Genomic DNA, 56507 nt, shown 5'->3' on the forward strand with positions numbered 1-56507 from the left:
GGAAGGCAGGCAGGCCGGTTCCGCGGTGTTCCGGCTGCCCGGCGTGGTCACCGCGACGGTCGGCCTGTTCGAGCGGATCTGGCAGGCCGCCGCGCCGCTCGTCCCGCTGGACCTCCCGGAGCCCGAGGACGCTTCGATCCTGACCTGCCGCGAGCAGGAACTGCTGACGCTGCTCTTCTCGGGCACGACCGACGAATCCGCCGCCGCGCGGCTCGGTATCTCGGTGCGCACGGTGCGCCGGATGGTCGCCGACATCATGAACCGGCTCGGTGCCCGCAGCCGGTTCCAGGCGGGCGCCAAGGCCGTCGACCGCGGCTGGCTGATGGCCAAGGCGGGCTGATGACCACGTCGACTCCCGGCCGTGCCCTGCTCGTCGCGTCGCGGCCCGGTGCCTACCCGACCATCGGTGACGCGCTGTCGGCGGCGACCGACGGCGCCGTCATCACCGTCTCGGGCGGTGAATACGCGGAAACCGTCGAAGTGACCGGCATTCGGGTGACCCTCGCCGCGGCGAGGGACGCCATCGTGGTCATCGACGGTCGCGGCGCCGACCGTCCCGTGTTCCGCGCGACCGGTGGAGCGCTTGTCCTGAAAGGGATCGAGCTGCTGGCGGACACGTCGTCCGCCGTCGTGGCCGACGACGCCGGATTGACCATGGACCGCTGCACCGTCTCGGGCGGTCGCGGGCCGGCGGTCACCATCCGCGGTTCGATGCCCTTCGAGGTGACCGGCTGCGTGATTTCGGCGGCGGAACAGGGAATCGTCATCGACGGCGCGCCGGGCAGGCTCGAAGACACGACCGTCGAGGACATGACCGGCGACGGGATCACCATCGGGTTCGGTGCCGATCCGGTCGTCCGGAACTGCACCGTGACCGGATGCGGGCTGCGTGGTTTCTACGTCTACCAATACGCCCGGCCCGTCATCGAAGGCTGCGTGATCGCGAACACCGGCTACGAGGGCATCTCCGTGGCGCACCACAGCACGCCGGTGCTGAAGCGGTGCACGGTCAGCGACGTAGGGGGTTCCGGGATCGTGTTCGGGGCGGGCTGCGGGGGTTCGGTCACCGCCTGCCGCGTCGAGAACACCGCCGAACCGGGGATCGCGATCGCCGAGAGCGCGACCGCGACCGTCACCGCGGCGGATCCGGCGGGTCCGGGTTCCTCCGGTGACCTCGGGCTCGACGAGATGCTGGCCGAACTCGACGCCATGATCGGACTGCCCGGCGTGAAGGCGGAGGTGCGCGCTCTCGTCGACGAGCTGCAGGTCAACGAATGGCGGCGCCGGGCCGGGTTGCCGATCGGCGCGGCCGCCCATCACCTGATCTTCGCGGGCGCGCCCGGTACCGGGAAGACCACGGTCGCGCGGATCTACGGCAAACTGCTGAAGGCACTGGGAATCCTGCCGCAGGGTCAGTTCCGCGAGGTCTCGCGCCGTGATCTCGTCGGGCAGTACATCGGGCACACGGCGGAGAAGACCGCCACGGTGTTCGAGCAGGCCAAGGGTGGCGTCTTGTTCATCGACGAGGCGTACACGCTTTCGCGGCTCGCCGGATCCGGCGGCGACTTCGGCCAGGAAGCGATCGACACCCTCGTCCCGATGATGGAGGAGCACCGCGACGAGGTGGCGGTGATCGTGGCCGGGTACACCGGCGAGATGGTCGATTTCCTGGCAGCCAACCCGGGTCTCGCGTCCCGCTTCGGCAAGCGGATCGAGTTCGAGAACTACAGCCCCGCCGAGCTTCTCTCGATTTTCGGCCGGATGGCCGCGGCGGGCGACTACGAACTCGACCCGGACGCGGACCCGGTGCTCACCGACTACTTCCGGCTCGTCTCCGGCGACGCCAACTTCGGCAACGCGCGGGACGCGCGACGGTTGTTCGAGGAGGCGCGCAAGGCACAGGCCCAACGATTGCGACTGCTGGGCCGGATGCCGACCGTCGAGGAACTGCGCGGGTTGCACGTGGCCGACGTGGTGGTCGCCGCGGCACGCTGACGCCGTGGCCGAACGTCGATCGCGGACCCGGGGTCACCGACACTAAGGTGCCAGTGTGCGGGTGCTGGTGACCGAGGACGACGAAAACTTGCGGGTGGCGCTGGAATTCGCCCTGCGCGGCGACGGATTCGCGGTGGACACCGCCGCTGACCTGCCCGCCGCCGACGAGGCGCTGACGGTGAACGCCTACGACTGCGCGGTGTTCGACCGGATGCTTCCGTCGGGTGACGCGCTGGGGTACGTGCGCGACCGGCGAAGCGCGGGGTGGCCGATGCCTGTGTTGTTCCTCACCGCGCGCGACAGCGTCACCGACCGCGTCGACGGTCTGCGCGTCGGTGGCGGCGACTACCTCGCCAAGCCGTTCGCGATGCCGGAACTGATCGCACGGGTGCGGAGCCTGTGCCGCCGCGACATGGCCGGACAGGCGGTGGTGCTGCGCTGCGCGGACGTCGAACTCGACACCGGCAGGCACCAGATCTCGCGGGCGGGGGTGCTGCTCACCGTGACCCGCAAGGAATACCTCGTCATGGAACGGCTGATGGCGGCGACCGGGCGGCCTGTCTCGCGGCGGGAACTGATCCGCTACGCGTGGGACGAGATGGCGGACCCGGCGTCGAACGTGCTCGACGTCGTCATCGCGCGGCTGCGGCGGAAGCTGAAAGATCCGCCGCTGATCCACACCGTGCGGGGGTCGGGGTACCGGATGGCGCCCCTCTGACGGCAGCTTCCGGCCAGCGGAGGGCACGGCAGTCGCGCCGGGCGTCTAATCGTCACGTGACCTTCGACATCATCGGGCTGTGCGGGGAGCGGCCGGATCCGGCGAACGCTGTCGAGTCGATCCTGCCCCTGAGCGGCGGCCTGACCGCGTACACCGCGGCGGAGCGGCCCTTGGCGCAGCTGTGCCATCCCGACGGACGGCTGCTGCTGAGCATCGAGGAAGCCAGGCTGGTCCAGGTCCCCGGCGAGGTACGGCGGCTGCTCGGGATCGGTGACGAAGTCGAGGTACCGAATCCGGTGTGGTGGGTGGAAAGCCGTGCTCCCGACGACGATCCGGAGGCGGAGGCCGTCGCGCGGGCGTTCACCGACGCCCTGGTCCGCGGAACCGGGGGGTTGTCGTGGTCGAGCAGGTGACCGGGCATCCCGCTGCCGACTGGGCGACTTCGGAAGCCTTGATCGTCGAGCAGTCCCGCGCCGTGGTGCCCGCTTCGTCGTGGATGATCGACGCGGCACGGTCCGCCTTGGGGAGCGCGAGGGTGCTCCAGCTGCTCACCCCCGAACAGAGCGGCCTCACCTATCCGATGGAGTTGCTGCTCCACGACGCCGCGGCCGACTGGATCGTCGAGGACGACGCCGGACGCCACCGCCATGGGCTCCTCGGGTTCCCGGTGAGCTGGAACGGAACGCGGTTCGCCCGCGTTCCGGGCCACCAGCCCGCCGTCCCGGTGGAGCCGAAGATGAACTCCGGCGACGTCGAGGTGCGGATCACCACCGTGCACCCGGCCGGGGGACCGCTCCGGCTCGGCGCCGGCGCCGAAGCAGTGCTGCGGGCGTTCACCGGCGGCCCGCCGACGGGCTGGGGAAACGCCGAGCCCGCCACGCGGCCCTGGTCGGCGGGCGAGGTCACCGAGCACTGCCGGGATCGGGCGCCCGAACGCACCCAGCTCGTCGTGGTCGGTCCCGGCGTGGCGGGACAACTGCGTGTGTCGCCTTCGGACGACGGGTTGCTCGAAGAGACCAGGCTCAGCGGCCCCGCCGTCGGGACGCTGCGACCGGACCACGTCACGGCCATGGCCGGGCAGGTCGCCGCCACGGCGCGGCTGATGCTCGCCGCCGTGCATCCCGGCCGGAAGGGCGGTTCGCGTTCCAGCGAACCGACCCGGCCCGCGCTGCCCTACGGTTTCCTCGCCGGGCGCGAGATAGTCGCCGCGCGCGGGGTGGACCACGCCGAGCTGGCCCCGGCCGAGCGGGTCACGATCCTCGGTTCCGCCGCCTGGTGCACGGTGCACGGCGGACGACGTACCCCGTACGAGCAGCTCGCCGATATCCTCCGGCACTTCGCCCTGCCGGACACGGCGTAGCGAGCCGCGGGACCGGGCATGTCGCGAAAGCCACTTTCGGGACATCAGACGTCCCGAAAGTGGCTTTCGCGACATCCGGGTCAGCACCCTGGCCCGGCCCAGTCAGAGGTCGCGCGGGTAGCGAACGGCCCATTCAGCGGCGTAGCGCTCGTCGGCCGACGGCGGCCGGTCCGAGAAATGCCAGAACGCGTCTCCGGCGACGGTCTCCACCAGATCGCGTGACTCGAGCCGCGCGAGCCAGTCCTGCGGCAGCCCGGGGACACCTGCCTTCGACCCGACGACGGCTCCGGCGATCGCACCGGCGATCGCGCCGCCGCCGACCGCGGCCGTCATCGCCCGCTCCGGCGCGAAGAACCACCGGAACACCGCGATCATGGCCCGCCCCAAGGCATCCACGGCAGAGCCACCGGCACCGGCCGCGTCCGGCCGGACATGATCGGGACGGGTCCCCTCGGCCAGCGCGGTGGCCAGGACATCGGCCACCGGTCCGGTGGCCGCGCCGGTGTCGAGCATCTGCTGGACCAGCAGATGCGGGGGTGACGGCTCGCGCTGGAACAGTCCGGTGAACAAGCCCGCCACCGACGAAGCCGCTTCAGCCGTCACCTCGTCGGCCCCGCCGCCGACGGCCAGCAGGCCGGCGACGCGCACGGCCGTGCGGCCACCGCACAACGCGGCCACGATGCCCGGCACGAGGAAGCCGGGATCGTCTCCGCCCTCCGGCGCGTCCGGCGGGATCGCGCATAGTTCCCGGACGCGGGCGAGCCAGCCGTCGTCGTCCCGGTTGTCCTGCCAGCGCCGCCTTGCCTGCACACCGACCGTCATCAACCCGCTTGGTACCGCGCCGTGGTACGGGGCGGGCAGTGCGCGCAGCAGGCCTTCGGTGCAGAACAGCAGCTGCCGGGTGAGCGGGCCGACGGCGAACCCGCCAGAGCCGAGCGACTCGCCGAGAGCGAACCCGACGAACGCGCCCGTGACGCGATGCCAGGCGACAGCGGCTTCGGTGTCCTGACGGAAGAACTTCCCCGCCGTCGCGGCGTGCGGCCGGATCCGTCCCGCCGCGTCGTACCCGGCGGCGAGTCCATGGGTGCGGAGGTCCTCCGGCCACCGTTGCCCGGAGAGGTCGTCGTACGGTGAGTCGACGCCGGTCGGGGACACGCCGTTGCGCTGTTCCCAAGCGCGGCCGAGGACGAACTGTTCGCAGTCCCTCGCCGACAGCTCGAAGCCGGCGGACCTGGCCTTGGCCGCCGCCTCCGCGAGGCCGGTGATGGGCTCCGTCAGCCCCAGTTCCGTCCTGACCCGCTCGGCCGCGACCAGCACGGATTCCGAATACTCCGGCGAGACCTCGATTTCCCGGGTGAAGGCCTGGAGCCGTGGCCACCGCGCCATCGTGTCCGCGAGTTCCTCCGCGCTGACCGTGTCGGAAGGGAACGAGCCGGGATTGATCGACAAACCGGCTCCGGGGAACTCCCCGATGAAGGACAAGACGTCCACCCGCAGCCATTTCTCCGTGCCGGGCGGCAACCGCCGCCGCGAGCTGAACACCCGCACCGCGCGCGGTTCCTCCTGCCAGGGCCCGGGAAGCGGCGTTTCGGTCCGGAAGTCGATCGGGAGGAGGACCTCCGAACACAGCAGTCCGGCGAGATAGTGCGCGCGGTCGTACAGGTCCGCCGCCAGGTAGCCGAGCAGGTGGTCCAGCGGACTGTCCATGGGCGGATGGCCCAGCCGTTCCGGGCCGGGACGGTACTCCGGGTTGACCCGGGTCTCGCCGGTCTCGGCTCCGTCCGCGGTGTACTTCCGCCAAGCCATCACGGCACTGGACCGGACGCCGAGATACGCCACGCCGCTTCGCCGGAACTCCGGTTCCAGGATCTCGCGCCACTCGTCCTCGCCCGCCACGGGCACCGGACCGCTCGGCCCCGTCCCGTCCTGGCGGGCGTCCGGACGGCGCAACTCCCCGTCCTCCCGCACGATCAGCGCCGGTTTCGGTACCAGCGAAGCGGTCCAGTCGCCGCCGTCCAGCGCGCGAACCGCGTCGTAGGGTACGAACCAGCCTTCCGGCACTCGCAGCACCTTCGCGTGATCGACCCGCACCGCGTACTCGCCGCGGGTCAGATCCGCGGACGTACCGGTCCTCAGCCATTCCTCGACCTTCGCGGCCGCTTCCTGCGCTCGCACTACACACCTCGATTTCCGGGAAACGGGAGCAGCATGATCTGCAAGGGCCGTTCTTCCAGCAACGACAGCCAACCGGTCAGCGGGTCGAGGAACACGACTCCGTCCGGATGGTTGGCGACCAGGGCCACATGCGAGCCGATCGTTCGATTGTCCTTCTCGTAAAGGAAGTTCACCGCGGCCAGCGCGCCGACGGGACGTGCCGACATGGCGGAGATGACTCCGTCGTAACTCGCGTCGTGGACCTCCGTCCACGTCCCGCCGAGGTGGTCAGACACATAGCCCAGCGTGGCCATTTCGTTCTTGAGCTCCAGCGGAACCGGCGGCGCGGTGACGTCTTCACCGAGGGTCCTGCGCACGTAATGGACCACGCAACGGGTGCAGTTCGTGTGGAAGCCGAGCCGACCGGCCCAGTCCGCGTAATAGCCGGGATTCGTTTCCGGTAGCTGGGGGAAATGCTCCAGGATGAAGGCAACGGCCTCCTTCCAGCGGCCGTCGACGGTGTCCGCGTCCATCGCGGGCAGCGAGTGGAGCGACGTGGTGCCGAACAACGCCGTGCTGTCGCCCGGTCCGGAATCCGGCGAGGGCGGATACCTGAGATAGGCGGGATGCCTCGCTTCGCTCTCGTGCGGACCGTTGTACCCGACGTCGGAAGAAAACTCCGGGAGCGCCCGGTACTCGGCGCCGCCGTCGGAAGCGGTCGTGACGATCTTCTCGCCAAGCCACCGGTCTCGCGCGGGCTCCGGCAGACGCAGGTTCCCCGGTGGCCCGCCCGCGTCGGTGTAGGGCAGCAAAGCGATCCTCGTCGGCTTCGCGGGCAGGTCCATCAGCCCGCCGTCCAGCGGATCGAGGAACACGATGCCGTGCTTGTCCCTGCTCACCAGCGCGACGTGTTTGGTGTTCGCTCCCCAGCGGTTCTCGGATTCCACCGCGATCACGGCCAGCGAGCCGACCGGCCGGTCCAGCATCGCGGAGATGACGCTGTCGTAGCCGGTGCCGTGGCTCCGGTCCCATTCCCCGCCGAGCCGGTCGGAGACGTACCGGAGACTTCCCATCGCCAGGCCGTCTTCCGGGTGGACGGGTGGCGCTGTCACGTCTTCGCCGAGCCGTCGGCGCTCGTGGTACACCACCGCCCTGGTGCAGTTCGTGGTGTAGCCCGCGGCCACGGCGTCCTCTTCGTGATAGCCGGGATTGACCTTGTCCAGCTGCGGATGGAACCGCTCGAGGTACGCCTTGACCTCGGCGGGCCGCGGGCGCGCCGTCCCGGCGTGCAAAGCGGTCAGTTCGTTGAGCGGCGTGGTCCTGAACAGTTTCGAGAAGTCGCCGTCCGGCCCCAGTACGACCGGATTCGCCGCGGTCAGTTCGTCGAGGGTGATCGGACGGGAGCCGGTGCTCGCGCGGAGCATGATCGGGCTCTTCCCGTTCGGCGGGTAGTCCACCCAGCCGCCACCGACGGGGTAGCCCTCGACGACCTCCAGCCCGAACGGCAGCACGGTGCCGTCCGGCAGTTCGGTGTGGCGCCCCAGGATGTGCAGGTCGGCCACCGGGGCCACCACCGGGGCGCCCAGCGCGATGGCGAACCGCCGCGCCCAGGCCGCCGAACCGCAGGAATGCAGCCGCACCGGACGGCCCGGCGTGTAGTACTCGCCGCGCAGGGTCGCCGCCGCGAGTTCCTCGGGGCTGGGGAGCGTGCCGTCGTCGTGCAGCGTCACCACGTACGGCTGGGCGGGATCCGGCCGGTTCGCGAGCATGGTCCGCAGATGTGCCTTGAGCGTCTCCGTCGCGGGACCGACCGCCATCCCCGCCGGGGCGTAGTGGACATCCACCCCGTTGCTCAGCGCGGGCGCCGGAGACGAAGGGGCCGTCTCGACGGGTTTCGCGTTCATCCCGGGGACCTTCAGCTTCTTCACGGCGTACATCGCCTTCTTCAGGTCCGTCTCCACCGCCTTCATCGCCTTGTCGTAGCCGGTGGACGCCCGACCCCGGGGAGCGCTCACCTGCCAGTAGTGGTGGAGGGCCCAGTGCAGTTCTCCGAGTACCTGGCCGAGTTTCGCGTCCTGGCCCGCCGGTTCGTGCCACGTCGGCGCGCTGGCCCGGCGGTGGCGGTCGATGATCCGCTCGATCTCGGTGAGCGCCGCGCCGACGTTTTCGGCGCGGGTCCCCTTCCCGAACGGGGCGCTGAACTGCTGGTAGCGGTTGATCGCGTGCTTCAGCCCGGTGAGCGCGTCCCGGACCTCGCCGGTCGCCGAGTCCGGTTGACGCCAGCCCGCCGCGGTCTCCTCCCGATGACGTGCGATCGCGGTCCGCACCTCGGTGACCGCCGCCCGCAGCTGGTTGTCGGCTGGCTCGTGCCGCTTCGGGTTCCGGAGATCCTGGTAGCGGTCGATGGCCTTGTGCACGGCGGCTTCGGCGCCGGAGGCGTGTTCACCGGGGACGGCGGACCGGCGATAGTGGCTGACGGCCTTGTCCAGGGCGTCGAGGGCCGCTCGCACGTCCGCGGTGCGTGGCCTTCGCCAACTCGGGGCGCTCCGGTCAAGATGGCGCGCGGCCGCGTTGTCTACTTTGGACAGATGTTCGCGTGCCTCCCGGACCTCCGCGGGCGGTTCGAGATACCTCGGTCCGCTCTGCTGATAGTCGTGAATGGCCTTGCTCAAGCCCGCGACCGTCGCCTGTACCGGCCCGGTCCCGTTCTGCCCGACGCTGTCGAGTTGCGTCAACGCACGGTCGACGAGTTCGAGGGCGGTCGTCAGCAGGCCGAGTCGCGTGCCCAGCGTCGACCAATCTCCCCAGCGGGCCGCCAGTTCGGCCCGTTCGGCCAGTATCGAACGGTGGATCTCTTCCAGTTCGGCTCGTGACCGGTCCTGTACCGCCTGGCTCTTCCAGCGCTCACCCTCGTTCCTTGGCGGCCCGAGTTCGTCGAAGGGCGTCGCTTCCGGTAATGCCCCGGAGTTGGCCTCGACGTTTCGTGCCAGCGTTTCCCAGACGGTCGTCAGCAGGCCGAGCACGTCCGGGCGGCCCGCCTTGGCGGCCTCGGCCGCGACCGCCAGGAACGGCTCGGTCAGCCGCTCGGTGAGGAAGTCGGCGAGCGCGGCGGCGTCGTGCTCGTAGTCGGCGAACGACCGCACCGCGTCCGCGTCGGCCTTTTTGTTCCTGGCGGCCAGTTCGACCTGCCGATGCCGCCATTTGTCCCGGCCTGCCCAGCCTCCGGCGGTCACCGCGGTCAGCGCGGCGACCGCGTAGGCGAGGTCCATGCCGAAGACCAAGGCCACGGCCGCGGAGCCGAAGCCGCCCAAGACAGCGAGGACGCGGTAGGTGTCCTTGTAGTCGGATTTCGTCGCCGAGCCCGGCCTTTCGGCAGGAATCGGAGAGGGCAGTGGCGTGGTCTCCGCCTGGTGTGCCGGAACAGCGACCGGTGCGGCCTGATCGGGTCGTGCGCCGAACAGGCCGCGCAAGCGCTGGAGCAGGCCGGGCCGCTGCGCCACGGCATCGGCCGCCGCGGTCCGAGCGGCTTCCACCGCGGCCACGTGCCGATCCCGCAGCACCTTGGCTTTGGCCTGCTCGGCTTCGAACTTGGCCCTTTTGTCGACGGCCGACCTGGCGATCTTGTTGATCATCTCGATCTTGTCGATCCTGCTGATCAGCGGGATCGCGGGGAGCCCGAGCAGAAGTTTGGCGCCACCGTAGTCGAGCAAGGCTTCTTGCAGGGTGATCTTGACCACCGCGTCGGGATCGAGCGGCTTCGGTTCGGACGGCGGCACCGCCCGCCGTCCGACCTGGACGGGTCCGTCGACGGCCTCGGTCAAGGTGGCGCTCATCGGCAGGGAAGAGTGCGCGGGAGGCGTTCCGGGGGCGTGGCCGTCCGGTTCGGGGACGGGGCGGCCACTCGCCGCGTGTTCCCGGGCGCGGTCGGCCTTGTCCAGCGCTCGCCTGGCCTCTTCCCTGAGCGGTACGGCGTTGCGCTCGCCTCCCCGCAGTTCGGTGTTCACCTTGGCGCGCGCTCGCTTCCACTGGAGAAGCGGCGTCACGACGGCGGCGACGACGCCGCCGATGGCGAGTCCCAACCTGGTCGACGTCGCCAGCTCCAGTACCGGGAGCATGCTCACCGCGACCGCGGTCGACGGCGGGACGCCGTACCGCAGGTAGAAGTTCCGCAGCGACTGGACGCCGGAGGCCTTGCTTTCTCCCGGCGGCTTGACCGCGGCCAGATCCGGGCCGTGCCACGCGGGCAGTCCCAGGCGGCTCAGCAGCGAACGCAGCCGGTCGGTCGGCAGGACGACCTGATCGAACTGCCGCTGCGCGTCCAGCTCCTTCCGCCGGTCGGAGAGGGCCGCGTCGTCCCCGGCCTCGTGGCGGCGGGTGAGGAATCCGGCGGTCACGGCGGCGAGGAAGGTGGTCAGCGCGTAGGCGATACCGGCCGGGACACTGCCCATCGCGACGAAGACCGCGCTCGGGATCGTGCCGGGGATGATCGTGCCGCTCAGCTGGGTGGCGAGGTTCTTGGCGGTGGTCGGGAGCCCGAGCGGATCGTCGAGTGGGCCGAGCCGCCGCCACACCACCGGCGCGACCGGATGGTCCTCCAACGCGGCCGCGCGATGGACGAAGCCGGGCTGATTCGGGTTGAGACCGAGCGCGTCGAGGAGACCGGCCATCTCGTCCCGCAGCCGCCGTCGTCGCCAGGGATTCGCCACGGCACGGCTGATCCGCCGGTCGAGTGCGGCCACCCTGGCCAGGTTCTCGTGGTCGGCGGAGGTCAAGGTGGCCGGGCCGCCGAGATTCCCGGTCCGGTCGAGGTAGCCCGTGGCCGGTGCGGCGGTCTGCCCCTCGGCCGTGTAGCCCTTCAGTCTCGCTTCGAATTCCGCACGTTGCTGTTCGGGCATTTTGCCGAGCAGTTTGGGAAGTTTTCTCAGCGGAGGCGGTTTCTTCCTGCCCTGCTGCTGGGCGACGGTCGCCGCCAAGGTCCCGGCCGCGTTCAGCCCTCGGGAATGGATGTCCGTGAGCGCTACCCGCTCGGCCCCGCTCAGCTCTCGCCACACGGCGACGGGAATTCCCGGCGGTGGGATGGGAGAAGGGGCCGACGAGCTTGGCCGGGCTCCGGATTCGGGTTGCCGGGCGGGGACATCCGGTCGTTGACGCGGTGGTTCGCCGAGGGTGACCGGTCCGGACGGATCCGTGCGGGAGTCCGGTGGGGACGCCGCCGCCGGCGGCATCCCCGGCCCGGGCGGAGTCGGGCGGCCGGTGGGTCCCGGTGACGGCGCGGGAGGTTCGGGCGCTTCCGGCGGCTCGGGACGGGGGTATTTGGTCGCGAACCCGCGCGGATCGGCCTCGAAGGCCTCGACGACCGGGTTCCCGATCTTCGGGCCGCTGCCCGCCACGGCTCCGCGAATCCGGGCCAGGTCGCGTTCGTGGCTCACCCCGATCGCCATCAGCTGCTGGAACAGCGCCGCCTTGGAGGCCGCGGGAAGACCACCGAACTCGATCTGGATCACGCGGTTCAGCTGGTCGAAGTCCCGCGCCATCGGCGACAAGCGCGGCAGATCCGACACGTCGCGGCGCAGCTCCGGGGGCACGACCGACTTCTCCGCCGCGGCGCGCATCGCCTCGGCCACGAGGATTTCCCCGCTCCGGCCCTGGAACTCATGGGCCACGCGGAACAGGACGTCGGCCCACGCCTGCGCGGCGCTGTCCCCGAGGACGACGGAAGCCGGATCCTGCAGTCCGTGCACCGCGAACTCGTGCATCATGGTGGTGATGAATTCGGCCATTCCGAGCTGAGGGCGGATGAACCCGGTACCGGAATCCGGCATGAACACGCCGTCGCGGTTGCTGTCGATCCTCAGCAGGTCTCCGAAGACAGCGTCGATGTCCAACCCCGGGAAGCGCTGGTTCAGCGCCGCCTTGTCCAGCGGCACCGCGAGAGCGGCGGCTCGGATGGCGTAGTCCAGCCCCGGCGCGCCGAAGATCGATTCGAACCAGTGCGCCACGATCGCCTGGGTCACGACGTCGAAGTGACCGTCCTTGACCGACGGCTGGAGAGTCCGCAGGCGATGGGGATCCAGCAGATCGAACCGGATGACCTCGCGCCACGCCGGGACGGCGGAATCGGCGTGCGCCCTGGCGTATTCGCGCAGGGATTCACTGAACACGCGCAGTTGCTCGAGCACCGGTCGCACGTCATCGGTCCGGTTCGCCTCGTCGATCGATTCGCGCAGTCCGGCGGCCTTCGTGACGAAGGCGGCCCACGCCTCCATTCGCTGCTGGAACTCCTTGGGTGACAGCATGCCTTGCGCCAAGGCCCGCTCCAGCCGATCCCGTACCGCCGACGCGCCGGACTCGACCCGGGCCGGAAGGTTCGACGGCGAGGCGGCGCCCGCGGGCATGAGGAACACGTTCGCGAGCCAGAGCTTCTTGTCGAGCGAGAATTCGGGGTCGGAGAGCAGGGTGGTCAAATCGCGATGGTGCTCCGGGGCGCTCTCCCGTATCTCGTCCAACTTGGCGCGGATCTCGGGAAGTTCGGGGGCGTAGTCGTCCATCGCCGCGACCTTCGCCCAGTCCTCGGGGGTCAGCTCCTTGTCGGTCGCGATCCCGAACGCCACATTGTCGAGGCGCGCTTCTCGCGGATGCTCCCGCGCGGCGGACTCGACCGCGGCGTTCCACTCCTCCCACGCGGCCGCGGCCTCCGCTTGCAGGGCATTTCGTTCGGTGAGACCTTCGATGTACTTCTGGAGGCCTTCGGGTTCCGGCCAAGGCGTCTGCCACTGGGGATCGAACCACTTTGCCGACGGCTGGAAGCTCGGGGGAGGCTTCTGCTGCGCGACTTGGAGCGGATCCGTCGGAATCTCCGGTTCCCGGGGCAGCTCCGGGAACTCCGCCCTTCGGGGAAGCTCCCGGATCTCGGGATCCGTGGACAGCGCGGGGATCTCGGACCCCTCGTGAGGCACCGGGACTTCGGGATCCGTCGGCAGTTCCCGGATCTCCGGTTCTTTCGGCAGCTCTGGAATCTCCGGGCGAGCCGCGGGCGGGGCTTCGGGCGGCGGCTGCGTCGCGGGATCGGGCGTCCGCGGGAGGGCGGGCAACGCCGGATCGGCCGGGCGACCGGGCCGGATCGGCGGTCCGGGGTCGCCGACCCGAGGTGGCTCCGCCCAGCCGACCCGCGGGGGTTCGAGGTCACCGACCCGAGGCCGTTCGGGATCGCCGGCCCGAGGCCGTTCGGGGTCGCCGACCCGAGGTGGCTCCGCCCAGCCGACCCGCGGTGGTTCGGCCCAGCCGGGAACGGCGCGCACCGGCTGGATCTCCAACGGTGGCAACGGAGTCACCGTATCCGGGTGCAAGGGCTCCGGCGTGCCGTCCGGGCGCAGGATGAGCGGCTTTTGCGGGATGGGCTTCGCGGTCTGCGGCTCGGACCGGGCGGTTTCGCGGGCCGGTGCCTCGACAGTGGCCTTGGCCGCCGCCGGTGCCTTGTCCGGTGCCGATGCCTTCTCGACGACCGGCTCGGGCAGGTTCGGATGCGTCTTGAGGCCGACGCTGCCTTGCGCCGCCTCAAGCTGTCCCGCACCTTCAGGTCCGGACGGGCGCGGCTGGCGAGGAGGCCAATCGGCACCTCCGCCACCCGTGCCCTCAGGGCCGTCGCCGTCGCCGTGGGCCTTGCGGTAATCGTCCGGACGGCGCTCCTTGACGAACTCGTCGAGGGTCAGTCGCCGGGGCGGGTTCCGGGTGTTCTCCGGGTTGGCCTTGTCTGGTTCCGGGGTGTCGTGGCGTCCGTGCCCTTCGGCTTTGCCGGGGTTTTTGTCGCCGCTGCCCGGGTGCCCGGTTTCGGCGGCCGAGTGCGCTTGGCGGTGGTGGATCAGTTCGGCCGGGCCGACGTGTTTCGGCGTACCACCGGCGGCCTCGCCGGGTGTTCCCTTCTCGACACGAATCGGCTCGGAATGGGCCGCGTGGCGAGACCATGCCTTGACGTTGCGGTCCGAGTGGACGGGGTCGCCTGCCTCTCTTCGCGCTTCTGCGTCGAGCTTTCGCTCCATACGAGCCACTTCGGCTTTGTCCTGCAGCCGCCTGATTTCTTCGGCCGACGGCCTGGGCGGCGTCCCTCGATCCGTTCCGCCGGTGTCGGTTCGTTTCGACGCGGTGGGCGCGGAATCTCCAGCGGACGTGTGCATCGGAGGGACGGCGGTGGGCACGTCCCGGCCCAGTGCGCTCGCCGGTGTGTCGGCGCTACGGGTGGGCGCGGCTTCGGCGCCATGTCCGCTCCCGCTGTGCTGGCCTTCGGTCCTGGTGGCGGGCGCGTGCTCGGCGGACGACGACGGCGTGACCTCACTCGTGTGCGTGGGCCGCGGCTCCGGGGGCGGCCCGGAGGACGGGTCATGGCGGGCCGCGGGTGGTTCGGCGGTGGACGGACCCGGTTCCCGCTTGAGGTTTTCGGCGCCGTCACCCTTGGCCACCGGGGTTTGGTCGCCGGCCCGCGGCTCGGGTCGCGGGCTTTCGTCGAGGAGCCTTTCGCCGGAGCCGACGGCCGGGGACGGGTTCTCCCGAGCCGGCGTGTTCGGCGGCGGCGATGTGCCGTCGTGCGACGGGTTCGGCTCAGGCCTGGTTTCGGGATGCGGCGCCTGCGGCGTAGGCGGTTTGGTGGGTTCTGGCCCATGGGGGCCTCCGCCACCGGGCCCGGGCGCCCCGGCGGCGGGAGGCTCACCAGGACGGTGGATCAGGTGCGCGACGTCGGGCGTGACGGAGGCGGGCAACGTGAAGTCGCCGTCTTTGGGGAGAGCCTTGAGCTTGGGGGAATTCTCGATCTTGTCGATGACCTTAAAAGCCCCGTGGGTCAGGGTGAACTTCCCGATGTTCTCCCCGAGCTTGAGGACTCTCGGAGCCTTGAAGGTCTTGCCGGCGAGCCGGACCGCGGCGCCCGCGCCACGAGTGGGGCCGATCAGTCCCGCGACCATTCCGGTGGTGTAGCCGAGGGCGTGCCCCCAACTGTCCTTGTCCCAGTTCTCGTAGTCGACGAACGCTTTGCCCGCACCGGCCAGCGTTTCCCCCAGCACGCCGTCGAATATCCGATCGTCGACCAAGTAGCCCGCCCCGTACGGCATGGAGTAGACCGCCAGGCTGGTGAGGAGCTTGCCCATATGACCCCACGCCACCTGGGCGTTGAACGGTGACCAGGTGAAGTTCTCGTCGAAGCCCGCCAAACCGGCGAGCGCCTTGAACTGGTCGACCGCTGAATCCCAAAGTCCGCCGAGGACATTGTTGTCGGGGTTCTCGGGCTGCGGGATCGTGGCCGGGTCCTCGATCCACCCGGCGTGCATCTCCATGATCTCGATGACTTCGGCGGCCACGTTCAGGGCGAAGTACGCCTGGTTTCTCTTCGCGTATTTCGGGATGTTGAAGCCCAACGCGGTGTACTGCCAGCTCAGGTCTTCGACGTAGTCCTTGACCGAGGTCTTGGCGCTCTTGAGAATCTGGGAGTAGAAGCGGTACTCCCCGGCCATGCCTTTCAGCGCGCCGGCGACCTGCTGGGCCCCCTCCGAACCGTTGTTCCTCTTGATGACGCCCTGCATGAAGCCGCCTGCCGCGTCCGGCCAGGTACCGCCTCCGCCAGGCTGGTGGAGCCGGTTCGCGGCGGCGTCGACGGTGTTCACCGCATCCTCGAACTCGACCGCGGCCTTGTCCCATTGGGTGGCATGGTGTTCGGCGAGGGTTTCGCTGTCCGGCGGCCATTCGACGCTTTCGGGCAGCAGTTCGCGGACTGCGTCCCAAAGGTCGCAGTTCGGTTCGTGGACGTCGCCGTCGGCCATCTGTGTCGGAGCCGTTCAGGAAAGCTGGACGAGGATGTAGTCGGCGGCCTCGGCGTCGTGCGCCAGGTAGGCCTTGATCAGCTGTGTACCGGCGGCCGAGATGTTGTGGTAGAACTGCGGAACCCCGTCCGCCGCCGCCCGGATCGAGCCGTCCGGTCCGACCGTCCGTTTGTTGAACATGACGCCGAGCAGGCCGTGGCCGAACGTCCCGGGCCCCGGCAGTGAAGCCTTGATGGGGTTCCAGGTCGTCTCGAGATGAGTTCCTTCCGCGTCCACCACGGTCATCTCCTTGGTGGTGTCGACGGGGTCCATGTCGACGACATCGCCACCGTTCAGGCTCACGCCGTCGCCCGCGCTCATCGCTCGCCTCCCTTGATCCGCCGGTCCAGTTCGTGCAGTACGGGACCGAGTCGCAGGTCGGCCGTCTCGGCCGTGACATCGGCGGGGAAGTGCTCCGCGATGATGGCGAACCCCTCTTCCTGAGCGAGTTCGGCCGCGCGCTGGATGGTCTTGGTGATGGACCGCGCGAGGTCCGCCGAGTCGGGAGTGCGGTAGATCCGCGGGTCGAGGCGCAGTTCCACCAGTTCGCCGTGACCGCCGACGGTCGCGCTGATCAGCTCGTCCTCGGATTCGGCGGTGGCCCGGATCTCGGCCATCCGCCGTTGCTGGTCACGGAGTTCCTGTTCCCTCTTCGCGTGATCGGCTCGCCTGCCGACGAATGTGCCCACCGTGCCTCCTCGATTCGGTCCGGCTCGAGTGTCCCCGGAACGGAGGAGGCGAGACGCGACGTGACAGGTTGCGGCCACCATGGCGAGATCCGGCCCGGCCCGCACGACGATTGCCGAAATGAGACGACTTCCCGCACTCGCGGCAGCCGGCGCGCTGGCCGCGGCGGTGGTGCACCTGGTCAGCGGCGAGACTCCGGCGTACGCGGCCCCTCCGGCGGGGGTGTGCCACGATCCCGAGCCAGCCCACGAGCGCGTTCAGGCGCGTCCCTGGCCGCAGCAAACGCTTGACCCGCAACGGGTCTGGCCGCGCAGCCGGGGGGCGGGAGTGCTGGTCGCGGTGATCGACTCCGGCGTCGACGCCGACCACCCGCAGCTGCGCGGGCCGGGCAAGGTCCGGGCGGGCCGTGACTTCTTCCTGCCCGGCGCGTTGCCCGGCGCGTTCGACTGCGTGTCCCACGGTACCGGGGTGGCCGGGATCATCGCGGCCGATCCGTTGCCCGGTGTCGGTTTCCACGGCGTGGCCCCGGACGCGCAGATCCTGCCGGTGCGGATCACCGACCGGGACATCAGTGATCGGGGCGAGTCCTTGCGCATCAACCCGGACGCGGTCGCCGGCGGGATCCGCTACGCGGCGGACCAGGGCGCGCGCGTGATCAACCTGTCGCTGGCGGGCTTCAGCGACTTCCCCGGCATCCGGGCGGCCGTGGCCTACGCGGTGGCCAAGGACGCGGTCGTGGTGGCCGCGGCTGGCAATTCGCAGCAGAACACGCCCGCCGGGCTACCGTCCTATCCGGCCTCTTACGACGGTGTTCTCGGGGTCGGCGCGGTGGATCGGTCCGGTGCCCGGATGGCCACTTCCCAGATCGGCCCGTACGTGGACATCGTCGCTCCCGGCGCTCAAGTGCTGGCGACGACGAGAGTGGACGGCCACACCGAAGCCGGCGGCACCAGTTTCGCCGCGCCGTTCGTCTCCGCGACCGCGGCCCTGGTGCGCTCGGCGTGGCCGCACCTGTCCGCCGCCCAGGTGATCCAGCGACTGAAGGCGACCGCCGCCCCGGCGCGGGGCGGCCGCGGCAGCGATGCCTACGGCGCGGGCCTCGTGGATCCTTACCGCGCGGTGACCGACGGCCTCGATCCCGAAAAACCCGCGGCGCTGCCCGCCTTTCTCCCGCCACCACCGGACACGGCGCGGCTCGAGAAGGCCGCGCGATCGCGGGAAACCGGGACGACGGCGAAGTGGCTGACCGGCGCCACGATCGGTGCGCTCGTACTGGCCGGGCTGGCGGCGGCGGTCCTGCCACGGGGAAACCGGCGGCGCTGGCGGCCCGGAAGGGTGGCCTCGATGCCGTCCGAGCCGCGAGTGGCGGAACCACCGGAGCAGGTCTTCCTGATCCCCAGACGGTGACAGCGTGAAGGCTTGATCGTTCTCTGTACACGGTTTCCGGGCGAGGTCCTGAGTGGCGATTCGTGCCAATCGCACCCTAATCCAGTAGATACCTAAGCACCTCTCGGTACCGGTGTCCTTGCCGCCCGAAGTACGTGAAGGACCCCTTCCTTGCGCGTAGGTACAGGAAGGGGTCCTTCACGTACTTCGTTGTGACTGGTGGGACTGCTGGGGACTCCCGGAGAGTAGAACACTCGTGGCCCTGAACACCTCCACAAACGTGAAGGCCTCCTTTCTCGCGCCTAGCGCGAGAAAGGAGGCCTTCACGGACCCAGAGTCAGGTCTCACACGAGACCCGGGGCACCTCAGCCCCAGGATTCCAGACGGTTGATCGAGCTCTTGCACGCGTTCTGCAGGCTGTGGGCACCATTGGTCACGGCGCCGTACATCCGGTCGTGACCGTCCCACTGCTCGTTGGCGAGCCGTTGGTTACGACGGTCCGTGTCCACGACGGCCTGACCGTAGCTACCCTGCGCGTCGTATTGACTGAACCCCTGCGCGCGGTTCTGCACGGAATCGGTGTTGTCGCGTCCCTGCGACCCCGTCACCTTGGTCGCCTGCGCGGTGTCGAGGGTGTTACCCACGTAGCAGGTGACCCTCTCCCCGTCCATCGCCATTTTTGCCTACCTTCCGTAGTCGAATCCGCCCGCTGCCTCCGCGTCGGAGGAGGCGTGCACCTGCAGGCCGTAGTGGATCCCGTCGGCGGTTTCCCCGTAGTTGACGCCCACCTTGGTGACCTTCTCGCCGAGAAGGCCGTAGGCGTCGTTGGCCGCGATGTTCATCCGGCCACTGTTCTGCGCGATCATGGCCGAGGTGGTGCCGTTCAGGTGCTGCTGGCCGTCCTGGATCTGGGTGACGGTGTCGTTCATGAACGTGACGTGCTTTTGACCCGCCATCAAATTGAGATCGACTTCTGGATACGACATGAAACTCCTTTCCGTTCGCCGGGTTGACGATCCCCGTCCTTCTCAGCCGAAGTTAGATCGTCCGGCGCCCGTACTCGGCCGACCGGCATCTTCCTGCCATCGTCGCCGTCACGACCGCGCGGTCGCGGACGATTCCGGGTATGTCGACAGTCGTGGTGAAGAGGCCGGCCCGCCGATCGGCTCCGGAGATGCCGGCCGGTGAGCTGCTTTTGCAGCCACCGCCGGAGATCCCGCCACCCCCGGGCAGGCAGTGGACGCAGATCCTCATGGTGCTGCCGATGGTGGCCATGATGGGGGCGATGCTGCTGATGTACTCCGGTTCGATAGGCGGGTCCAGCCGGTTCGTCGTCTACGGCCTGATGGGCGTCGGCATGCTCGGCATGGTCGCCATGGGTTTCCTGCAGGGCGGCGGCCCGAGTAAACGGGAAATGGGTTACGCCAGGCGGAAGTACCTGCGTCATCTGTCCCAGCACAGGCTGCGGCTGCGCCGTTCGGCCCGCAAGCAGCGCTCGGCGATGGAGTACCTGCACCCGGATCCCGCCTCGCTGTGGTCACTCGCCGCCAGTTACCGGCTTTGGGAGCGGCGCAAGGAAGACCCCGATTTCGCCGTCGCCCGCCTCGGGCGGGGTCCGCAGCGGCCCGCGCTCACCGTGGTCGCTCCCGACACCAAACCGCTCGAGGAACTCGAGCCGTTGTCCGCCTTGGCGTTGCGCCGGTTCGTCACCACCTACGCCACGCTCGGCGGCCTGCCGATCGCCATCGCCGTCAACGGTTTCAGCCGGATCTACGTACGGGGCGACCGCGACCGCGCGCTGGGTCTGCTGCGCGCGATGCTGGCCCAGTTGGCCACCCTGCAGTCCCCGGATGATCTGCGTATCGCGGTGTGTGTCGGCGAGGATCGCCGCGCCGACTGGGAATGGGTCAAGTGGCTGCCGCACGCCCTGCACCCGGAGCGCACCGACGCGCTCGGCCCGCTGCGCCTGGTCGCCGCGACCATTCCCGCACTGGAGTCGGTGCTCGAGGAGGAGCTGACCAGGCGGCCGAGGTTCGACCCGGAGGTCGGAACCCGCCTGCCCGGTCCGCATCTGGTGGTGGTGCTGGACGGCGGCGCGGTCGCGGGCTCCGACCACCTGATGACCGGCGGTGGCGTCGAAGGCGTGACCGTGGTCGATCTGAGCACTGTGCCGCCAAGGGCTTTCGACCGGACAGGCGTGCTTCTCGACGTCGACTCGGACGGCGACCTGATCAGCGAGACCGCCGACGGCGCCGTGCCGCTCGGTCATGCCGATCTGCTCGGCGCGGTGGCCGCCGAAGGCCTCGCCAGGCAGCTCGCCCCGTTGCGGCTGACCGCCGGCCTGCGCGGCGACGCGCCGATGAGCAGCGAACTCGGCCTCGCCGAGCTGCTGGAACTGGGCGATCCCTATGAATTCGATCCGGACGACACCTGGGTGCCCCGGCCCAACCGGGACCGGCTCCGGATCAAGCTGGGCATCAAGGAGGACGGGACGCCGATCGAGATCGACCTGAAGGAATCCGCCCAGGACGGGATGGGCCCGCACGGCCTGCTGATCGGCGCGACCGGATCGGGGAAATCGGAGCTGCTGCGCACGCTCGTCCTGGCGCTGGCGGCCACTCATCCGCCGAGTTCGCTGAACTTCGCCCTGGTCGACTTCAAGGGCGGCGCCACCTTCACCAGGCTGGACAATCTCCCGCACACCAGTGCCGTGATCACGAACCTCGCGGACGAGCTGCACCTGGTCGACCGGATGACGGACGCGATCAACGGTGAGCTGATCCGACGGCAGGAATTGCTTCGTGCGGCCGGGAACTTCTCGTCCCTGCGTGATTACGAGAAGGCGAGGGCGGCGGGTGCGCCGTTGCCGGAAGTGCCCACCCTGCTGGTGATCTGCGACGAGTTCTCGGAACTGCTCTCCGCCAAACCCGACTTCATCGACATGTTCGTCCAGATCGGCCGCGTCGGCCGATCGCTCGGTGTGCATCTGCTCCTCGCCTCCCAGCGACTGGACGAGGGCAGACTGCGTGGTCTCGAAGCACACCTGTCCTACCGGATCGGGCTGCGCACGTTCTCCGATATGGACAGTCGTGCCGTGCTCGGCGTGCCCGACGCGTTCAAACTGCCGAGGGCGCCGGGCCACGGCTTCCTCAAGGTCGGCACCGAACCGATGGACCGCTTCCGTTCGGCGTACGTGTCCGGCGTGTACCAGCGTGCCACCGGCACCGGCGTGCCCGCGGCTTCCGCCGAGGCGTTCGCGTTGCACGAGTACACCACCGCCTACCTCGCACCGGATCTCGACGATCCGGGTGAGGAGCCCGCGGGGGAGGACGACGCGGACTCCGCCGCCGGTGAGACCCTGCTGGACATCCTGGTCGACAGGCTGGCGGGACGGGGAACCCCGGCGCATCAGGTATGGCTGCCGCCGCTGGACGAGTCACCGACCCTGGATCAGGTGCTTCCCCCGCTGGTCATCCATCCGCGGCGCGGGGTGACCCCCAATTCGGCCGAGATGGCGGGTGCGCTCCGCCCGGTGCTCGGCATCGTAGACCGGCCTTACGAGCAGCGTCGCGACCCTTTGGCGCTGGATCTGTCCGGCGGCGCCGGACATGTACTGGTGCTCGGAGGTCCCCGTTCCGGCAAGAGCACGACGTTGCGGACGATCGTCATCAGCCTCGCGCTCACGCACACGCCGAGGGAAACGACGTTCTACTGCCTCGATTTCGGCGGTGGCGTGCTCGCCTCGATCGCCGGCCTGCCGCATGTCGGCGGGGTCTCCGGCCGCCTCGACACGGGCGCGGTCCGCCGCACCGTCGCCGAAGTGGCGACGCTGCTCGCACAGCGGGAGCGGCTTTTCGCCGAGCACCGGATCGACGGGATGGCCACCTACCGCAAACTGCGGGCGGAGGGCCGATTCACCGAGGATCTCCACGGCGACGTCTTCCTCGTCATCGACGGCTGGCTCACCTTGCGCAACGAGTTCATGGATCTCGAGGAGGTCGTCAACGACATCGCCGGACGTGGCCTCGCCTTCGGTGTCCACGTCGTGGCGGGCGCCACCCGCGCCTTCGATCTGCGGATGAACGTCAGGGACCTGTTCGTCAGCACGCTGGAGCTGAAGATCGGCGACCCGATCGATTCGGTCATCGACCGGCGTGCCGCGATGAGCGTGCCGCCGGACTCGCCGGGACGGGGTGTCGCGATGACCGGGCACCAGATGCTGGTGTCGCTGCCGCGGGTGGACGGAGTGTCCGGCACCGAAGATCTGCCCGCCGGGGTGGCCACGCTGGTCGACGCGGTCAAGAAGGCGTGGCCGGGGGAGCCCGCGCCTTCGGTCCGGTTGCTGCCGACGGTCCTGCCTTACCCGGAACTGCCCGCCACCGACGAGCCCGCCGGGCCGGACGCCGGATTTGCCGTCGGCATCCACGAACGCGACCTCAGCCCCCTTCGCCTCGACTTCGCCGACGACCCGCATTTCCTGGTACTGGCGGATATCCGCACCGGCAAGACCAACTTCCTGCGGGTGCTCGCCAAGCGGATTTGCCAGGCGTACACACCGGAAGAGGCGCAGATCGTCCTCATCGACCACCGCAGGGGGCTGCTCGGCGAGGTCGGCGACGAGCACCTGATCGGCATCGGTGCCAACGACACGCACAGCACCGAACTGCTGACCCGGGTGGCCGAGCTGCTCACCTCCCGCCTGCCGGGACCGGACGTGACCACCGAACAGCTGCGGAACCGCGGCTGGTGGACCGGACCGGAGATCTTCGTGCTCGTCGACGACTACGACATGGTGGCCACCCACAAGGATCACCCGCTGTTCGCCCTTTTCCCGTTGATCGCACAGGCTTCGGACATCGGCCTGCACGTCGTGCTCGCCCGCCGCAGCGGCGGCGCGGGTCTCGGTCTCGGCGAGCCGTTCCTTGCCAGGCTGCGAGACGTCGGCGCGTCCGGGCTGATGATGTCCGGCGACCGGGACGAGGGCCCGCTGCTCGGCGGAATGCGTCCTCAGGTACTGCCGCCCGGCCGCGGCTGGCTCGTCGACCGGCGTGGCGGCAAGAGTCTGGCGCAGATCGCCTGGCTGCCGCCGAAGGAGTGACCCGGCGCGTGGCCGCTTCCTGTCGCGCCCCGCCTGCCACCCCGACGGCGTGGTTGTCTTCACCAGAGGAAAGAGAAACGAGGAGCGGGACATGGGATCCGGTGAAACCGTCGACGGCGACACCGCGGTGATGATTCAAGCCGCGCGGAGTTTCCACAACATCGTGCAGGACCGCCCGTCGCTGATGGACCGCGCGGTCGACCCCGCGTGCGGCAACGGCCTCAGCGAATGCGGACCGCTGGTGCAGGCCGATGCCTCCGCGACCAAGGCGCTGCAGACCTTCGTCATGAATGTCAGGTACGGCATCGCGGCGTACGGGGCGTTCGCCCAGCGTTCCGGAATCGCCTACCGCGACGCGGACGAAGGCGCCGCGGCGGGAATCCTCAAGAACTGGCACGACGACAAGGGGGCAGGGCTGCGGGACGACACGGCGGCACTCCCACCGGCGGCGCCCGACCCGGCGCAGCCGAAGTAGGGGAGCCGACATGGGTGGAGGCCTGGAGGATCTCTTCGGGGACGCGCGCACTTACACCGTGCTCAGTCTCAGGGCACAGCACGACAAGATCTCGGCCGAACTCCCGCACATCCCGAGGCTGCACGCGGCGGCCGACATGTGGGTCGAGGCGGCCACCTGGATCGCGGACAAGACGGTTTCCTTCAACCAGCAGGTGGAAAACCTCGTCTCGAACTGGCCGGACCAGGCGGGGGACACGTTCCGCGCACTGGCGAAACGGGACATCGACACCCTGCGCTCATGGGTGCAGACGCCGGACGCCCAGATCCCCGTGACGAACGAGGTCCCCCTGCTCCTGCCGTTGCCGAGTACGGTCCAGCAGAGCCGTCCCTCGTACGGCATCACGATGTCCAATGTGGCCGTTCGGCTGCGCGAGCTGGCCGACGACATCAAGCGGACGTTCGACTACGTGGACACCCTCAAGCGCGATTTCGATGTCTTGTTCAAAAGGCCAGGGGTCCAGGCCGAGGACAGGAAGGCCGTCGAGGACGACTACCGCTTGAAGGCGGGCAGAGCGCTCGACAACCTCGGGAGTCACTATCGCGACGTGTCGGACAACGCGCTGCCCGACGCCAGGGGACTGGCGTGGACCGGTCCGCGCAGCGACGTGGTCCCGAAACTGACGTCCGACTCGCCCGCGGGGGACGGCGCCAACCCCGGCGGGGGCGGGGATCCGAACGCCACCGGCGGAGACCCGGGAACGGCGAACCCCGGCGAAACCCCGAAACCGGCTGAAACACCGGAAAGTCCCGAGGAGCAGAAGCCGCTCACGCTGCAGGAGCAGCTGGATCTGGCGTCGCAGGGGCTCGACACCGCGGGCAAGGCTGTCGACCTCGCGGGGAAGGTGGCGGACCAGCTGCTCGGCTCGGGCTCGTCCGGCGCGCCGGACGTGCCGGATCCGGCCACCGTGCCGAACCCGTTGGAAGGCTGGAAGCCCGGAGATCTTCCCACGCTGAGCGGTGTCCCCGGCGCGGACAATCCGCTGGGATTGCCGAGCTTGGCGGGCCTCGACGGCGGGGGCGGACTCGGCGGTGGTCTCGGCGCGGGTGGAATCGGCGCGGGTGGCGCCGTTCCCTCGGCGCCGGGCACCGCGTCACCGATGGCGGGCGTGGCCGGTGCCGCGCTGCCGGGAACCGCCGCGGCGATGGGCGCGGCGGGGGGAACGACGGGTGGAACGGGCGGCAGCCCCGGGATGATGCCCCTGTATCCGCCGAACGGGGCAGGCGGACGGCAAGGCGGCGGTGACATCAGACCGGGGGCCGCCGAGCAGGTCAACGCGGTCCGCTCACGCAAACCCGACGGAAACCCGGGCGTGGCACTGCGAGGCAGGGCAGGCGCCGCGTCACGGCCGCCGGTCACCCGGCAGCGCCCGGCCGTCGAAAACGACGTCGTGGACGTGCTCGACGAAGACCTGTGGCAACTGAATCCGGCCACCGACCGGCCGACATACCGCACTGGATATTAGAAGGAGGGGCACATGACCGACGTCGTCGACGGCGACCCCGGTTCGATGTTCGCGTATTCCCAGCAGCTCAAGGCGCCACCCATACCGGGGTCCGTCGCCACCAGCACCGGCTCGCCGATGAATCTCGACGGGATGCTCGAAAGCGGGCTCTTGTCGGTGCTGGACAAGGCCGTCAGCGCCGAGATCTCGGCTTATCTGACCATGGTCACCAAGGACATGGTCACCTACGGCGCGAAGGTCAAGGAAGCGGCCGCGACCTATTCACTCGCCGACATCACCAGCGCGCTCGATCTGGCCACCTCCGGGGTCAAGCTCGGCGAAAAGGTGATCGGCGTCGCCCAGCAGGTGGCCGGGGCCGCGGGTTCGCAGTCCGGCACACCGGATCCCACCGAGACCGTCGCGGGTGACCACTCGCGGCAGACGACCTGAGGAGCCCCTCTTGTTCCCGTATGGCGTGCTTCCGATGGAGGTCATGGTCGGGTGCATCACGAACACACAGAAGTGCATCCCGGTGCTCATCGAGAAGTCGAAGATGTGGAAGGAGGCGCGGATCTGGGTCGAGGAGGCCAAGATCGAGTTGCAGACCCGCGCGAACAACCTGGCGCCTGACTGGACCGACGAAGCGGGCAGGGCCTTCGAGGAGAAGACCAAGCAGTCACTGGCCGATCTGACCACGTGGGGTGCGCGGATCGACGACTCCAAGGTGTCCGAGACGCTGGCGTCGCTCGCCGCCGAGCTTCCCGGGGCGGAGGCGGTCGTGATGAGTCTTCACGGGGAGTACCTGCTCGCGCTGTCCAATCCCTTGACGGCCTTGGGGGCGATCGCCTTCCAGCAGCAGGCGGGGATGTGCCTGACCGCGTTGGGCACCCGCTTCGACACGGCCATGCTCACCATGTGCGCCGCGGCGGGAATCGCGAATCCGGCCGACCTCCTGCCCGGTTTCCCCCAGGTCACCGGTTCCGCGGCCGACGCGGTGAAGACGGCCGACGCCGCGGTGAACCTGCTCACCGAGGTGCAGAGCTTGACCGAGTCCTTCGGCGGCGGCGCCGGGAGCCCGGCAGGCACCTCCGGCCTTCTCGACGGCTGGACCGGTTCGGACCTGCCGTCGTCGGGGAATCCGGGCACCTCGTCGGTGGGAAGCGGCCTGTCGCTGGCCGGGCTGGCGCCGAACACACCGGCTCCCGGCGCACTCGCGGGAGCCCCGTTGAGCGGCTTGTCCGGTGGTGGCCCGCCCTCGGCCGGAATGGGGTCGATGCCCTTCGGGACACTGGGCGCGGCCGGTGGGCTCGGCGGGACTCCGATGGCACCGCGGGCCGTCGGCACCGGAAAGCGCGTGGCGAGCCTGGCCTCCGACATCCAGCCGGGCGGGACGACGGGTTCGGCGAAGGCCGCCGGGGGCGGCATGATGCCGCCGTCGGCGATGCCGCAGCAAGGCGCGGCGGGGGCGGCCGGAACGGTGCGGCCGGGAGCGGCCGAACACACCCGGTCCGGCGATGACCAGAGGCCCGCCTTGGGCACGGACGGTGTGTCGGCGGCGTTGCGTGGCCGGGCCGTCGGCGGCGAGGGGAACGGTTTCACGATTCCCGGCCACCGGCGGGTCGCCGAGTCGGACACGGGCTCGCTACAGCTGCTCGACGACGAGACCGGGCAGTAGCGTCCCCGCCCCTCTCGTCCCTGCGCGCTGGTCGCTTGAAGCCCGCTAAGGCCTCCTTCCCTGCGCTAGCGCGTAACTCGCGTGCTTGAACCCGAATCTCGCGTGCTTGAAGACGGAACTCACGAGTTACGGGCCCAAGCACGCGAGTTACGGGTTCAAGCACGCGAGTTACGGGTTCAAGCACGATTCTCCGTTGTTCAGGGCCGAGACCGGCGCGGCGATGCGGCGAGCGCCGGCCCGCGCCAACGCGAATCCCACTCGCGAACACCCGGCCCGAACTCGGCCGCTGCTCCATCCCGCGGGCTGAACCCGCCCCTGATGTGCCATGCTCGACAGCGCACGAGGCGGCGAAACCGAGAGGTGACGAGGGTGTCCATCTGGGCAGGCGTGATCAATTTCGTCCGGGCACGGTACGAAGTGCTCGAAGAACGGGGCGACTGGCTCCGATTCCGGGTCGACACCGAAGACGGCCGCGGCCAGCAGGTCACCCTGCACCATCTCCCGGACCACGACGGACTGGAGTGGGTCGAGATCTCGTCCCCGGTCGGCTGGGCGGACAAGATCGATCTGCGGCGCCTGCTCGAACTGGCGGGCGGCGATTCGGTCGGCGGCGCGGCGGTCGTGGACGGCGTCGCCCTGCTCAAGCACACGGTCCCGCTGGCCGACCTGAACCTCCAGAACGAGTTCGGGCATCCGCTGACGTCCCTCGTCACCCGCGCGGACGCCTTCGAACACGAGCTCACCCGAGCCGACGAGTTCTGATAGGACGGTAGTACGTGAAGGGCCCCTTGCTCGCGACGGCGTGAGCAAGGGGCCCTTCACGTATCCGGCGAGATCAGAGGCGCTCCTGGAGCGCGTCCGCGGCGGCGAGCAGGTCCGCGGCCCAGCGGGCCCCCGGCTTGCGCCCTATCCGTTCGATGGGCCCGGAAACCGACACCGCGGCGACGACGGTGCCCGTCGAATCCCGTACCGGCGCCGAGACACTCGCCACACCCGGTTCCCGCTCGGCCACGCTCTGGGCCCAGCCGCGGCGGCGGACTTCGAGCAGGGTGCGCTCCCCGTACACCGCCTCGGAAAGGATCGTCCGCTGCGTATGCGGATCCGACCAAGCGGCGAGCACCTTCGCGCCGGAGCCCGCGGTCATCGGCAGCCGTGACCCGATCGGCACCGTGTCACGGAGACCGCTGGGCGGTTCCGCGGTCGAAACGCAGACGCGCTGGACGCCGTCGCGACGGTAGAGCTGAACGCTTTCCCCGGTGATGTCGCGTAATTTCGGCAGCACCGAACCCGCCGCGTCGAGCAGCGGGTCGGTCGAGCCGCCCGCCAGTTCCGCGAGCGCGGTGCCCGGCCGCCAGCGTCCGTCCGGGCCGCGGCGCAACAGGCGATGCACCTCGAGACCGACCGCGAGCCGGTGCGCCGTCGCGCGCGGCAAACCGGTCCGCGTGCACAGTTCCGCCAGGCCACAAGGATCTTCGGCCACGGCCTGAAGCACGGCCACGGCCTTGTCGAGTACTCCGATACCGCTATGCTGTCCCACAAGCCGATACTATCTTCCCGAAGTTTGAGATGTCCAGATGGTGGGAAGTGCCGATTTCACCGTATGTGAGGAGCCGGAAATGCCCCGGACACTGGCCGAGAAAGTGTGGGAGTCGCACCTGGTGCGGCGCGGCGAGGGGGCCGAGCCCGACCTGCTTTACATCGACCTGCATCTGCTGCACGAGGTCACCAGCCCGCAGGCGTTCGACGGGCTCCGCCTGGCGGGCCGGAAACTGCGCCGCCCTGACCTCACCATCGCCACCGAGGACCACAACGTCCCGACGATCGACATCGAGCTGCCGATCGCGGATCCCGTGTCCCGCACCCAGGTCGACACCCTTCGCGGCAACTGCAAGGAGTTCGGTGTCCGGCTGCACCCGATGGGCGACGCCGAGCAGGGCATCGTGCACGTCATCGGCCCGCAGCTCGGCCTGACGCAGCCCGGGATGACCGTGGTGTGCGGCGACAGTCACACCTCGACGCACGGCGCCTTCGGCGCGATGGCGTTCGGAATCGGCACCTCCGAGGTCGAACACGTGATGGCCACCCAGACCCTGCCGCTCCGTCCATTCAAGACGATGGCGATCACGGTCGAAGGCGAACTCCGCCCCGGCGTCACGGCGAAGGACGTCATCCTCGCCGTGATCGCGAAGATCGGCACCGGCGGCGGGCAGGGTTACGTTCTCGAATACCGCGGCGAAGCCATCGAAAAGCTGTCGATGGAAGCCCGGATGACGGTGTGCAACATGTCGATCGAAGCCGGCGCGCGCGCCGGGCTCATCGCGCCGGACGAGACGACGTTCGCGTATCTGAAGGGCCGTCCGCACGCGCCGCGGGGCGCCGATTGGGACGCCGCCGTCGAGAACTGGCGCGAACTCCGCACGGACGACGACGCCGTCTTCGACGCCGAGGTGCACCTGAACGCCGATGAGCTCACGCCTTTCGTGACCTGGGGCACGAACCCGGGCCAGGGACTCCCGCTGGACGCCGAGGTGCCCGATCCCGAGCGGATCGGCGACGAGAACGAGCGCATCGCCGCTGAGAAGGCCCTGTCCTATATGGACCTGAAGCCGGGCACGCCGCTGCGCGAGATCGCGGTGGACACCGTCTTCCTCGGCTCGTGCACGAATGGCCGTATCGAGGATCTGAGGGCCGCCGCGGACGTCCTGCGCGGCCACAAGGTCGCCGGTTCGGTCCGGATGCTCGTCGTCCCCGGCTCGATGCGGGTCCGCCAGGCGGCCGAAGCCGAAGGGCTGGACCAGGTCTTCACCGAAGCGGGCGCGGAATGGCGTCAGGCTGGCTGCTCGATGTGCCTCGGCATGAACCCGGACCAGCTCAAGCCGGGCGAGCGCAGCGCGTCGACCTCGAACCGCAACTTCGAAGGCAGGCAGGGCAAGGGCGGCCGGACGCATCTGGTCTCCCCGCTCGTGGCGGCCGCGACGGCCGTGCGGGGAACCCTGTCCAGCCCCGAAGACCTGCGACCGGCCACCGCCCGCTGACATCGCTGACATCCGCGAAGGAGTTCCCACCATGGACGCGTTCACCCACCACACCGGCGTCGGGGTCCCGCTGCGCAGGTCCAACGTGGACACTGACCAGATCATCCCGGCGGTCTACCTCAAGCGCGTGAGCCGCACCGGCTTCGAGGACGGGCTCTTCGCCGCCTGGCGCTCCGACGAGTCGTTCATCCTCAACGAAGAGCCCTTCAAAAGCGGGTCGGTCCTGGTCGCGGGCCCGGACTTCGGCACCGGTTCCTCCCGTGAGCACGCGGTCTGGGCCCTGATGGACTACGGCTTCCGCGTCGTGATCTCCTCCCGGTTCGCGGACATCTTCCGCGGTAACTCGGGCAAGCAGGGGCTGGTCGCCGCTCAGGTCGAGCAGGCCGACGTCGAACTGCTGTGGAAGCTGCTCGAAAACGAGCCCGGCACGGAGGTCACGGTGGACCTCGAGTCGAAGACGGTACGAGCCAAGGACTTCACCGCGCCCTTCCAGATCGACGACTACACCCGCTGGCGGCTCCTCGAAGGGCTCGACGACATCGCCCTGACACTCCGCCACGCGGAGGAGATCGACACTTTCGAGTCCCAGCGCCCCTCCTGGAAGCCGGTGACCCTCCCGGCGGCCTTCTCCTGAGGCCTGCCGAAGGGGGCGGATTCCCTTGCTGAGCAGGGAATCCGCCCCCGGCGGTGAGTGTGCGCGACAGCCCCGAAACCACACCGAACGGCACCCCGAGAGGCCCCTGAGGGGTCCCTCGGGAGGCGGAACAGCCCCCGAGACAAGGGAAATTTCCGCGCGTCGTTTGGAATTTGTGCTGCATTGGTAATACCGTGTGCGCTAAGTCGGCCGACGGGGCCGTGTACAAGTAGTTCTTCTTGGAGGACTGGAATGGCCAACAAGGCCCAGCTGATCGAGGCGCTGTCGGAGCGCCTGGGCGACAAAAAGGTCGCGTCGGAGGCCGTCGATGGCCTTGTCGACATCATCATCCGGACGGTCAACAAGGGCGAGAAGGTGAACATCACCGGCTTCGGTGTGTTCGAGAAGCGCGCCCGCGCCGCCCGCACCGCGCGGAACCCGCGCACCGGTGAGACCGTTCGCGTCAAGAAGACCAACGTGCCCGCTTTCCGCGCCGGCACGACCTTCAAGGACGTCATCAGCGGTTCGAAGAAGCTGCCGAAGGCCACCGCTGTGAAGCGCGCGACCACCGGCACCACCCCTCGGGCCGCCACCACCCGCGCGACGACGACCCGGACGGCCGCCAGCCGCCCGGCCGCGACGCGCAGCACCACCACGCGGACCCGCGCCGCCGCCGCCACGACGCGTACGGCTGCGAAGCCGGCCGCCAAGGCGACCGCGACCAAGGCCGCCGCCAAGACGACCGCCACCAAGGCGGCGCCGAAGACCGCGGCCAAGGCCACGACTCGCGCCACCACGGCCAAGAAGGCGACCGCCACCAAGGCCGCCGCCGCGAAGCCTGCCGCCAAGGCGACTGCCGCGAAGGCTCCCGCCAAGAAGGCTCCGGCCAAGCGGACTTCGGCCGCCGCGAAGAAGAAGTAAGCTCCCTCTTCCGGAGTGAGCCAACGGCAGGGCCCCGCGTATCGTGCGGGGCCCTGCCGCATTTCCGGGGGCCAGCGCGCCGCGGCCGTCTCCTTTGCCCGCAACGCCCCTGAGGGCAGGTGTCCGGGGAACTGGGTACCGGAACGGTTCCGCGGCGTTCTGTGGACGAATGCGGCGCGCCTACGGCGGTTGCTTCGGGACCACTCTTCGTAGAACAGCGCGGACGCCCCGAACACCCCGATGGCGCATCGTCCCGTTCCTCGAACCGCCCTCCACAGTGGAGCGACGGTCGTCCGCGCCGGTCTGTTGCCGCTGGACAGCGCCATGCGAGACCGAGCCCGGCGCGGTGGCGGAACTCACTTCACGGCGGATCCACCTACTCGCAAGCACTTCGGACCCGGTGGGCTTTGTTTCGCTTTGGACACGGCCGGAGTAGCGGGGCGTCACCCACGTGGGGGAGTCGCTTTCGAACGCGGGGCCGATCCACCTAAGTCCGTGAAGGGCCCCTTCCCTACCTTCAGGGGCAAGGTCCCGGCAAAGTCGCAGAGCTGATTGGTCATCGCTTGCGGCCGCAAGGGGCTCGGGGGTGTGCCAGGTTCTGGGAGTTTCCGGTACATGAAGGCCCCCTTGCTTGCGCCTAGCTCAAGGAAGGGGGCCTTCATGTACCGGACTGGAGATCGGCCGAGCCTGAATCCAGTAGGCGTAAACGTCAGGGATGCGCCGGAGCGGGCGTGGGCAAAGGCGACGCGAAGTAGTCCGCCGCCACCAGCACCGGCCCGTCCTCTTCGGTCGGCGCCCGGAACGACAACACCCAGAAAGAACCCTTCTTCGAAGGCACCACACCACCGCGCGCGGCGGGCAGGTCGACCCCGTCGCGGTCGGCCAGTGCGCTGACGACGTCCGGGATCACGCCGCCCTGGCTGGAGATCACCGGCGTCCCGCCGTCGCCCGCGATGGCCAGCAACCGGGCGACACCGAGCACCGGGTCCGGCCAGTAACCCTCTTCCGACAGCAGTGGCTCGTGCCGGATCTCGACTTCGAGGTCTTCGGCGAGCCCGTTCACCGTCTGGACGCACCGAAGCCGCGGCGCCGAGAGCACCCTGTCCGGCGCGTAGTGCCGCAGCAGCGAACGCAGCGCCTCGGCCTGACGGTGGCCCGCGTCCGAAAGCGGCCGCAGGTCGTCGTCGCCGTTCCACTCGTCACGTTTACCCGCTTTGGCGTGCCGCACCAGGATCACCGTGCCGAGTTCGGGCGGCAGCGCGGAGAACTCGCGCAGCACCCGCACGTCCCCTGGCCGCGTCAGTAGTTTCTCCGCGGTCTCCGCGTCGAGCCAGCGCAGTTCGTCGACTTCTTCGTTCGGGCTGAACGCGCCGGAAGCCGCGCGGGCGGAGAAGTAGTCGACGGTCTTCGGTGCTCCCGCCACGGTGTACTCGGTACGGAACAGATACCGGCCGAGCACCGCCTCGAACCCGGTCTCCTCCCGGATCTCACGGACCGCGGCCCGCGCGATGGTCTCGCCCGGATCCAGCTTTCCCTTCGGCAGCGACCAATCGTCGTAGCGCGGCCGGTGGACCAGCGCGACCTCGATCCGGTCCCCGTCGCGGCGCCAGAGGACGGCCCCCGCCGCCCGCACGACCCCGCTCATCCGGCGGCTCCGTGCCGCTTGGCCAGTTCGACCTGGTGGTCGCGGACGTCGTCGCCGCTGGCCGGGAACGGGGTCCACTCGCCGGTGGCGGTCAGCACCCAGCACCGGGTCGCCGGATGCAGCGCGGATTCGAAGATGTAGTCCAGTTGTGCCGTCAGCTTCGGATCCTTGACCCGGACCAAGGCCTCGATCCGGCGGTCCAGGTTGCGGTGCATCATGTCCGCGCTGCCGATCCAGTGCGTGCCGCCCGCGCGGAAGTTGAAGATGCGCGAGTGCTCCAGGAAACGGCCGAGGATCGACCGCACGTGGATGTTCTCGCTCAGCCCTTCCACACCCGGCTTCAGCGCGCAGATGCCGCGCACGACGATGTCGACCGGCACTCCGGCCTGCGAAGCGTGGTACAGCGCGTCGATGATCTGCTCGTCGACGAGCGAGTTGCACTTGAGCCGGATCCCGGCGGTCTGGCCGGCGCGGGCGAGTTCGATCTCCTCGCCGATCGCGCGCACGATGCCGCGGCGGATCCCGTGCGGCGACGTGAGGATGTTGCGGTAGGTGTCCTGGCGGGAGTACCCGGTGAGCACGTTGAACAGATCCGTCAGGTCCGCGCCGATCGTCGGGTCGGCGGTCAGGATGCCGAGATCCTCGTAGAGCCGCGCGGTCTTCGGGTTGTAGTTGCCGGTGCCGATGTGGCAGTACCGGCGGATGGTCGAACCCTCCTGGCGCACCACCATCGAAACCTTGCAGTGCGTCTTCAGCCCGACGAGCCCGTAGACCACGTGCACGCCAGCGCGTTCCAGTGTGCGGGCCCAGGTGATGTTGGCCTGCTCGTCGAACCGTGCCTTGATCTCGACCAGCGCGACGACCTGTTTGCCCGCCTCGGCGGCGTCGATCAGCGCGTCGACGATCGGGGAGTCGCCGGAGGTGCGGTACAGCGTCTGCTTGATCGCCAGCACCTTGTCGTCCGCGGCGGCCTGTTCGATGAAACGCTGGACGCTGGTGGAGAACGAGTCGTACGGGTGGTGGACGAGGACATCGCCTTCGCGCAGCGTCGCGAACACCGACTTGGGCGTCTCGCGTTCACCGAACGCCGGATGCGTCGCGGGCACGAAAGGCCGGTCCTTGAGTTCCTTCCTGTCGACACCGGAAAGCTGGTGCAGACAGGTCAGGTCCAGCAGACCGGGCACCTCGACGACGTCGCGCGGGTCGACCTCCAGTTCGCGCAGCAGCAGTTCGAGCATGTGCTCGCTCATGTCCTGCGCCACTTCGAGCCGCACCGGCGGGCCGAACCGGCGCTGGGCCAGTTCCCGTTCCAGCGCCTGGAGCAGGTCTTCGTCCCGGTCCTCTTCGACCTCGAAGTCCGCGTTGCGGGTGACCCGGAACGCGTGGTGTTCGGTGACCTCCATCCCGGTGAACAGCTCACCGAGGTGGGCGGCGATCAGTTCCTCCAGCGGAAGGAAGGTCGCGGTCCGGCTTTCCCTCGGCTGCTGCTCGATCCGCATCAGGCGCGGCACGTTGCTCGGCACCTTGACTCGCGCGAATCGCTCCGTGCCCGCTTCGGGGTCCCGGACGGTGATGGCCAGGTTGAGCGAAAGGCCGGAAATGTAGGGGAACGGGTGCGCGGGATCCACGGCCAGCGGTGTGAGCACCGGGAAGATCTGCTCGCTGAAGTAGTTGGACAGCCGGAGCTGGTCGGCGCCGGTGAGGTCGTTCCAGCCGACGATGAGGATGTCTTCGTCGGCCAGTTGCGGCCGCAGGTGCAGCTCGAAGGCGTTCGTGTGCCGCTCGACCAGATCCTGGTTGCGCTTGGCGATGTACGCGAGCTGCTCGCGCGGGGTGAGCCCGTCCGCGCTGCGGACCGGGAGGCCCGTCTCGTCGCGGCGCTTCAGCCCGGCGACCCGCACCATGTAGAACTCGTCCAAATTGGACGCGAAGATCGCCAGGAACTTGCCGCGTTCGAGCAGCGGCTGCGATTCGTCCTCGGCCAGCGCGAGCACGCGCGCGTTGAAGTCCTGCCATGACAGCTCACGGTTGAAATACCGGTCGTCGGGCAGTGTCTCGACGGCGGTGGGCGCGGACGTCACCGCGGGAGGCGCGGCGGGCAGCGCGCGGAACTCCTGGGCGGGACGGCTCGCCGAACCGCCGCGGGTCGCGCGGGGGATGTTGTTGGTCTTCGGCGCGGGACTGGTCTTTCTCGCCCGCACGGGCTTGGTCGCGCCGTTGTCCGGTTCCGGTTTCGCGGCGGAGGTCTTCCGCTTCCTTGCCGAGTTCGGGGTGCCGCCGTCGTTTGTGCTCACGGGCTCATTGTTCACCACCCGGCCCGATTATGTGCACCGCGCGCGGGTCGCCGGGGTGAACTCTCGTCACATCACCACGCAGGGTGTCCCCAGCAGCGTTGAAGTGCGCTTTCCGACACCCAGGGTGCGGACGTGAGCGAGATCATCCGCGGTGTCCACGTCGGCGCGGAGCGATCCCGCCGCGAGCGTGAGCGGGGTCGCACCGGACGTGGTGTGCGCCCGCGCGGAGCCCCCGCCGAACCGGGGTTCCAGCGCACGGCCCGCCCCCGAAAGCAACAGTGTGGTGCCCGTTCCCTGCCGGTCGGCGACGAAGGCCCGATCTCCGGCGGCTTCGGCGAGCGCGGCGGTGAGGTCTTCGGTCCGCAGCGCGGGCAGGTCGGCCTGCAAGGCGCCGACGAGACCGGACGGCGTGTCCCGGCGCAGCAGTTCTTCGCCGTGGCGCAGGGCCGCGTTCAACCCGCCTCGTGACGGCTCGATGACGATCTCGACGCCCAGGTCGGTGAGATCCGCCACCGACGCCGGGTCCGCGGCGACCACCAGCACCCGGCGGACCCCGTCCGCCGAGGTCGCCGCGGACAACGTGTCGTAGGCCAGCGCCAGTACCAGTTCGGGATGCCGTTCGGGTACGACCGCGCCGCGAAGCCGCGACTTGCCCTCCGCCGGGCGTTTCACCGGCACGATCAGGTCGATGCCCACACTGTCCACATCTGCATTCTTACCCGACCCTCCCTGGACCGCGCTCGCGTGCGCGCGGCAGGATCAGTGGCCTGGGACGACACGTGTGACTTCGAGGAGGACGAATTGGCCCGGCGTGAGAAGGGCGGCATCTGGGTAGGCATCGCCGCCGCACTGTTCTACCCGGCGACGGCCATCGGCAAGCGGGTCTACCGCAACGCCGGGCGGATCCCCCGCGAAGGCGGCGCGCTGCTGTTGCTCAACCACGTGTCCCACATGGACCCGGCGGTGGACGCGGTGTTCGTGCACCGCCAGAAGCGGGTGCCACGATTCCTCGGCAAGGAGTCCCTGACCAGGGCGCCGGTCTTCGGCAAGATCTTCGTCGGCGCGGGCCAGATCCCGGTTTCGCGTGGTTCGGCCGCCGCGGGCGACAGTCTCAAGGCCGCCCACCAGGCGCTGCGGGACGGCAAGATCGTCGTGATCTATCCGGAGGGGACGATCAGCAAGGACCCCGACGGCTGGCCCAAGAAGCCGTTCACCGGTGCCGCGCGGCTCGCGCTGGAGACCGACGTGCCGGTGATCCCGATCGCCCGCTGGGGCACGAACCACATCTTCAACGGCTACACGAAGAAGTTCACGCCGTTCCCGCGCAAGAAGATCACGCATCTGGTCGGGGAGCCGATGGACCTGTCCGCCTACCGGGACGGGCCGACGCGCAGCGCGTCCAAACTGCGTGAGGTCACCGACCTGATGATGACCGAGATCACCGCCCTGCTCGCGGAGATCCGCCAGGAGGAACCGCCCGCGAAGAAGCCGGAGGACGACGCCTGATGGCCGGAACCGCCGCCGAGGTCCAGCGCCTGACCGTGCTCGGCGCGGGCTCGTGGGGGACGGCGTTCGCCAAGGTGCTCGGCGATGCCGGCCGTGACGTGACCATGTGGGCCCGGCGGCCCGAGGTCGCGGCGGAGATCCGGGACCGGCATCGCAATTCATCCTATTTGCCCGATATCGAGCTGCCCGCGCGGATCACCGCGACGGCGGATCCGGCCGAGGCGCTCGACGGCGCGCAGGCCGTGGTCCTCGCGGTGCCGAGCCAGACCCTGCGGGCCAATCTGTCGGAGTGGTCCGGTCTGCTGCCGTCCGGGACGATCCTGGTGAGCCTCGCGAAGGGCGTCGAACTGGGCACGCTCAAGCGGATGAGCGAGGTCATCGCCGAGATCGCGCGGGTCGACGACGGCCGGATCGTGGTCGTTTCCGGGCCGAACCTGGCGAAGGAGATCGCGCTGGGGCAGCCGTCGGGCGCGGTGCTCGCGTGCACGGATCACGACAACGCCAAGGCGATCCAGCGGGCGAGTTTCAACCAGTACTTCCGGCCGTACACCAACACCGACGTCGTCGGCTGTGAACTGGGCGGCGCGTGCAAGAACGTCATCGCGCTGAGCTGCGGGATGGCTGCCGGGCTGGGACTCGGCACCAACACGATGGCGACGCTGATCACCCGCGGGCTGGCCGAGATGGCGCGGCTCGGCGCGAAACTCGGGGCCGACCCGCTGACCTTCGCCGGGCTCGCCGGTGTCGGCGACCTGGTGGCGACGTGTTCGTCGCCGTTGTCGCGCAACCGGACCTTCGGCGAGCGGCTGGGTCGTGGCGAGACCTTGCAGCAGGCGCTGGACGCCGGCGGCGGGCAGGTCGCCGAGGGCGTCAAATCGTGCACGTCGATCCGGGAACTCGCGCTGAGCCTCGGCGTCGACATGCCGATCACCGACGCGATGCACCGCGTGTGCCACGAAGGGGTCGACCCGCGGCGGGCCGGAGCCGAGCTGCTCGGACGGTCGCAGAAGCACGAGTGGTCCTGAGAACGCAAGGAAGACCGCAGTAATGCGACAGACCCGGGCGGATTCGTGCTGCCAGCATGGTCGGTAGATGCGGAACTCACGGTCCACGGGGTGAGATCGGTTGACCGCCGGGCTCCGCACTGGTTCGCTGAGGGCATGTTCGCACGTGGGATGACTGTGTCGCGGGGCCTCTCGGGTCTTGGCGCTGTCGCGTGTGCGTCGTGTCGCTGTTGTCGGTGAACCCCGCCCCGGCCCAGCTCGACACCATCTTCTTTCTGCGAGGACTCCTTCATGTTCGCCGTCCCGGACAACACGCTCGTCATTCCCGAAAACCCCGCCCTGCGCCACCCGGTGCGCGTCGCGATCGAGTTCGCGGCGGACCGTGACCGCTGGCGGCACCTGCTGCGCTACGACCCCGGGGAACGGTTCTCCGCGCTCGTCGACAGCGACGAACTGCAGGAAGTTTGGCTGATGAGCTGGCTGCCCGGCCAGCACACCGACCTGCACGACCACGAATTCGCCGCGGGCGCGTTCACCGTCGTCAGCGGGCAGTTGAGCGAGACCGTCGCCCGGCGCGCGTCCGACGGGCGGGCGGTGACGGAACTGCATTCGCTGTCGGCGGGCCAGTCGCGCGTCTTCGGTCCCGGCTACATCCACGAAGTGCGCAACGAGGGCCCGGACCCCGCCGTCAGCGTGCACGTCTACCGGCACCAGTCCCGCGTCATGCGCCCATACCACCTGGACCCCATCTCGGGCCCGATCCGGGACTAGCCCCCTCATCCTCCGCAATTCGTCCTCTAGTTGCGGTCCTTGCGTGTGCAACTACCGCAACTAGAGGACGAATTGCGGAAGGTGGGGCGCTAGGTGAGGTCGCCGCGCAGGCGGAATTCGGCTTCGACGCGGTCTCGCGAAGCACCGGTGGCGAGCAGGGTGTGCAGCAGGAGCCGGGATTTGCGCGGATCCAGCCAGCCCGCCATGGTCGCGCCCATCGCGATCAGGTCCGACTCCGAACCGCGGAAGCCATAGGTACCGCGGAACGTCGGCCCGGCGCCGGTGCGGCTGGCGACCACGATCGGCACCTCCGGCAGCACCCGCTCGATCACGTCGGCGGACCCGGCCGAAACGTGCCCGGCGCCGTTCGCGGCGAGCACCACCCCCTTGACCCCGGCCTTGACCAGCGTCTCCAGCAGTTCGCCGGTGTCCTCGACGCCGCTTTCGACGATCGGCACCAGTCCGGAGAAGTCCGCGTTCTCGAGTGACAACGCCGGCGGGCGCTCCGCGACCGGGTGGAAGTAGTGCACCGCGCCCTCGGCGAGCAGCCCGAGCGGCCCGGCGGGGTCGGAAGAGAACGCCTCGACGTGGCTCGAATGCGTCTTCCGGACCCAGCGGGCCAGGTGGACGTCGTCGTTGAACGCGACCAGCGAGCCGCGGCCCCGGCTGCGGGGTTCGGCGGCGACGGTCAGCGCCGCGAGCAGGTTCCCCGCGCCGTCGGCGCTGGGCAGACCGGGGTTGCGCATCGCGCCGGTGATCACGATCGGCGCCTCGGAAGTCCACGTCAGCTCGAAGAAGTACGCGGTCTCTTCGAGCGTGTCCGTGCCCTGGACCACGACGACGCCTTCCGCGCCTTCGCCGACGGCTCGCGTGGCCCAGTCACGGGTCTTGATCAGCGTCGCGAAGTCCATCGACGCACTGGAAATCGCCGCGAGCGTCTCCGCGCGGACGTCCATCGCCAGGTTTTCGCCGAGGTCGCCGAGCAGATCGGCCGCGGTGAGCCGGGGGACCGCGTGGTCTTCGCCGTCACCGGGGACCATGGAAATGGTGCCGCCCAGGGCGGCGACGGCGACCAGCGGCCGCCTGTTCTCTGGGGAGACGCTCATGAGGGCATTCTTCCAAAGTCTCGTGAGGGGTAAGTGTCGTTCTGGTGGACCGGTATTCGCCTGTTCACTGCTCGGCTGTGCCGGGTGGTTCGATCAAGCTCCAAGACCGGGCGACCTCGTGACGATGGGGGAATCGGGACACTGAGCGTCCCGGTTCCCGCATCGTCAGCCTTCGGGCCGGTCCGGCGTAGGTATGCGAATACCTGGACCGAACGGCCAGTTTCGCGTGACTGAAGGGACGGCACGTGTGATCCGATGGACGGTACGCGTGATTGGATGGACGACACGCGCGCACCGGCATCAAGACACGGTCGGCCCTGACGCGAGAGCCGAACGATCAGGGGCGTTTGGACGCTTCTATGGTGAAACTCGCGGCCAGCCGCTGCGGATCCTTCGCCAGCCGCCATTCCTCCGTCGCGGTGTCCAGGCTCATGAAGCCGGGCAGCGCGTTCCACGGCACACTGTCGTGCTCCACCAGCTTCGTCAGTGTCAGCCCCGCGTCGAGCAGAGCCGTGACGATCTCGCCCAGCCCGTGGTTCCACTCGTGCGTCCGGTTCTGCTCGAACGACACGTCGGTGTCCACATAGGTCCCCGGCTCTTCGAACACCAGCGGTTCGGACTGCTCGAAGTACGGGTAGCGCGGGGTGATCACCGGCTGCGTCTCGTCGAGGGTCCCCAGCATCGGGTGCATGTCACGGATGAACAGCCGCCCGCCCGGTTTCAGCAACGAGCCGACGACCTGCCCCCAGCGGGCGATGTCGGGGAGCCAGCAGATCGCGCCGATCCCGGTGTAGACGAGGTCGAACTCCCCGGCGCCCAGCACGTCGGCGGCACTGTACACATCGGACTCGTGGTAGTCGATCTCCGCGCCAGTCTCGGCGGCCAGCTGTCGCGCGATCTTCAGCGCCGGTGCGGAAAAGTCGAGTCCGGTCATCCGCGCGCCGAGACGGGACAGGGAAAGCGTGTCCGTGCCGATGTGACATTGCAGGTGGACGCCGCGCGCGCCGGAGACGTCGCCGAGCAGCGGCCGGTCGAAGGTGACCACCCCGCTGAGATGGGCGGGGTCCTTCACGAACCGTTCGTACCCGTAGTCCGCCGAGGCGGCGTGCGCCGGAGCACGTTCGTCCCAGTTCGCGCGATTGAGGGTGAGGTACTCGTTCACTCGGCCGCGGCCATTTCGGCGGCGCTGCGCAGCACGCAGAATTCGTTGCCTTCGGGGTCGCCGAGGACGGCCCAGCCGCTGCCGTCCGCGTTGCGCCGGTCGTGCTGCATGGTCGCTCCCAGCGCCAGCAGGCGTTCCACCTCTTCCTCGCGCGGGATGTCGGGCTCCATGCACAGGTGGATCCGGTTCTTCACCGTCTTGGGTTCGGGAACCTGTCCGAAGTACAGCGTGACACCGTTGTCCATCACGATGGTCACTTCGGGGTCGCCTGGCGCGTCGTCGTCGGCCATCGGCTTGCCGACGACGCCACTCCAGAACCGGCCCAGTTCGTAGGCGTCGGCGCAGTCGAAGAAGAAATTCTGTACGACAGAGGTCATGACGCCTCAGTTTGCCCGAGGCCGCGAAACCCGGCCAGCGGTTTTCTCCGGTCCGGTAAGTCTGCCTGGAACGATGCGGGAGCGAGCCCGCGGTGCCGACCTGTGACCTTCGTGGCGGAAGCTGTCGGCTTCCTGTCGTAAGCGCTCCCGCCTCGCCCTCGCGCGCGCGTTCACGGAGGATGGACGTCGTGCACACCGAGAACCCCGTCCGCCTGCTCGTGGTGGACGACGAGCCGCATATCGCCGACCTGGTGGCCACCGTCGCCCGCTACGAGGGCTGGCAGGCCGTCACCGCCGGATCGGGGGAGGCCGCGCTCGCCAGGGCCGCCGAGTTCGGGCCCGACATCGTCGTGCTCGACCTGATGCTGCCCGGGATCGACGGGTTCACCGTGCTGGACAGGCTTCGCGAGTCCGGGACGGCGGTGCCCGTCGTCTTCCTCACCGCCAAGGACGCGACAGCCGACCGCGTCGCCGGGCTCACCCGCGGCGGTGACGACTACCTCGTCAAGCCGTTCTCCGTCGAGGAACTGATGGCGCGGTTGCGCGCCGTCCTCCGGCGAAGCAGCAATCAGTCCAAGCCCGCCGCGCTGCTGCGGGTCGGTGGTCTGACCATGAACGAGGACACCCGCGAGGTCGCCCGCGACGGCCACGTCGCCGAGCTGACGCCGACCGAGTACGAACTGCTGCGTTACCTCATGCGGCGTTCGCCCTCGGTGCTGACCAAGGCACAGATCCTCGACCACGTCTGGGAATACGACTTCGGCGGCCGGTCCAATGTGGTCGAACTCGTCATCTCGCATCTGCGCCGCAAACTCGACGCCGGCCACGAGCCGCTGATCCACACCGTGCGCGGTGTCGGCTACGTCGTCCGGCAGGCGGCGAGATGAAGATGCTGCGCCGGTGGTACGACGCCTGGCGCCGATCGAGGCTCGGCACCCGGCTGGCGCTCGGGCTCGGCGTGCTGGCGCTGGTCGTGTTCGCCGTCGTCGGCACCGTGATGGTCGGCATCATGAAGGGCTACCTGAACGACCGGCTCGACGAACAGCTCGCCAAGACCCAGATCAGCCAGGTGCCGTCGCTGCGCACCACGCACGGCGGGAAACCGCAGCAGGCCTACGGCTGGTTCTCGGCGGTCTTCTCGGTGCGCAACGGCGACGCGCTTCCGCAGGTGGGTGGTTCTCTTCCGCCGGACACGAAGGCGCTCGAAAAGGTCGCGGAGGACGCGACGCAGACCGAAGTGCTGCGCACGGTTTATATCGAGGACAAGGGCACGTACCGCGTCCGGGCGTGCCCGATCGAGCCGAGCCGGAACATCGTGCTGGTCAGCGCCGCGCCGCAGGCGGATCTGGACCGGACGGTGAGCCAGCTGGTGATGGTCGAGGTCGTCGCGTTCCTGCTGGCGTTGGCGGTACTGGTGATCGCGGGACGGCTGGTGCTGCGGCGCGGGCTGCGGCCGCTGAGCGACATGGCCGGGACGGCGCACGACATCGCGTCACACGACCTGACCACGAACGCCGATCTCCCGGTACGCGCGCGGGCCAACGGCGGCGGCGCCGAGGTCGAGGAACTGCGGACGGCGTTCAACCTGATGCTGGCGCACCTCGATTCGTCGCTGGTCGCGCGCCGGGAAGCGAACGAACGGCTGCGGCGGTTCATCGCCGACGCCTCCCACGAGCTGCGCACTCCGCTGACGTCGATCCGGGGCTACGCCGAGCTTTTCCGCTACGCGGCGGCGAACGAACCCGCCGAACGCGAGTCGCATCTGTCGAAGATCCGTGAAGAGACCCAACGGATGAGTGTGCTCGTCGACGACCTCCTGCTCCTCGCGCGCCTCGACGCACCGGAGACCGAAGCGCCGCTACGGCTGGTCGACGTCGACCTCGCCGAGCTGATCACCGACGCGGGAGAAGCCTTCGCCGCCGGCCGCCCGGACCATCCGCTGACCATCGAACCGCTACCGGAAGGTGTTGTCCTGCAAGCGGATCCGGTGCGCCTGCGGCAGGTGCTGGACAACCTGCTCGCCAACGCGGCGGTGCACACGCCGCCCGGTACGGCGGTCACGCTTTCGGCTTCGGTCTCGGGTCCGGATGTCCTCTTGCGGGTGAGTGACGCCGGGCCGGGGATCCCGCCGGAGGCACGGGAGCGGATCTTCGACCGGTTCTACCGGGTCGACACCGCCCGCACGCGCGGCAACGGCGGGACCGGGCTCGGGCTTTCGGTGGTGCTCTCGCTGGTCTCCGCGCACGGCGGCACGATCGAGGTCGCGAGTGTGCCGGGGGCTACGACCTTCACCGTGCGGCTGCCACTGCGACGCCCTTAGCCCTCATCGCCCGCGCCTGACGCAGGGCACCGGCGAAGTCGAGATCTTGCAGGTCAAGCAGCTATTCGTCGCTCCAGCGTCACGGGGACATATCGGTTGCGGAGCCCCTGAGCGGGGAGGATTTCGGACGTTCAGCGTCCGGAATCTCCCCGCTCGACCCCTGACGCCCTACCCGGCCCGCCCCTGCACGTGGTCCGGCACGACCCACTCCGAAACCAGGTCCGCCGAAGGCTCCGGCTCCCCGAACACGGTCCGCACCGGCAGCACCCCCGCCCAAGAGACATCGGCCGCGACCTCGTCCTCGGGATCGTCGGGTCCCTCGCCGCGCATCTTCACCGACGCCTCGGTGAGGTCCAGCTCCAGCACCGAAACCGACGCGAGCTCCTTCGCGTTGACGTCGCGCGCGTGCTCCCACGAGCCGGGCGCGAGGTGGTCGGTCAGCACGCGCAGGCCGTGCATCTTCCGCTCGCGGTCGGTGACCATGGCCGCCTTGCCCAGGATCACCGCGCTGCGGTAGTTCATCGAATGGTTGTTGACCGAGCGCGCGTAGACGATGCCGTCGAGCAGGGTCACCGTGACGCAGACCTCGACGCCGTCGGAGTCGCGCATACTTTTCGCCCCGGTGGATCCGTGCAGGTAGAGCGTGTTCCCGTCACGGCCGTAGCCGGTCGGGATGACGAGTGGGAAGCCGTCGCGCACGACGCCGAGATGGCAGATCAGGCCTTCGTCGAGCACCGCGTACAGCGCCGAGCGGTCGGTGAGCGCGCGGTTCTTCTTGCGGCCGAGGGTGGTCCGGTCGGTGGGAGAGAGCGGGGTGGACATGCGAGCAGTCTCACCCACGAGAGTGGCCTGTAATAACGGCCAATTCTCCTATACTTGAGAAGGCCACTTTTTCGGAAGCGCGGAGTACAGCATGTCCGACACCGCTCTGCCGGTCAGTCTCGACCGCGATTCGCTGGTCCCGCTCGCGGTCCAGCTGGCCGACGCGTTGCGTGCCGCCGCCCGCGACGGGCATCTGCGCGGTGGCGACAGGCTGCCTTCGACCAGGGCGCTCGCGAACCGGCTCGGCGTCAGCCGCACGGTGACGTCGGCGGCGTACGAACAACTCCACGCGGAGGGCTGGATCGCGGGCCGCCACGGCTCCGGCACCTACGTCACCACGACACCGCCCGCGGACAGGCCGTCGAAAGGACTCGCGCCGGGCGTGACCGCCACACCGTCCACGCTGGTCGACCTCACCCCCGGGGTGCCGTGGGCCGACGGCATCGAGAAGTCGGCCTGGCGCCGCGCGTGGCGGGCCGCCGCGGATCCTCGTCCGACCTATCGCGAGGACAGGGCCGGGCTGCCCGCCTACCGGGACGCCGTTTCCGAGCATCTGCTGCGCCACCGCGGCCTCGCCGCCGGGACCGTGCTGGCCACCGGCGGGACGACGGCGGCGGTGATCGAACTCGCGGGCGCGGTGCTCTCGCGCGGCGACCGGGTCGCGATCGAGGAGCCGGGCTACCAGCGCGCGGTGCAGGCGTTCCGGCGGGCGGGGATGGAGGTCGTCGCGGTCGGAGTCGACGAGGAGGGCCTGCGTCCGGACGCCGTCCCCGCCGGCGTGCGCGCCGTGTACTGCTCGCCCGCGCATCAGTACCCGCTCGGCAGCCGGATGAGCGCGTCCCGCCGGGTCGAACTGGTCGAACTCGCCCGTGCCGAGGGCATGCTGGTGATCGAGGACGACTACGACGGCGAACTGCGGTTCGACGTCGCGCCGCTGCCGCTGCTGGCCGCGCTCGCTCCCGACGTCGTCGCGCATCTCGGGACCACGAGCAAGATCCTCACCCCGGCGCTGGGCGCGGGCTGGATGGTCGCGCCGCCCCCGATCGCGGCCGCGGTGCTGGAGTACCGCGAAGGGACCGGGACCCGTCCGTCACCCGCCGGTCAGCGGGTGCTCGCCGAACTGGCGCGGCACGGTGATCTGGGACGGCACCTGCGGAAGCTCCGGCGGGAACTGTCGGAACGGCGCTCGCTGGTTTCGGCCGCGCTGACGTCGGCGGGGATCCCGGTGCTCGGCGACGACGCGGGCGCGCATCTGGTCGTCCCTTGTGGATCGGCGCCCGAGGAAGCGGCGCGGATGGCGGCGGCGGAACGCGCCGGGATCCGGCTCGACGGGCTGGCCCGGCACTTCGCCGGGACGCCGACGGTGTTCGGGAATCTCATCGGCTACGCGGGTTGCTCGCGGGAAGCACTCCATTCCTCGCTCAAACCGCTGCTCGCCGTCTTCGGTGGTTGACCTCCACCTTGCTGGAGGTCATACCTTGCGGTCATGAAGGTCATCAGAGTGTCCCGGTTCGGCGATCCCGGCGTTCTCGAACAGGTCGAATTGCCCACTCCCGAGCCCGCGGAGGGTGAGCTGCGCATCGCGGTGGCGGCGGCCGGTGTCGGCTGGCTCGACGCCCTCATCCGACGGGGTGACGGTCCCGCCGTGTTCGGGATCGAGCCGCCTTACGTGCCGGGTGGCGCGGTGGCGGGCACCGTCGAGGCGGTGGGCGCCGGAGCCGACGAGACCTGGCTGGGCAAGCCGGTCGTCTCCCGCGCGGCCGGCGGCTACGGCGGGGGATACGCGGACACGGTCATCGCGCTGCCGGAAGACGTCTTCCCGATCCCGGCGGGTCTCGGCCCCCAGCAGGCGGCCGCCCTGTTGGACGACGGCAGCACCGCGCTGGCGCTGCTGGAGAAGACTCCGGTCCAGGCCGGGGAGCGGATCCTGGTGGCGCCGGGCGTCGGCGGTCTCGGCAGCCTGCTGGTGCAACTCGCGCAAGCGGCGGGCGCCACCGTCGTCGCGGCGGTCCGGGGTGAGGAAAAGGCGGCCATCGCGAGGAAACTCGGCGCCGAGCCCCTCGACTATTCGGCGGGTGAACGGCTCACCGGAGGGGGCCCGTTCGACGTGGTGTTCGACGGCGTCGGCGGAACCCTCGGCGCGTCGGCCGTCGCGCTGCTCGCCGACGGTGGCCGGTTCTCCGGCTACGGCATGCCCAGCGGCGCGGAGACCGTGATCGGCGCCGAAGACCGGAACCGGCTGACCATTGTGGACATGGCGCAGCTCCCGGAGTTCTGGGCCGAGACGCCGCGGCGCGTGCGGGAGGTACTGCGGCTGGCCGCCGACGGGACGCTGACGCCGATCATCGGCCGGACGTATCCGCTGGCGGAGGCGGCCGCCGCGCACCGCGACATCGAGGCGCGGCGGTACACCGGGAAGGGCCTGCTCCTGCCATGACCGTGATCAGAAGCGCAGCGGCACCGCGGGGAGGTTGGCGGCGAGAACGTCCGAGACGGTCTGGAGCGGCCCCGTCCCCGCGGTGTTCGGCACGGTGAGCGCCGTGTAGACGGGCCGGTCCACCACGAACCACGTCGCGGTTCCCTCACCCTCGACCTGCAACCACTGGACGCCGTTGATCGTCCGCAGCGGCGAGGTCCGGGTCAGCTCCGGCGGCTTGCCGAGCCCGCACCGCAGGACCACCGGGTCGCCGGTGCCCCAGCCGACCGTCGCCTCGGGGGCGGGGTCGGCCAGTTTCCGCCGGACCAGGGTGTTCCCGGACGACGTGAGCTCGTGCGGGAGCGCGCCGACGAGCTTCGCGCATTCCGGCGAACCCGACTGCGGCGCCGGAACCGGGACGAGCGGGAGGGGGCCGTCGGCGGCCGGGACGACGGAGTCCGCGCCGCGGGTCAGCCCGAAGACGGCCACGCCCGCGACGAGCAGGACCGCCAGGCAGGCGGCCGCGATCAGCAGTGGTTTCGGGGGAGCGCCGGTGTCCGTGTCAGCCACCCGACCACTACACCACCTCTTACAGATTCACGACCGGGCAGGTCAGCGTACGAGTGATGCCCTCCACGTTCTGCACCTTGGCGACCACGAGCTGGCCGAGCTGATCGACGGTGTCGGCCGCGGCCTTGACGATGACGTCGTAAGGGCCGGTGACATCCTCCGAACTGGTGACACCGGAGATGGTGGAGATCTCCGCGGCGACCGCGGCGGCTTTGCCGACCTCGGTCTGGATGAGGATGTATGCGTGGACCACGGCGCGCCCCTTCGTAAAAGTCGGCTCAAGGTAGGAACGTTGTAGCAACGTATCGCCAGCCCCGGGAAAAACCTAGGGCTTCCGACTATCGGTGATCGACATTTGTCCGGACAAGGGAAAGTGGAGGTGACGGGTGTCACCGAACGACGGCACGGTCGCCGGGACCGGTGAATTCCGGCTGATCGAAACGGTGACGTCCGGCCGGAAACAGCCGGAGACGACACTGCTCGGACCAGGGGACGACGCGGCCGTCGTGGCCACCCCGGACGGCCGGACGGTGGTCTCCACTGACGTCCTCGTGCAGGGCGTGCACTTCCGCCTCGACTGGTCCAGCGCCGAACAGGTGGGGCGCAAGGCGGTCGCGGTGAACCTGACCGACATCGCCGCGATGGGCGCGCGCCCGACGTCCGTCCTCATGGGATTCGCCTGCCCGCCGGACACCGAGACGTCGCTCGTCACCGAACTCACCCACGGCATGTGGGCCGAAGCCGACCGCGCCGGCGTCGGGATCGTCGGCGGCGACATGGTGCGGGCCGATCAGATCGTGATCAGCGTCACCGCCCTGGGTGACCTCGGCGGCCGGGAACCGGTGACGCGCTCCGGCGCTCGCCCCGGTGACGTCGTCGCGGTCTGCGGGCGGCTCGGCTGGGCGGCCGCCGGGCTCGCCGTGCTGGGCCGGGGTTTCCGTTCACCGGTCAGTGTGGTCAACGCGCAACGCTGTCCCGAACCGGACTACGAGGCGGGCGTCCGCGCGGCCGACGGCGGCGCGACGGCGATGATCGACGTGTCCGACGGGCTCCTGTCCGACCTCGGGCACATCGCCTCGGCTTCCGGTGTGGGGATCGACGTGCGGACGGCGGATCTCGACGTGTCGAGCAGGCTGACCGAAGTCGGCACCGCACTCGGGGCCGACCCGCTGAAGTGGGTGCTCACCGGCGGCGAGGACCACGCGTTCGCGGCCACCTTCCCCGCCTTCGCCGACCTGCCGGAGGGCTGGACCGAGATCGGCGTCGTGACCATGCCGGATTCGGGGGTGACGGTGGACGGGAAGCAGTACGGGCACAACGGCGGCTGGGAGCACTGGCGCTAGGCCGCGATCACGTCACATCCGCGTGGGCCGATTCTGCTTCCCCCGCCGCCTGGCCGCTCGCTAATCTCGCGCTCATGGACCTTCGTGTGCTGCCCTACGACCACCCCGACGCGGTGAAGCTGCTGGCCGAGGCCCAGCTCGAACTGGCCGCCCGGTACGGCAGCGAAGACGAGACGCCGATGGACGCGGCGCAGTTCGCCGCGCCGAAAGGGCTGTTCCTCGCCGCGTACCTCGACGACGTCCCGGTCGCGTGCGGCGCTTGGCGATCACATGAGGGGCCCGAGCCCTTGCTGCCCGGCGACGCCGAGATCAAGCGCATGTTCGTGATGGCCTCGGCGCGGGGGCGGGGAATCGCGCGGGCGATCCTCGCCGGCCTGGAGCGGACGGCCACCGAGGCCGGGCGGCTGCGGATGGTGCTCGAGACCGGTGACAAACAGCCGGAGGCGATCGCGCTGTACGGATCGGCGGGTTACCGGGAGATGCCGGGTTTCGGGTACTACAAGGACGAGCCGGAAAGCATCTGCTTCGGCAAGGCGCTGGTCTAGATGAGTGCTTCCGTGACGAACGCGGGAAGTGTGACACCGAGGGAGGAAACCCTGTCGGCGCGGCGAAACGGGGATACGGCATCCAATCGGGCGATTCGTCTCGCAAAGCATCCTTTGTAGACAGACGCAGCGTCTCGCGGAACTTCACGTGGCTTTCACGGAATCAACCGTCCAGGAAAAGCGCATGCCGATCCACGCACTGGACGACCCCGCGTCCTGCACTGCATCCGGAAGGAGCCGACGGTGATCGGGAAGTCCTCCGCCGTCGGGCATTCCGTGCACATCGAGGGCGCGCGGATCGGCGAGGGCTGCCTGATCGCGTCGGGATCGGTGGTGCCGAACGGAACCGTCGTGGAGGACGGCGGATGGTCGGCGCGGGCGCTGTCCTCTACGGGGCCCATGTGGACAGTGGGCACATCGCGCTCGGCGTCCCGGCGAAGACGCGGCCCGGTTTCGGGCCGGACTCCGGCGGCTGGACTAGCGAGTTCCGGCTCCAAGCACGCGTGTTCTCCGTCCAATCACGCGAGATCGCCCTCTAGTCACGCGAGATCGCCCTCTAATCACACGAGATCGCCCTCCAGTCACGCGAGATCGCCCTCTAATCACGCGGGGCCAGCCAGCCAGTGAGGAAAATCAACAGGAGGATGCCAGCCGTCACCAGTAGCGCGGGAACGAGCATCCCGAGCAGGCGGGCGAAGAAGCTTTCTTCCCCACCAGCCGGTCGGGGTTGGTGTCCGGGTGGTGCGTGGTGATGCGTGGGCGTTCCGGCCCCGGGTGACCGGTCGCGGACAGGTCAGGCGGAACACCGTATCTCGCGAACCTGCTGGACCGGGCAGGCGTCCGCCGGGAGTCCGCGACGCCGTCGTGCTCCGCTGCGACCAGGATGCGACCAGCCACTCGCGCTGGTGACCGGCGTCTCGACGCAGGCGGAAAAACAGGCTCCGACCGGCCTGAGTAAGCTCGCTCGCCGTGACCGCACGACCGCTGCAGGACATCGTCGAAGCAGGCTGGGCGCAAGCCCTCGAACCGGTGGCGCCGCAGATCGCCGCGATGGGGGAGTTCCTCCGTGCGGAGATCGGCGCGGGCCGGACCTACCTCCCGGCAGGGGAACATGTGCTGCGGGCCTTCCAGCAGCCGTTCCACGACGTCCGGGTGCTGATCGTCGGCCAGGACCCGTATCCGACGCCCGGGCACGCCGTCGGGCTGAGCTTCTCGGTGGCGCCGGACGTCCGGCCTATCCCGAAGAGCCTGATCAACATCTACAAGGAGTACTGCGAAGACCTCGGGCACCCGTTGCCGTCGAACGGCGACCTGACGCCATGGGCCGACCAGGGGGTGCTGCTGCTCAACAGGTCGCTGACGGTGCAGCCGGGGAAGTCGAACTCGCATCAGGGCAAGGGCTGGGAAGCGGTCACCGAGCAGGCCATCAAGGCCCTCGCGGCGCGGGACGAGCCGATGGTGGCGATCCTGTGGGGCCGCAACGCGCGGAACCTGAAGCCGATGCTGGGGAAGGTGCCGTGCATCGAGTCGGCCCACCCGAGCCCGCTTTCGGCACACGCCGGTTTCTTCGGCTCGCGTCCCTTCAGCCGGGCGAATCAGCTGCTCGCCGACCAGGGCGCCGGTCCCGTGGACTGGAAGCTCCCGTAATCCTTGTTGCAGCAGTGACCGGCGTGACTCCTGAGGTGACGCCGACGTACGTGAAGGCCCCCTTCCTGTACTTAGGCGCAAGGAAGGGGGCCTTCACGTACTGGGGAAGGTGTGGGCGAGTTCCTCGGCTGCGTCGGGGTAGGGGGCTCGCGCCGGGTGTTACTGGCGGCGCTACTGAGGCGCGTGTGAATCCCCCATTCCGTGAAGACCTCCGTGAGGGGCCCAGGGTCCCTCACGGACTTCCGCCGCGCCCCGACTTCCACCGCAAGTAGTCCTCTAGTTGCGGTAGTCGTGCGCGCAACTACCGCAAGTAGAGGACGAAACGCGGGCATAAAAAATGGCGGGTGCTCCGGAGAGCACCCGCCATTCCCCAAAAACCCGGCTCAGCCGCGAACGACCTTGCCCGCCTTGATGCACGAGGTGCAGGCGTTCAGGCGCTTGCGCTGGGACAGACCGATCTTGGCGTGAACGGTCTGGATGTTCGGGTTCCACCGGCGGTTGGTACGCCGGTGGGAGTGCGAGACCGACTTGCCAAAGCCCGGTCCCTTGCCACAGACGTCGCACACGGCAGCCACGTCGAACTCCTCTGGATCTGGGACAAAGAATGATGCGCCCAGCATGCTGGGCAACTCGACCATAGTAACCAGTGGCTCGGAGCCCTCCGGCACCGGGTCGATACCCTCGCTGGAACAGCTAGGAGGTTACGGCGTGCGGGTGCTGGACGTGGCGGCGGTGTCAGCTTGGTCGGCTGCCTGTGTGCGCAGCCTGTCGGTGCTGCGGCCGGCGATCGACGGCATCAACGTCTACCCGGTCGCCGACTCCGACACCGGCTCCAACCTGCTGTTCACCATGACCGCGGCCCGCGACGCGCTCGCGGAGGCCGAGCCAGGGACCACCGCCGAGGCGCTGTCGGCCTTCGCCAAGGGCGCGGTCGCCGCGGCCAAGGGCAACTCCGGCGTGATCATGTCGCAGGTCGTGCGCGGGATCGCCGAGTCGGCGGCGGCCAGGGAGCTCGACGGGCCCGGGCTCGCGGAGGCGCTCGGGTGCGCGGACAGGGCCGCCACGGGCGCGGTGAGCCGTCCGGTCGCCGGGACCATCCTGACCGTCCTCCACACCGTCGCCGCGACCGTCCGTGACGTGACCGGGTCACTCGAAGAGGTGGCCGTGCTCGCCGCCCGGGTCGCCGCCGAGGCCCTGGAGGAGACCCCCAAACAGCTGCCCGTCCTGGCCGTGGCCGGAGTGGTCGACGCGGGCGCCCGCGGCCTGGTCGCGGTCCTCGACGCCCTTTCCGGCGTGATCTCCGGCGGCGTCACCGAGCCGGAACGCCCGCTCGAGGCGCATCACCACCACACGATCGAGGCACCGACGGCCTGGGAGGTCATGTACCTGCTCGACGGCGTCGCGGAGGAAAGCCTCCCCGCGCTGCGCAAGACCCTCAGCGGCCTCGGCGACAGCGTCACCGTGGCGGGTGACGGCGCGGGCAGCTTCGCCGTCCACGTGCATTGCGCGGACATCGGCGCGGCGCTGGAGGCCGGGATCGAGCTGGGCCGCCCCCGGAAAGTCCGGGTCGAGCCGCTGCTCACGCCCACCCCGGTCGAGGTCGGCGGCGGCATCGACCGCTCGGTGGTCGCCGTGGTCCACGGTGGGCAGCTGGCCGAACTGCTGCGGGCCGAGGGCGTCGCGGTGCTGTCCGTGCCGCCGGGGGCCGCCCCGACGATCGAAGAGATGCTGGGCCTGATCAACGAGGCCGCCGGGCACCACGTCACCGTCCTCCCCGGTGGCCGGCGGCTGACCGCGGCCGCCGACGCGGCGGCGGGCCACGCGATGGCGGCGGACCGCGACGTCGTCGTCATCCCTTGCGTGTCCCCCGTTCAGGTGCTCGCCGCGCTGGCCGTGCACGACAAGGACCGTCGCACCAACGACGACGTCGTCGCGATGGCGGAAGCGGCCGCGGCCACCAGGCGTGGCGAGCTGCGGATCGCGCAGGAGGAGTCGCTAACCTGGGTGGGCAGGGCGCAGGCCGGTGACGTCGTCGGCCTCGTGGACGGCGAGGTCGTGTTGATCGAGCCCGCGCCCGCCTCGGAGACGAACCTGGTCGCGGCCGCGGTCAGCGTGCTGAACCGGATGCTGGCCCTCGGCGGCGAGCTGGTCACCGTGCTGACCGGGGTCGACGTGCCGGTCCGGCTGCCCGGCGAACTCGCCGATCAGCTCCGCCTGGAACATCCCGAGATCGAGTTGACGAGTTACGCCGGCGGCCAGCCCGACGCCGTGCTGCTGATGGGGGTGGAGTGACCGCATGACGAACCTGCGCGCGGACCTCAAGCTGGTCGTGGGCGCGGCGACGGCCAAGGCACTCGCCAAGGGCCTCAAGATCGAGACGGTCAGCGATCTGCTGCGCCACTATCCCCGCCGCTACGCCGAACGCGGCCAGCTCACCGACATCGCCGGGCTCGAACTCGGTGAGCACGCGACCGTGATGGCGCGGATCGAGCGGGTCACCAAGCGCCGAATGAAGGCCCGCAACGGCACCCTGCTCGAAATGGTGATCACCGACGGCAAACGCCGTCTGCAGTGCACCTTCTTCAACCAGGCCTGGCGCGAAAAGGAACTCGTTCCCGGCAAGAACGGGCTCTTCGCGGGCAAGGTCACCGCCTTCCGCGACGTCCTGCAGCTGGCGAACCCCGAGTACGAGCTGTTCGACGCCGAGCGCCAGGCCGAGGCGATGGACGACTTCCTCGCCGAGATCATCCCGGTCTACCCGGCGGCGCAAGGGATCCCGACCTGGGTGATCGCCAAGAGCGTGCGCCAGGTGCTGGACGTGCTGGAGGTCGACGAGGACCCGATGCCGATGGAGCTGCTCGCCCGGTACGGCTTGCCCGACCTGGAAAGCGCGCTGCGCGGCATCCACCGCCCGCCGGGCTGGGACGCGCTGAACTCCGCGCGCCGCAGGCTCAAATGGGACGAGGCCATGGCGGTGCAGCTGATTTTCGCGCAGCGAAGGCATTCCCTGGTCTCCCGGCCCGCGAAAGCCTGTCCGCACACCGAGGGCGGCATCCTCGACGCCTTCGACAAGCGGCTCCCGTTCGCGCTGACGTCGGGTCAGAAAGAGATCGGTGAGGAGATCGCGCGGGATCTGTCCACCGAGCACCCGATGAACCGGCTGCTCCAGGGCGAGGTCGGTTCCGGCAAGACCGTGGTGGCACTGCGCGCGATGTTGCAGGTCGTCGATTCCGGGCGGCAGGCGGCGATGCTGGCGCCGACCGAGGTCCTCGCCGCGCAGCACGCGAGGTCGTTGCGCGAGATGCTCGGCGACCTCGGACAGGCCGGTGAACTCGGCGGCGCGGAGAACGCGACCCGGGTGACCCTGCTGACCGGTTCGATGGGAGCCAAGGAACGCAAGAAGGCGTTGCTGGAGACGGTCAGCGGCGAGGCCGGGATCGTCGTCGGCACCCACGCGCTGATCCAGGACACGGTGTCCTTCGCCGACCTCGGCCTGGCCGTGGTCGACGAACAGCACCGGTTCGGGGTGGAGCAGCGGGACGCGCTGCGTTCCCGCGGCTCCGACGAGACCAGCCCGCACGTACTCGTCATGACGGCGACGCCCATCCCGCGCACGGTCGCGATGACCGTCTACGGCGATCTGGAGATCTCCGCGCTGCGCGAGATGCCGGTCGGCCGGTCGCCGATCAAGACCTCGGTCGTGCCGGTCGCGGAGCGGCCCGCGTGGCTGGACAGGGCGTGGCAGCGGGTCCGCGAGGAATGCGGCAAAGGACACCAGGCCTACATCGTCTGCCCGCGCATCGGCGACGAACCGGCGTCGGACAAGGGCGACAAGCGGCCCGCGCTCGCGGTCCTCGACGTGGCTCCCGAGCTGGCCGAAGGACAGTTGAAGGGGCTGAAGATCGGCGTCCTGCACGGCCGGATGCCCAGTGACGACAAGGACGCCGTGATGCAGGCGTTCTCCAGGGGCGAGCTGGACGTGCTCGTCGCGACCACCGTGATCGAGGTCGGCGTGAACGTGCCGAACGCGACCGCGATGGTGATCATGGACGCCGACCGGTTCGGCATCAGCCAGCTGCACCAGTTGCGCGGCCGGGTCGGCCGGGGCAGCGTGCCGGGGCTGTGCCTGCTGGTCACCGAGACCCTGGACGGTACGACCACCCGCGAGCGGCTCGCCGCCGTCGAGTCCACAACGGACGGTTTCGAACTGTCCAGAATGGACTTGGAGCTGCGCCGCGAGGGCGACATCCTCGGTGCCGCGCAGTCGGGGAAGAAGTCGACCCTGAAACTGCTGTCGCTGTTGCAGGACGAAGACGTCATCGCCGAGGCGAGGGCTCGCGCGCTGGAAATCGTCGAAAAGGATCCGGCTCTGGGGAACTACCTGGGACTCGCGCATATGATCGCCGACGTCGTCGACGAAGATCGTGTGGAGTATCTGGAAAAAAGCTGACGATGGCCACGATCCGCGCCGCGACCGTCGACGACGCCTGGCCCATCGCCGAGGTGAACGTCCGGTCGTGGCAGTCGGCGTACCAGGGCCTGCTGCCCGAGATCTACCTGCGTGATCTGTCGGTCGAGGGCAGGGCGGCCCGGTGGCAGCGGGTCCTCGCCGATCCCGCCAACCAGGGCGACATCCTGGTCCTGGTCGAAGACGGCTCGCTCCTTGGCTTCACCGCCGTCGACCGGATCCGCGGAGAACTGCGCGCGATCTACCTCGCGCCCGAGCGCTGGGGCAGTGGTCTTGGCAGACTGCTGCTCGACACCGCCGTCGCCGCACTGCGGGATGCGGGACACCGTGAGGCGACGCTCTGGGTGCTCGATTCCAACGTGCGCGCCCAGCGCTTCTATTCGGCCGCGGGATGGGTGCCGGACGGGGCGACGAAATCCGACACCATGCCCGGCGAGGACGTCCCGCTTTCCGAAGTGCGCTACCGGATCGACCTCGTCAGCGGGTGAACCAGGCGCGTTCCTCGGGCTTGCTGAGCGTGACGATGATGACGATGGCGATGACCATCCCGCCCAGCTGGGTGACCGCCCCGCCGCTGACCAGGCTGATCACCCCCATGACAACGGAGAGCCCCTCCACGGCGATGACCGTCGGCCGCACCCAGGGTGAGCCACGGGAAAGCCGCACCGCGCACGCGACCAGCACGACGGCGACCACGAAGCCGAGCACCGCCAACGCCAGGGCGAGCCCGGCTTCCTCGTTGCCGTGGTTCAGTTCGTCCACCGCGAGACCCGTCACGAGCACGCTGACGAGGAGGTTGAGGACCGCCTGTATCCAGAGGAAGACGCGGACGAACTTGAGCTGGCGGGGCATTTCCCGCGGCCGGACTTCTTCGGTCATGACGGGCTCCCTCTCTCGGCACGAAGAGACCAGTCTGGTGCTGGAAGTCATTGGCGTTGACGGTAAAACTGTCCTCACGGGGTGACTAACCCGCGCCAGAAGGGCGTGGGGGCCCTGTCGCGAAAGCCACTTTCGGGACATCAGATGTCCCGAAAGTGGCTTTCGCGAC

Annotated in this window: 46 protein-coding genes and 1 pseudogene (1 of these 47 only partly in view); 29 read left to right on the forward strand and 18 right to left on the reverse strand. The window is 69.6% G+C overall.

The features are described 5' to 3' along the window. The 5 genes in view from BS329_RS20150 to BS329_RS20170 are tightly spaced (at most 56 nt apart) and all read left to right on the forward strand, a layout consistent with a single transcriptional unit that may run on beyond the window. A protein-coding gene (locus BS329_RS20150) for a helix-turn-helix transcriptional regulator (RefSeq protein WP_076162754.1) crosses the window boundary here: on the forward strand, positions 1 to 340 show its 3' portion. Its footprint begins 305 nt before the window's first position; 340 of the gene's 645 nt are visible here — the last part of the coding sequence; its start codon lies off the left edge, out of view; the stop codon is at positions 338 to 340. After that, positions 340 to 1995 (forward strand): right-handed parallel beta-helix repeat-containing protein, encoded by a 1656-nt coding sequence (locus tag BS329_RS20155; RefSeq protein ID WP_076162755.1) that lies wholly within the window; start codon positions 340 to 342, stop codon positions 1993 to 1995. Before BS329_RS20150 ends, BS329_RS20155 begins: the two co-directional genes overlap by 1 nt. 55 nt (positions 1996 to 2050) lie before the next feature. Continuing rightward, positions 2051 to 2713 carry a winged helix-turn-helix domain-containing protein gene (locus tag BS329_RS20160; RefSeq protein ID WP_076162756.1) on the forward strand — a complete coding sequence of 221 codons (663 nt, stop codon included), beginning with the start codon at positions 2051 to 2053 and terminating at the stop codon, positions 2711 to 2713. A gap of 56 nt (positions 2714 to 2769) precedes the next feature. Beyond that, positions 2770 to 3126, forward strand: a complete 357-nt coding sequence (locus BS329_RS20165) for a hypothetical protein (protein ID WP_076162757.1) — start codon at positions 2770 to 2772, stop codon at positions 3124 to 3126. After that, positions 3111 to 4073, forward strand: coding sequence for a DUF6177 family protein (locus tag BS329_RS20170; protein ID WP_076162758.1), 963 nt, complete (start codon positions 3111 to 3113; stop codon positions 4071 to 4073). The genes BS329_RS20165 and BS329_RS20170 overlap by 16 nt, the downstream gene beginning before the upstream one ends. Positions 4074 to 4175: 102 nt before the next feature. On the opposite strand, the gene BS329_RS20175 is transcribed toward BS329_RS20170, so the two are convergent. From BS329_RS20175 to BS329_RS20190, 4 genes are read right to left on the reverse strand one after another with little or no spacing between them, the layout of a single operon-like run. Beyond that, positions 4176 to 6248 (reverse strand): YrhB domain-containing protein, encoded by a 2073-nt coding sequence (locus BS329_RS20175; RefSeq protein WP_076162759.1) that lies wholly within the window; start codon positions 6246 to 6248, stop codon positions 4176 to 4178. Then, positions 6248 to 16030 carry a toxin glutamine deamidase domain-containing protein gene (locus tag BS329_RS20180; protein ID WP_076162760.1) on the reverse strand — a complete coding sequence of 3261 codons (9783 nt, stop codon included), beginning with the start codon at positions 16028 to 16030 and terminating at the stop codon, positions 6248 to 6250. Before BS329_RS20180 ends, BS329_RS20175 begins: the two co-directional genes overlap by 1 nt. A 15-nt stretch (positions 16031 to 16045) precedes the next feature. Next, on the reverse strand, positions 16046 to 16390 hold the full coding sequence (locus tag BS329_RS20185) for a hypothetical protein (protein WP_076162761.1): 345 nt from the start codon (positions 16388 to 16390) through the stop codon (positions 16046 to 16048). Next, positions 16387 to 16758, reverse strand: coding sequence for a YbaB/EbfC family nucleoid-associated protein (locus BS329_RS20190; protein WP_076162762.1), 372 nt, complete (start codon positions 16756 to 16758; stop codon positions 16387 to 16389). Before BS329_RS20190 ends, BS329_RS20185 begins: the two co-directional genes overlap by 4 nt. A gap of 118 nt (positions 16759 to 16876) precedes the next feature. Here BS329_RS20190 and mycP point away from each other — a divergent pair, with 118 nt between their 5' ends. Beyond that, the gene (gene mycP, locus BS329_RS20195) at positions 16877 to 18163 is read left to right on the forward strand and encodes a type VII secretion-associated serine protease mycosin (protein ID WP_076162763.1); all 1287 of its coding nucleotides are present in this window, start codon (positions 16877 to 16879) and stop codon (positions 18161 to 18163) included. Between the two features lie 344 nt (positions 18164 to 18507). Here the strand turns inward: mycP and BS329_RS20200 are convergent, their stop codons facing one another. Further along, positions 18508 to 18819, reverse strand: a complete 312-nt coding sequence (locus BS329_RS20200; RefSeq protein ID WP_076162764.1) for a hypothetical protein — start codon at positions 18817 to 18819, stop codon at positions 18508 to 18510. A 6-nt stretch (positions 18820 to 18825) separates the two neighbouring features. Beyond that, complete coding sequence (locus BS329_RS20205; RefSeq protein ID WP_076162765.1) at positions 18826 to 19128, reverse strand: hypothetical protein; 303 nt, start codon at positions 19126 to 19128, stop codon at positions 18826 to 18828. 140 nt (positions 19129 to 19268) lie between these two features. On the opposite strand from BS329_RS20205, the gene eccCa reads away from it, so the two are divergent. From eccCa to BS329_RS20240, 6 genes are all read left to right on the forward strand, one after another. Next, positions 19269 to 23240 (forward strand): type VII secretion protein EccCa, encoded by a 3972-nt coding sequence (gene eccCa, locus BS329_RS20210; RefSeq protein ID WP_076162766.1) that lies wholly within the window; start codon positions 19269 to 19271, stop codon positions 23238 to 23240. Between the two features lie 91 nt (positions 23241 to 23331). Then, positions 23332 to 23715: a hypothetical protein gene (locus BS329_RS20215; RefSeq protein ID WP_076162767.1), complete on the forward strand. Its 384-nt coding sequence runs from the start codon at positions 23332 to 23334 to the stop codon at positions 23713 to 23715. 10 nt (positions 23716 to 23725) lie between these two features. Further along, a complete protein-coding gene (locus BS329_RS20220; protein ID WP_076162768.1) occupies positions 23726 to 25219 on the forward strand; it encodes a hypothetical protein in 1494 nt (497 codons plus the stop codon). A 12-nt stretch (positions 25220 to 25231) separates the two neighbouring features. Beyond that, the gene (locus BS329_RS20225) at positions 25232 to 25648 is read left to right on the forward strand and encodes a hypothetical protein (protein ID WP_076162769.1); all 417 of its coding nucleotides are present in this window, start codon (positions 25232 to 25234) and stop codon (positions 25646 to 25648) included. Between the two features lie 10 nt (positions 25649 to 25658). Further along, complete coding sequence (locus BS329_RS42680) at positions 25659 to 26873, forward strand: hypothetical protein (RefSeq protein ID WP_158075816.1); 1215 nt, start codon at positions 25659 to 25661, stop codon at positions 26871 to 26873. A gap of 369 nt (positions 26874 to 27242) precedes the next feature. Then, a complete protein-coding gene (locus BS329_RS20240) occupies positions 27243 to 27635 on the forward strand; it encodes a hypothetical protein (protein WP_076162772.1) in 393 nt (130 codons plus the stop codon). 73 nt (positions 27636 to 27708) lie between these two features. Here BS329_RS20240 and BS329_RS20245 read toward each other — a convergent pair whose 3' ends face one another. Further along, entirely contained in the window at positions 27709 to 28410 is a 702-nt protein-coding gene (locus BS329_RS20245) for an IclR family transcriptional regulator (RefSeq protein WP_076162773.1), read from the reverse strand. Between the two features lie 79 nt (positions 28411 to 28489). On the opposite strand from BS329_RS20245, the gene leuC reads away from it, so the two are divergent. The 3 genes from leuC to BS329_RS20260 all read left to right on the forward strand — a co-directional run bounded on the left by leuC (position 28490) and on the right by BS329_RS20260 (position 31463). Then, positions 28490 to 29908 (forward strand): 3-isopropylmalate dehydratase large subunit, encoded by a 1419-nt coding sequence (gene leuC, locus BS329_RS20250; RefSeq protein ID WP_076162774.1) that lies wholly within the window; start codon positions 28490 to 28492, stop codon positions 29906 to 29908. 31 nt (positions 29909 to 29939) lie between these two features. Further along, positions 29940 to 30542, forward strand: a complete 603-nt coding sequence (gene leuD / locus BS329_RS20255; RefSeq protein WP_076162775.1) for a 3-isopropylmalate dehydratase small subunit — start codon at positions 29940 to 29942, stop codon at positions 30540 to 30542. Positions 30543 to 30794: 252 nt separating this feature from the next. Further along, positions 30795 to 31463 (forward strand): HU family DNA-binding protein, encoded by a 669-nt coding sequence (locus tag BS329_RS20260; RefSeq protein ID WP_076162776.1) that lies wholly within the window; start codon positions 30795 to 30797, stop codon positions 31461 to 31463. Positions 31464 to 32172: 709 nt separating this feature from the next. Here BS329_RS20260 and BS329_RS20265 read toward each other — a convergent pair. The 3 genes from BS329_RS20265 to cofC form a co-directional block, all read right to left on the reverse strand. Then, a complete protein-coding gene (locus BS329_RS20265) occupies positions 32173 to 33108 on the reverse strand; it encodes an NUDIX hydrolase (RefSeq protein ID WP_076162777.1) in 936 nt (311 codons plus the stop codon). Next, positions 33105 to 35402, reverse strand: coding sequence for an RNA degradosome polyphosphate kinase (locus BS329_RS20270; RefSeq protein ID WP_076162778.1), 2298 nt, complete (start codon positions 35400 to 35402; stop codon positions 33105 to 33107). Before BS329_RS20270 ends, BS329_RS20265 begins: the two co-directional genes overlap by 4 nt. Before the next feature lie 66 nt (positions 35403 to 35468). After that, positions 35469 to 36098 (reverse strand): 2-phospho-L-lactate guanylyltransferase, encoded by a 630-nt coding sequence (gene cofC / locus BS329_RS20275; RefSeq protein ID WP_076162842.1) that lies wholly within the window; start codon positions 36096 to 36098, stop codon positions 35469 to 35471. Between the two features lie 66 nt (positions 36099 to 36164). Here cofC and BS329_RS20280 point away from each other — a divergent pair, with 66 nt between their 5' ends. The 3 genes from BS329_RS20280 (at position 36165) to BS329_RS20290 (ending at position 38683) form a co-directional block, all read left to right on the forward strand. Then, positions 36165 to 36908: a lysophospholipid acyltransferase family protein gene (locus BS329_RS20280; RefSeq protein ID WP_076162779.1), complete on the forward strand. Its 744-nt coding sequence runs from the start codon at positions 36165 to 36167 to the stop codon at positions 36906 to 36908. After that, on the forward strand, positions 36908 to 37933 hold the full coding sequence (locus tag BS329_RS20285; protein WP_076162780.1) for an NAD(P)H-dependent glycerol-3-phosphate dehydrogenase: 1026 nt from the start codon (positions 36908 to 36910) through the stop codon (positions 37931 to 37933). Before BS329_RS20280 ends, BS329_RS20285 begins: the two co-directional genes overlap by 1 nt. A 270-nt stretch (positions 37934 to 38203) precedes the next feature. Continuing rightward, positions 38204 to 38683, forward strand: a complete 480-nt coding sequence (locus BS329_RS20290; RefSeq protein WP_076162781.1) for a cysteine dioxygenase — start codon at positions 38204 to 38206, stop codon at positions 38681 to 38683. A gap of 89 nt (positions 38684 to 38772) precedes the next feature. Here the strand turns inward: BS329_RS20290 and BS329_RS20295 are convergent, their stop codons facing one another. From BS329_RS20295 to BS329_RS20305, 3 genes are all read right to left on the reverse strand, one after another. Then, positions 38773 to 39789, reverse strand: a complete 1017-nt coding sequence (locus BS329_RS20295; protein ID WP_076162782.1) for an asparaginase — start codon at positions 39787 to 39789, stop codon at positions 38773 to 38775. A 337-nt stretch (positions 39790 to 40126) separates the two neighbouring features. Next, entirely contained in the window at positions 40127 to 40951 is an 825-nt protein-coding gene (locus tag BS329_RS20300; protein WP_076162783.1) for a class I SAM-dependent methyltransferase, read from the reverse strand. After that, positions 40948 to 41328, reverse strand: coding sequence for a VOC family protein (locus BS329_RS20305; RefSeq protein ID WP_076162784.1), 381 nt, complete (start codon positions 41326 to 41328; stop codon positions 40948 to 40950). The genes BS329_RS20300 and BS329_RS20305 overlap by 4 nt, the downstream gene beginning before the upstream one ends. A 188-nt stretch (positions 41329 to 41516) precedes the next feature. On the opposite strand from BS329_RS20305, the gene BS329_RS20310 reads away from it, so the two are divergent. Further along, a complete protein-coding gene (locus BS329_RS20310; protein WP_076162785.1) occupies positions 41517 to 42215 on the forward strand; it encodes a response regulator transcription factor in 699 nt (232 codons plus the stop codon). Next, positions 42212 to 43648, forward strand: coding sequence for a sensor histidine kinase (locus BS329_RS20315; protein ID WP_076162786.1), 1437 nt, complete (start codon positions 42212 to 42214; stop codon positions 43646 to 43648). Before BS329_RS20310 ends, BS329_RS20315 begins: the two co-directional genes overlap by 4 nt. A 168-nt stretch (positions 43649 to 43816) precedes the next feature. Here BS329_RS20315 and BS329_RS20320 read toward each other — a convergent pair whose 3' ends face one another. Beyond that, a complete protein-coding gene (locus tag BS329_RS20320; protein WP_076162787.1) occupies positions 43817 to 44470 on the reverse strand; it encodes a pyridoxamine 5'-phosphate oxidase family protein in 654 nt (217 codons plus the stop codon). Between the two features lie 91 nt (positions 44471 to 44561). Here BS329_RS20320 and pdxR point away from each other — a divergent pair, with 91 nt between their 5' ends. Both pdxR and BS329_RS20330 read left to right on the forward strand, forming a co-directional pair. Next, a complete protein-coding gene (pdxR, locus tag BS329_RS20325) occupies positions 44562 to 45923 on the forward strand; it encodes a MocR-like pyridoxine biosynthesis transcription factor PdxR (RefSeq protein WP_076162788.1) in 1362 nt (453 codons plus the stop codon). 33 nt (positions 45924 to 45956) lie between these two features. After that, a complete protein-coding gene (locus tag BS329_RS20330) occupies positions 45957 to 46907 on the forward strand; it encodes a zinc-binding dehydrogenase (RefSeq protein WP_076162789.1) in 951 nt (316 codons plus the stop codon). 6 nt (positions 46908 to 46913) lie between these two features. On the opposite strand, the gene BS329_RS20335 is transcribed toward BS329_RS20330, so the two are convergent. Further along, complete coding sequence (locus BS329_RS20335; protein ID WP_076162790.1) at positions 46914 to 47456, reverse strand: DUF3515 domain-containing protein; 543 nt, start codon at positions 47454 to 47456, stop codon at positions 46914 to 46916. Between the two features lie 19 nt (positions 47457 to 47475). Continuing rightward, the gene (locus BS329_RS20340; protein WP_061986752.1) at positions 47476 to 47709 is read right to left on the reverse strand and encodes an Lrp/AsnC ligand binding domain-containing protein; all 234 of its coding nucleotides are present in this window, start codon (positions 47707 to 47709) and stop codon (positions 47476 to 47478) included. A 133-nt stretch (positions 47710 to 47842) separates the two neighbouring features. Between BS329_RS20340 and BS329_RS20345 the strand changes: the two genes are divergently transcribed. The 4 genes and pseudogenes from BS329_RS20345 (at position 47843) to BS329_RS20360 (ending at position 50991) form a co-directional block, all read left to right on the forward strand. Then, positions 47843 to 48799 carry a thiamine-phosphate kinase gene (locus tag BS329_RS20345; protein ID WP_076162791.1) on the forward strand — a complete coding sequence of 319 codons (957 nt, stop codon included), beginning with the start codon at positions 47843 to 47845 and terminating at the stop codon, positions 48797 to 48799. Positions 48800 to 48873: 74 nt separating this feature from the next. Then, on the forward strand, positions 48874 to 49344 hold the full coding sequence (locus BS329_RS20350; protein WP_076162792.1) for a GNAT family N-acetyltransferase: 471 nt from the start codon (positions 48874 to 48876) through the stop codon (positions 49342 to 49344). Positions 49345 to 49557: 213 nt separating this feature from the next. Continuing rightward, positions 49558 to 49808: pseudogene (locus tag BS329_RS20355) on the forward strand (gamma carbonic anhydrase family protein); the annotation flags it as partial. Positions 49809 to 50313: 505 nt separating this feature from the next. Further along, a complete protein-coding gene (locus tag BS329_RS20360) occupies positions 50314 to 50991 on the forward strand; it encodes a uracil-DNA glycosylase (RefSeq protein WP_076162793.1) in 678 nt (225 codons plus the stop codon). Between the two features lie 383 nt (positions 50992 to 51374). On the opposite strand, the gene rpmB is transcribed toward BS329_RS20360, so the two are convergent. Beyond that, the gene (rpmB, locus tag BS329_RS20365) at positions 51375 to 51566 is read right to left on the reverse strand and encodes a 50S ribosomal protein L28 (protein ID WP_007031450.1); all 192 of its coding nucleotides are present in this window, start codon (positions 51564 to 51566) and stop codon (positions 51375 to 51377) included. A gap of 133 nt (positions 51567 to 51699) precedes the next feature. Here rpmB and BS329_RS20370 point away from each other — a divergent pair, with 133 nt between their 5' ends. Genes BS329_RS20370 through BS329_RS20380 form a run of 3 tightly spaced genes read left to right on the forward strand, consistent with a single transcriptional unit; the run spans position 51700 to position 55947 of the window. Continuing rightward, entirely contained in the window at positions 51700 to 53283 is a 1584-nt protein-coding gene (locus tag BS329_RS20370) for a DAK2 domain-containing protein (RefSeq protein WP_076162794.1), read from the forward strand. A 4-nt stretch (positions 53284 to 53287) separates the two neighbouring features. Beyond that, positions 53288 to 55441 carry an ATP-dependent DNA helicase RecG gene (gene recG, locus BS329_RS20375; RefSeq protein WP_076162795.1) on the forward strand — a complete coding sequence of 718 codons (2154 nt, stop codon included), beginning with the start codon at positions 53288 to 53290 and terminating at the stop codon, positions 55439 to 55441. Between the two features lie 2 nt (positions 55442 to 55443). Further along, on the forward strand, positions 55444 to 55947 hold the full coding sequence (locus BS329_RS20380) for a GNAT family N-acetyltransferase (RefSeq protein ID WP_076162796.1): 504 nt from the start codon (positions 55444 to 55446) through the stop codon (positions 55945 to 55947). Here the strand turns inward: BS329_RS20380 and BS329_RS20385 are convergent. Continuing rightward, complete coding sequence (locus tag BS329_RS20385; protein WP_084749962.1) at positions 55937 to 56338, reverse strand: hypothetical protein; 402 nt, start codon at positions 56336 to 56338, stop codon at positions 55937 to 55939. The two genes, BS329_RS20380 and BS329_RS20385, sit on opposite strands and share 11 nt — an antisense overlap. Positions 56339 to 56507: the final 169 nt, after the last annotated feature.

This window comes from Amycolatopsis coloradensis, assembly GCF_001953865.1.
In the GTDB taxonomy this organism is placed as follows: Bacteria; Actinomycetota; Actinomycetes; order Mycobacteriales; family Pseudonocardiaceae; genus Amycolatopsis; species Amycolatopsis coloradensis.

Coding starts and splice junctions, on each gene's coding strand:
- BS329_RS20155 (WP_076162755.1), top strand. CDS start 340: ATGACCACGTCGACTCCCGGCCGTGCCCTGCTCGTCGCGTCGCGGCCC.
- BS329_RS20180 (WP_076162760.1), bottom strand. CDS start 16,030: ATGGCCGACGGCGACGTCCACGAACCGAACTGCGACCTTTGGGACGCA.
- BS329_RS20185 (WP_076162761.1), bottom strand. CDS start 16,390: ATGAGCGCGGGCGACGGCGTGAGCCTGAACGGTGGCGATGTCGTCGAC.
- mycP (WP_076162763.1), top strand. CDS start 16,877: ATGAGACGACTTCCCGCACTCGCGGCAGCCGGCGCGCTGGCCGCGGCG.
- BS329_RS20200 (WP_076162764.1), bottom strand. CDS start 18,819: ATGGCGATGGACGGGGAGAGGGTCACCTGCTACGTGGGTAACACCCTC.
- BS329_RS20205 (WP_076162765.1), bottom strand. CDS start 19,128: ATGTCGTATCCAGAAGTCGATCTCAATTTGATGGCGGGTCAAAAGCAC.
- eccCa (WP_076162766.1), top strand. CDS start 19,269: ATGTCGACAGTCGTGGTGAAGAGGCCGGCCCGCCGATCGGCTCCGGAG.
- BS329_RS20215 (WP_076162767.1), top strand. CDS start 23,332: ATGGGATCCGGTGAAACCGTCGACGGCGACACCGCGGTGATGATTCAA.
- BS329_RS20220 (WP_076162768.1), top strand. CDS start 23,726: ATGGGTGGAGGCCTGGAGGATCTCTTCGGGGACGCGCGCACTTACACC.
- BS329_RS20225 (WP_076162769.1), top strand. CDS start 25,232: ATGACCGACGTCGTCGACGGCGACCCCGGTTCGATGTTCGCGTATTCC.
- leuC (WP_076162774.1), top strand. CDS start 28,490: ATGCCCCGGACACTGGCCGAGAAAGTGTGGGAGTCGCACCTGGTGCGG.
- leuD (WP_076162775.1), top strand. CDS start 29,940: ATGGACGCGTTCACCCACCACACCGGCGTCGGGGTCCCGCTGCGCAGG.
- BS329_RS20260 (WP_076162776.1), top strand. CDS start 30,795: ATGGCCAACAAGGCCCAGCTGATCGAGGCGCTGTCGGAGCGCCTGGGC.
- BS329_RS20265 (WP_076162777.1), bottom strand. CDS start 33,108: ATGAGCGGGGTCGTGCGGGCGGCGGGGGCCGTCCTCTGGCGCCGCGAC.
- BS329_RS20285 (WP_076162780.1), top strand. CDS start 36,908: ATGGCCGGAACCGCCGCCGAGGTCCAGCGCCTGACCGTGCTCGGCGCG.
- BS329_RS20290 (WP_076162781.1), top strand. CDS start 38,204: ATGTTCGCCGTCCCGGACAACACGCTCGTCATTCCCGAAAACCCCGCC.
- BS329_RS20295 (WP_076162782.1), bottom strand. CDS start 39,789: ATGAGCGTCTCCCCAGAGAACAGGCGGCCGCTGGTCGCCGTCGCCGCC.
- BS329_RS20305 (WP_076162784.1), bottom strand. CDS start 41,328: ATGACCTCTGTCGTACAGAATTTCTTCTTCGACTGCGCCGACGCCTAC.
- BS329_RS20315 (WP_076162786.1), top strand. CDS start 42,212: ATGAAGATGCTGCGCCGGTGGTACGACGCCTGGCGCCGATCGAGGCTC.
- BS329_RS20320 (WP_076162787.1), bottom strand. CDS start 44,470: ATGTCCACCCCGCTCTCTCCCACCGACCGGACCACCCTCGGCCGCAAG.
- pdxR (WP_076162788.1), top strand. CDS start 44,562: ATGTCCGACACCGCTCTGCCGGTCAGTCTCGACCGCGATTCGCTGGTC.
- BS329_RS20330 (WP_076162789.1), top strand. CDS start 45,957: ATGAAGGTCATCAGAGTGTCCCGGTTCGGCGATCCCGGCGTTCTCGAA.
- BS329_RS20350 (WP_076162792.1), top strand. CDS start 48,874: ATGGACCTTCGTGTGCTGCCCTACGACCACCCCGACGCGGTGAAGCTG.
- recG (WP_076162795.1), top strand. CDS start 53,288: ATGACGAACCTGCGCGCGGACCTCAAGCTGGTCGTGGGCGCGGCGACG.
- BS329_RS20380 (WP_076162796.1), top strand. CDS start 55,444: ATGGCCACGATCCGCGCCGCGACCGTCGACGACGCCTGGCCCATCGCC.
- BS329_RS20385 (WP_084749962.1), bottom strand. CDS start 56,338: ATGACCGAAGAAGTCCGGCCGCGGGAAATGCCCCGCCAGCTCAAGTTC.